The 57,671-nt window shown below is 42.5% G+C and carries 56 protein-coding genes, 2 tRNA genes and 2 pseudogenes (1 of these 60 running past the window's edge); 32 read left to right on the top strand and 28 right to left on the bottom strand.

From position 1 onward, the window contains the following. From ACS72_RS15490 to ACS72_RS15480, 3 genes are all read left to right on the top strand, one after another. Positions 1 to 271 carry the 3' portion of a Dps family protein gene (locus ACS72_RS15490; protein WP_004814100.1) on the top strand. Its footprint begins 203 nt before the window's first position, so the window shows 271 of its 474 coding nt (coding positions 204–474); its start codon lies beyond the left edge, outside the window; the stop codon is at positions 269 to 271. Between the two features lie 313 nt (positions 272 to 584). Next, positions 585 to 1,406, top strand: a complete 822-nt coding sequence (gene dapB / locus ACS72_RS15485) for a 4-hydroxy-tetrahydrodipicolinate reductase (RefSeq protein WP_048882610.1) — start codon at positions 585 to 587, stop codon at positions 1,404 to 1,406. 62 nt (positions 1,407 to 1,468) lie between these two features. Next, positions 1,469 to 2,113 carry a hypothetical protein gene (locus ACS72_RS15480; RefSeq protein ID WP_048882609.1) on the top strand — a complete coding sequence of 215 codons (645 nt, stop codon included), beginning with the start codon at positions 1,469 to 1,471 and terminating at the stop codon, positions 2,111 to 2,113. A 50-nt stretch (positions 2,114 to 2,163) separates the two neighbouring features. Here ACS72_RS15480 and ACS72_RS15475 read toward each other — a convergent pair whose 3' ends face one another. Further along, positions 2,164 to 3,339: an MFS transporter gene (locus ACS72_RS15475; protein WP_048882608.1), complete on the bottom strand. Its 1,176-nt coding sequence runs from the start codon at positions 3,337 to 3,339 to the stop codon at positions 2,164 to 2,166. Between the two features lie 8 nt (positions 3,340 to 3,347). Further along, complete coding sequence (dkgB, locus tag ACS72_RS15470) at positions 3,348 to 4,154, bottom strand: 2,5-didehydrogluconate reductase DkgB (protein ID WP_048882607.1); 807 nt, start codon at positions 4,152 to 4,154, stop codon at positions 3,348 to 3,350. A 112-nt stretch (positions 4,155 to 4,266) separates the two neighbouring features. Between dkgB and ACS72_RS15465 the strand changes: the two genes are divergently transcribed. Continuing rightward, positions 4,267 to 5,157, top strand: coding sequence for a LysR family transcriptional regulator (locus ACS72_RS15465; protein ID WP_048882606.1), 891 nt, complete (start codon positions 4,267 to 4,269; stop codon positions 5,155 to 5,157). Positions 5,158 to 5,228: 71 nt separating this feature from the next. On the opposite strand, the gene ACS72_RS15460 is transcribed toward ACS72_RS15465, so the two are convergent. The 13 genes and pseudogenes from ACS72_RS15460 to ACS72_RS15400 form a co-directional block, all read right to left on the bottom strand. Continuing rightward, positions 5,229 to 6,251: an NAD(P)-dependent alcohol dehydrogenase gene (locus ACS72_RS15460; protein WP_048882605.1), complete on the bottom strand. Its 1,023-nt coding sequence runs from the start codon at positions 6,249 to 6,251 to the stop codon at positions 5,229 to 5,231. 4 nt (positions 6,252 to 6,255) lie between these two features. Beyond that, a complete protein-coding gene (locus ACS72_RS15455; RefSeq protein WP_048882604.1) occupies positions 6,256 to 6,837 on the bottom strand; it encodes a DNA-3-methyladenine glycosylase I in 582 nt (193 codons plus the stop codon). Between the two features lie 16 nt (positions 6,838 to 6,853). Continuing rightward, positions 6,854 to 7,099: a hypothetical protein gene (locus ACS72_RS15450; RefSeq protein WP_048882603.1), complete on the bottom strand. Its 246-nt coding sequence runs from the start codon at positions 7,097 to 7,099 to the stop codon at positions 6,854 to 6,856. 15 nt (positions 7,100 to 7,114) lie between these two features. Further along, a complete protein-coding gene (locus ACS72_RS15445) occupies positions 7,115 to 7,618 on the bottom strand; it encodes a M23 family metallopeptidase (RefSeq protein WP_171249878.1) in 504 nt (167 codons plus the stop codon). A 109-nt stretch (positions 7,619 to 7,727) separates the two neighbouring features. Then, a complete protein-coding gene (gene mutY / locus ACS72_RS15440) occupies positions 7,728 to 8,756 on the bottom strand; it encodes an A/G-specific adenine glycosylase (RefSeq protein ID WP_048882601.1) in 1,029 nt (342 codons plus the stop codon). A 158-nt stretch (positions 8,757 to 8,914) separates the two neighbouring features. Continuing rightward, positions 8,915 to 9,283 (bottom strand): annotated as a pseudogene (locus ACS72_RS15435) (HIT family protein); the annotation flags it as partial. A 71-nt stretch (positions 9,284 to 9,354) separates the two neighbouring features. After that, a complete protein-coding gene (locus tag ACS72_RS15430; protein ID WP_048882599.1) occupies positions 9,355 to 10,089 on the bottom strand; it encodes a dienelactone hydrolase family protein in 735 nt (244 codons plus the stop codon). A gap of 139 nt (positions 10,090 to 10,228) precedes the next feature. Then, entirely contained in the window at positions 10,229 to 10,918 is a 690-nt protein-coding gene (locus ACS72_RS15425) for an FKBP-type peptidyl-prolyl cis-trans isomerase (RefSeq protein WP_048882598.1), read from the bottom strand. A 49-nt stretch (positions 10,919 to 10,967) separates the two neighbouring features. Next, entirely contained in the window at positions 10,968 to 11,672 is a 705-nt protein-coding gene (locus ACS72_RS15420) for an FKBP-type peptidyl-prolyl cis-trans isomerase (RefSeq protein ID WP_005220396.1), read from the bottom strand. 228 nt (positions 11,673 to 11,900) lie between these two features. Further along, complete coding sequence (locus ACS72_RS15415) at positions 11,901 to 13,343, bottom strand: capsule assembly Wzi family protein (RefSeq protein WP_048882597.1); 1,443 nt, start codon at positions 13,341 to 13,343, stop codon at positions 11,901 to 11,903. 146 nt (positions 13,344 to 13,489) lie between these two features. Beyond that, positions 13,490 to 15,673, bottom strand: a complete 2,184-nt coding sequence (locus ACS72_RS15410) for a polysaccharide biosynthesis tyrosine autokinase (RefSeq protein WP_048882596.1) — start codon at positions 15,671 to 15,673, stop codon at positions 13,490 to 13,492. Between the two features lie 21 nt (positions 15,674 to 15,694). Then, on the bottom strand, positions 15,695 to 16,123 hold the full coding sequence (locus ACS72_RS15405; protein WP_048882595.1) for a low molecular weight protein-tyrosine-phosphatase: 429 nt from the start codon (positions 16,121 to 16,123) through the stop codon (positions 15,695 to 15,697). Then, the gene (locus ACS72_RS15400; protein ID WP_155858040.1) at positions 16,123 to 17,226 is read right to left on the bottom strand and encodes a polysaccharide biosynthesis/export family protein; all 1,104 of its coding nucleotides are present in this window, start codon (positions 17,224 to 17,226) and stop codon (positions 16,123 to 16,125) included. Before ACS72_RS15400 ends, ACS72_RS15405 begins: the two co-directional genes overlap by 1 nt. A gap of 296 nt (positions 17,227 to 17,522) precedes the next feature. Here ACS72_RS15400 and tviB point away from each other — a divergent pair, with 296 nt between their 5' ends. The 19 genes from tviB to galE all read left to right on the top strand — a co-directional run bounded on the left by tviB (position 17,523) and on the right by galE (position 38,447). Then, positions 17,523 to 18,800 carry a Vi polysaccharide biosynthesis UDP-N-acetylglucosamine C-6 dehydrogenase TviB gene (tviB, locus tag ACS72_RS15395; RefSeq protein WP_048882593.1) on the top strand — a complete coding sequence of 426 codons (1,278 nt, stop codon included), beginning with the start codon at positions 17,523 to 17,525 and terminating at the stop codon, positions 18,798 to 18,800. 18 nt (positions 18,801 to 18,818) lie between these two features. Further along, positions 18,819 to 19,838, top strand: a complete 1,020-nt coding sequence (locus ACS72_RS15390) for an NAD-dependent epimerase/dehydratase family protein (protein ID WP_048882592.1) — start codon at positions 18,819 to 18,821, stop codon at positions 19,836 to 19,838. Between the two features lie 12 nt (positions 19,839 to 19,850). Then, positions 19,851 to 20,798 carry a Gfo/Idh/MocA family protein gene (locus ACS72_RS15385; RefSeq protein WP_048882633.1) on the top strand — a complete coding sequence of 316 codons (948 nt, stop codon included), beginning with the start codon at positions 19,851 to 19,853 and terminating at the stop codon, positions 20,796 to 20,798. A gap of 15 nt (positions 20,799 to 20,813) precedes the next feature. Then, positions 20,814 to 21,401 (top strand): UDP-2-acetamido-3-amino-2,3-dideoxy-D-glucuronate N-acetyltransferase, encoded by a 588-nt coding sequence (gene wbpD, locus ACS72_RS15380; protein WP_048882591.1) that lies wholly within the window; start codon positions 20,814 to 20,816, stop codon positions 21,399 to 21,401. Then, positions 21,398 to 22,483, top strand: coding sequence for a DegT/DnrJ/EryC1/StrS aminotransferase family protein (locus ACS72_RS15375; RefSeq protein ID WP_048882590.1), 1,086 nt, complete (start codon positions 21,398 to 21,400; stop codon positions 22,481 to 22,483). Before wbpD ends, ACS72_RS15375 begins: the two co-directional genes overlap by 4 nt. A 3-nt stretch (positions 22,484 to 22,486) precedes the next feature. Next, positions 22,487 to 23,779 (top strand): lipopolysaccharide biosynthesis protein, encoded by a 1,293-nt coding sequence (locus tag ACS72_RS15370; protein WP_048882589.1) that lies wholly within the window; start codon positions 22,487 to 22,489, stop codon positions 23,777 to 23,779. Continuing rightward, a complete protein-coding gene (locus ACS72_RS15365) occupies positions 23,776 to 24,330 on the top strand; it encodes a serine O-acetyltransferase (protein WP_053215405.1) in 555 nt (184 codons plus the stop codon). The genes ACS72_RS15370 and ACS72_RS15365 overlap by 4 nt, the downstream gene beginning before the upstream one ends. Beyond that, a complete protein-coding gene (locus tag ACS72_RS15360) occupies positions 24,317 to 25,462 on the top strand; it encodes a glycosyltransferase family 4 protein (RefSeq protein ID WP_048882588.1) in 1,146 nt (381 codons plus the stop codon). The genes ACS72_RS15365 and ACS72_RS15360 overlap by 14 nt, the downstream gene beginning before the upstream one ends. Before the next feature lie 4 nt (positions 25,463 to 25,466). Then, entirely contained in the window at positions 25,467 to 26,558 is a 1,092-nt protein-coding gene (locus ACS72_RS15355; protein WP_048882587.1) for a glycosyltransferase, read from the top strand. Between the two features lie 287 nt (positions 26,559 to 26,845). Then, a complete protein-coding gene (locus ACS72_RS15350; RefSeq protein WP_048882586.1) occupies positions 26,846 to 27,988 on the top strand; it encodes a hypothetical protein in 1,143 nt (380 codons plus the stop codon). After that, positions 27,985 to 29,127 carry a glycosyltransferase family 4 protein gene (locus tag ACS72_RS15345; protein WP_048882585.1) on the top strand — a complete coding sequence of 381 codons (1,143 nt, stop codon included), beginning with the start codon at positions 27,985 to 27,987 and terminating at the stop codon, positions 29,125 to 29,127. Before ACS72_RS15350 ends, ACS72_RS15345 begins: the two co-directional genes overlap by 4 nt. Further along, positions 29,128 to 29,736 (top strand): sugar transferase, encoded by a 609-nt coding sequence (locus ACS72_RS15340; protein ID WP_048882584.1) that lies wholly within the window; start codon positions 29,128 to 29,130, stop codon positions 29,734 to 29,736. Continuing rightward, positions 29,736 to 30,389, top strand: coding sequence for a NeuD/PglB/VioB family sugar acetyltransferase (locus tag ACS72_RS15335; protein ID WP_048882583.1), 654 nt, complete (start codon positions 29,736 to 29,738; stop codon positions 30,387 to 30,389). The genes ACS72_RS15340 and ACS72_RS15335 overlap by 1 nt, the downstream gene beginning before the upstream one ends. Positions 30,390 to 30,420: 31 nt before the next feature. Continuing rightward, positions 30,421 to 31,596, top strand: coding sequence for a DegT/DnrJ/EryC1/StrS aminotransferase family protein (locus ACS72_RS15330; protein WP_048882582.1), 1,176 nt, complete (start codon positions 30,421 to 30,423; stop codon positions 31,594 to 31,596). A 115-nt stretch (positions 31,597 to 31,711) separates the two neighbouring features. Further along, complete coding sequence (locus ACS72_RS15325) at positions 31,712 to 33,586, top strand: nucleoside-diphosphate sugar epimerase/dehydratase (RefSeq protein ID WP_048882581.1); 1,875 nt, start codon at positions 31,712 to 31,714, stop codon at positions 33,584 to 33,586. A gap of 13 nt (positions 33,587 to 33,599) precedes the next feature. Beyond that, on the top strand, positions 33,600 to 34,475 hold the full coding sequence (gene galU, locus ACS72_RS15320) for a UTP--glucose-1-phosphate uridylyltransferase GalU (RefSeq protein ID WP_048882580.1): 876 nt from the start codon (positions 33,600 to 33,602) through the stop codon (positions 34,473 to 34,475). Positions 34,476 to 34,505: 30 nt separating this feature from the next. Further along, entirely contained in the window at positions 34,506 to 35,762 is a 1,257-nt protein-coding gene (locus ACS72_RS15315; protein ID WP_048882579.1) for a nucleotide sugar dehydrogenase, read from the top strand. After that, positions 35,762 to 37,435 carry a glucose-6-phosphate isomerase gene (gene pgi / locus ACS72_RS15310; RefSeq protein WP_048882578.1) on the top strand — a complete coding sequence of 558 codons (1,674 nt, stop codon included), beginning with the start codon at positions 35,762 to 35,764 and terminating at the stop codon, positions 37,433 to 37,435. Before ACS72_RS15315 ends, pgi begins: the two co-directional genes overlap by 1 nt. Then, complete coding sequence (gene galE, locus ACS72_RS15305; RefSeq protein ID WP_048882577.1) at positions 37,428 to 38,447, top strand: UDP-glucose 4-epimerase GalE; 1,020 nt, start codon at positions 37,428 to 37,430, stop codon at positions 38,445 to 38,447. The genes pgi and galE overlap by 8 nt, the downstream gene beginning before the upstream one ends. 58 nt (positions 38,448 to 38,505) lie before the next feature. Here galE and ACS72_RS15300 read toward each other — a convergent pair whose 3' ends face one another. From ACS72_RS15300 to ACS72_RS15245, 12 genes are all read right to left on the bottom strand, one after another. Then, entirely contained in the window at positions 38,506 to 39,879 is a 1,374-nt protein-coding gene (locus ACS72_RS15300; RefSeq protein WP_048882576.1) for a phosphomannomutase/phosphoglucomutase, read from the bottom strand. A 58-nt stretch (positions 39,880 to 39,937) separates the two neighbouring features. Next, positions 39,938 to 41,776, bottom strand: coding sequence for a glutamine--fructose-6-phosphate transaminase (isomerizing) (gene glmS / locus ACS72_RS15295; RefSeq protein WP_048882575.1), 1,839 nt, complete (start codon positions 41,774 to 41,776; stop codon positions 39,938 to 39,940). 11 nt (positions 41,777 to 41,787) lie between these two features. Further along, the gene (gene glmU / locus ACS72_RS15290; protein WP_005220339.1) at positions 41,788 to 43,152 is read right to left on the bottom strand and encodes a bifunctional UDP-N-acetylglucosamine diphosphorylase/glucosamine-1-phosphate N-acetyltransferase GlmU; all 1,365 of its coding nucleotides are present in this window, start codon (positions 43,150 to 43,152) and stop codon (positions 41,788 to 41,790) included. Positions 43,153 to 43,172: 20 nt separating this feature from the next. Continuing rightward, on the bottom strand, positions 43,173 to 43,694 hold the full coding sequence (locus ACS72_RS15285; protein WP_004895825.1) for a phosphatidylglycerophosphatase A: 522 nt from the start codon (positions 43,692 to 43,694) through the stop codon (positions 43,173 to 43,175). Next, positions 43,672 to 44,589, bottom strand: a complete 918-nt coding sequence (thiL, locus tag ACS72_RS15280) for a thiamine-phosphate kinase (protein ID WP_048882574.1) — start codon at positions 44,587 to 44,589, stop codon at positions 43,672 to 43,674. Before thiL ends, ACS72_RS15285 begins: the two co-directional genes overlap by 23 nt. 20 nt (positions 44,590 to 44,609) lie before the next feature. Then, complete coding sequence (nusB, locus tag ACS72_RS15275; RefSeq protein WP_005233270.1) at positions 44,610 to 45,059, bottom strand: transcription antitermination factor NusB; 450 nt, start codon at positions 45,057 to 45,059, stop codon at positions 44,610 to 44,612. 4 nt (positions 45,060 to 45,063) lie between these two features. Continuing rightward, positions 45,064 to 45,534 (bottom strand): 6,7-dimethyl-8-ribityllumazine synthase, encoded by a 471-nt coding sequence (ribE, locus tag ACS72_RS15270; protein ID WP_004895821.1) that lies wholly within the window; start codon positions 45,532 to 45,534, stop codon positions 45,064 to 45,066. Positions 45,535 to 45,553: 19 nt separating this feature from the next. Beyond that, positions 45,554 to 46,669 carry a bifunctional 3,4-dihydroxy-2-butanone-4-phosphate synthase/GTP cyclohydrolase II gene (ribBA, locus tag ACS72_RS15265; RefSeq protein ID WP_004895820.1) on the bottom strand — a complete coding sequence of 372 codons (1,116 nt, stop codon included), beginning with the start codon at positions 46,667 to 46,669 and terminating at the stop codon, positions 45,554 to 45,556. Between the two features lie 358 nt (positions 46,670 to 47,027). Beyond that, positions 47,028 to 48,539 carry an aldehyde dehydrogenase family protein gene (locus ACS72_RS15260; RefSeq protein ID WP_048882573.1) on the bottom strand — a complete coding sequence of 504 codons (1,512 nt, stop codon included), beginning with the start codon at positions 48,537 to 48,539 and terminating at the stop codon, positions 47,028 to 47,030. Between the two features lie 370 nt (positions 48,540 to 48,909). After that, positions 48,910 to 49,875: an alpha/beta hydrolase gene (locus ACS72_RS15255; protein WP_048882572.1), complete on the bottom strand. Its 966-nt coding sequence runs from the start codon at positions 49,873 to 49,875 to the stop codon at positions 48,910 to 48,912. A gap of 520 nt (positions 49,876 to 50,395) precedes the next feature. Beyond that, positions 50,396 to 50,471 (bottom strand) — tRNA-Gly (locus tag ACS72_RS15250). Positions 50,472 to 50,518: 47 nt separating this feature from the next. Further along, a tRNA-Gly gene (locus ACS72_RS15245) sits at positions 50,519 to 50,594 on the bottom strand. Positions 50,595 to 50,833: 239 nt separating this feature from the next. Here ACS72_RS15245 and ACS72_RS15240 point away from each other — a divergent pair. The 5 genes from ACS72_RS15240 (at position 50,834) to ACS72_RS15220 (ending at position 53,647) form a co-directional block, all read left to right on the top strand. After that, positions 50,834 to 51,142 carry a BolA family transcriptional regulator gene (locus tag ACS72_RS15240; RefSeq protein WP_004814186.1) on the top strand — a complete coding sequence of 103 codons (309 nt, stop codon included), beginning with the start codon at positions 50,834 to 50,836 and terminating at the stop codon, positions 51,140 to 51,142. A 9-nt stretch (positions 51,143 to 51,151) separates the two neighbouring features. Next, positions 51,152 to 51,544, top strand: coding sequence for a SirB2 family protein (locus tag ACS72_RS15235; RefSeq protein ID WP_048882571.1), 393 nt, complete (start codon positions 51,152 to 51,154; stop codon positions 51,542 to 51,544). A gap of 63 nt (positions 51,545 to 51,607) precedes the next feature. Then, complete coding sequence (locus ACS72_RS15230; RefSeq protein WP_048882570.1) at positions 51,608 to 52,444, top strand: ParA family protein; 837 nt, start codon at positions 51,608 to 51,610, stop codon at positions 52,442 to 52,444. Between the two features lie 16 nt (positions 52,445 to 52,460). Then, complete coding sequence (locus tag ACS72_RS15225; RefSeq protein ID WP_048882631.1) at positions 52,461 to 52,862, top strand: hypothetical protein; 402 nt, start codon at positions 52,461 to 52,463, stop codon at positions 52,860 to 52,862. 191 nt (positions 52,863 to 53,053) lie between these two features. After that, the gene (locus ACS72_RS15220) at positions 53,054 to 53,647 is read left to right on the top strand and encodes a LysE family translocator (protein ID WP_048882569.1); all 594 of its coding nucleotides are present in this window, start codon (positions 53,054 to 53,056) and stop codon (positions 53,645 to 53,647) included. Between the two features lie 16 nt (positions 53,648 to 53,663). On the opposite strand, the gene ACS72_RS15215 is transcribed toward ACS72_RS15220, so the two are convergent. Further along, entirely contained in the window at positions 53,664 to 54,302 is a 639-nt protein-coding gene (locus tag ACS72_RS15215) for a DedA family protein (RefSeq protein WP_004814195.1), read from the bottom strand. Positions 54,303 to 54,492: 190 nt separating this feature from the next. Here ACS72_RS15215 and ACS72_RS15210 point away from each other — a divergent pair, with 190 nt between their 5' ends. From ACS72_RS15210 to ACS72_RS15195, 4 genes and pseudogenes are all read left to right on the top strand, one after another. Further along, entirely contained in the window at positions 54,493 to 54,912 is a 420-nt protein-coding gene (locus ACS72_RS15210; protein ID WP_048882568.1) for a DoxX family protein, read from the top strand. Positions 54,913 to 55,063: 151 nt separating this feature from the next. Further along, the gene (locus tag ACS72_RS15205; protein WP_048882567.1) at positions 55,064 to 55,429 is read left to right on the top strand and encodes a NirD/YgiW/YdeI family stress tolerance protein; all 366 of its coding nucleotides are present in this window, start codon (positions 55,064 to 55,066) and stop codon (positions 55,427 to 55,429) included. 198 nt (positions 55,430 to 55,627) lie between these two features. Beyond that, a complete protein-coding gene (guaA, locus tag ACS72_RS15200) occupies positions 55,628 to 57,196 on the top strand; it encodes a glutamine-hydrolyzing GMP synthase (protein WP_004895334.1) in 1,569 nt (522 codons plus the stop codon). Positions 57,197 to 57,371: 175 nt separating this feature from the next. Continuing rightward, positions 57,372 to 57,575: pseudogene (locus tag ACS72_RS15195) on the top strand (winged helix-turn-helix domain-containing protein); the annotation flags it as partial. Positions 57,576 to 57,671 lie beyond the last annotated feature (96 nt).

The following is a 57,671-nucleotide window of genomic DNA, read 5'->3' as shown; positions in this document are numbered from 1 at the left end:
AGAACGGATCCGTTCTTTGGGCTTTCCGACACCAGGAACCTATCAGCAGTTTGCAAAGCTGACTTCTATTGAGGAAATTGAAGGTGTTCCTAAAGCGGAGGAAATGATTCGCTTACTGGTCAATGCCCATGAGACGGTTGCCCGTACCGCAAGAAGCATGTTTGACATTGTAGACAAGGCAAATGACCAGCCAACTGCAGATATCCTGACTCAACGTCTGAATGTACACGAGAAAACAGCCTGGATGTTAAGAAGTCTGTTAGAAGAGTAAATCTTTCAGATATTCAAAGCTGAATTTTTAGTTTTCTATTTTCAAGGTATTGCTCTCATACAACTGGCCCATGGTTATCCTATGGGCTTTTTATATTTTTAATCCTGAGCTCGTAGTGTATACAGGAAAAACAGCTTGCCCAATATTCTATAGAAAGCCGACTCTTTAGAATTTAATTAAACATTTCCTGCATATTAAAAACGCTCATGATCTTCTTTAATTCTTTTCATTGATTTTTATGCGATCAATCTTAGTGTTAGGAGCGAGTTTTGCTATAGTAAGAACAATTTCGAATCAATATCAGGACTATGTTATGTCAGCGACACCACGCATTGGAATTTTAGGGGCAGGCGGCCGTATGGGACGCATCCTTATTCAGGCAGTGAAAGAAGCCGGCTATCAATTGGGCGCAGCAGTTGAACGCCCAGAAAGTACCTTAATTGGTACAGATGCAGGTGAAATGGCAGGTATTGGTGCAGTTGACGTAAAAGTTGTTGGTAGCCTTGAAGAAGTGGTGAAAGACTGTGATGTTGTCATAGACTTCACTGCACCTGCAGCCACTGTACATCACCTTAAAGTGTGCCGTGAAAATGGCGTGGCCATCGTGATTGGTACCACGGGTCTCAACGACGAACAAAAAGCTTACCTCGATGAGTCTGCAACTGAAACCCCTGTGGTTTACGCTGCCAACTATTCAGTGGGTGTAAACGTGTCAATTAAACTACTAGAGCTAGCATCTAAAGTATTTGGTGATACCGTTGATATTGAAGTGATTGAAGCGCACCATCGTCATAAAGTGGATGCACCATCAGGTACGGCACTGATGTGGGGTGAGGCAATTGCAGGTGCACTTGGCCGTGATCTGAAAAAAGATGCAGTCTATCACCGTGAAGGCCATACAGGTCCACGTGAGCGCCAAAGTATCGGCTTCCAAACGATTCGTGGTGGTGATATTGTGGGTGAGCATACAGCGATGTTTATTGCCGATGGCGAACGCGTTGAGATTACCCATAAAGCTACTAACCGCATGAACTTCGCTTCAGGTGCAGTACGTGCCGCAGCTTGGGTGGTTGGTCGCGAGGCGCGTAAATATGACATGAAAGATGTACTTGGTTTTAACGATATTCAAGTTTAAATTTTCGTCAAAATCATTTATAAGTATAAGAATAACTAAAACTAAAATAAGACGACAATGGAATGAAAAAAGTCATACTCATGATCTGTGCTGTGGTATTTGCTGCCGCAGCACAGCCTAAATCTGTACCAAATGCCAAACTCAGTATTAATAAAAATAATATCAAGGTCTGGACCTATCAAGACAAGAACAATCCGGTTTTTCTGTATAAAGCTGAAACGACTTATGATGTACCGATAGAACAGGCAGTGCACCTGATTATTGATGTCGATAATGCAGTAAAATGGGTGCCTTATATGGGCAATGTGAAGGTACTCTCCCGGGATGACAAAAAGGGCGATTTCACCTTGTATATGGTACTGGATTTTCCGTTTCCGCTGAAAGACCGGGACTTAGTGGTACAAGGGAAAATGATCCGTGAAGCCAATGGCCAGATCACGATTAAGAACAAAGCCATTCAAAAGGGCTATCCACTGAATCCGGATTATGTACGCTTGACCCATTATGAAGGTGACTGGACTTTTAACCGTTTAGGCGAGAAAAAGGTCAAGGTCTCTACCTATGGTTATGCCAATCCTGAAGGCTCTATCCCGCTGACCTTTGTAAATATGTTTGTACAGCAACAGCCTTATCAGATGTTGCAAAAAATGAAGCTGGAACTGAATAAATCCTCGACAGTTCCGGTATTGCCAGAAGCGCTGCGTTAGTCAGTCATAAAAAAAGCCCGCTTGATGCGGACTTTTTATGGCAAGGGCTTTTAGCTACAGGATGCAACATCTACAGTTTGTGGTGCAGCGATCTTCATTTGCAGTAAAACCAGTAACAATGCAAATGCACTCAGACCAGCGCCAGCAAAGGAAACTGCACTGTAGCTCAAACCAAGATTCAGCACAGCAGCCCCGGCAATCGCACCAACAGCATTGCCCAGATTAAAGGCACCAATATTCACTGAAGAGGCGAGTCCGGGTGCTTCATGTGCGACTGACATGACCCGCATTTGTAGCGGTGGCACGACTGCAAATGCTGCAGCACCCCAAATGATTAAAGCTAGCGCTGCACCAATGGCAGTCGTCGCCAAAATTGGGAACAGTAGCATCATCAGCATCAAGATTAACAGGAAGCCAATCAGGGTTTTGTCCAGTGACAGATCTGCAAACTTGCCACCCAGATGATTCCCAATTGAAAAGCCTACCCCAATCAGGACCAGCATCAGGGTAATCAAGGTCGGTGAAGCTTGAGTAAAACTTTGCAAGCTTGGTGCAATATAGGTGTAGAGCGCAAACATGGCACCGGCACTCATGACGGTCGTCAGCAAGGCAAGGACGACAGGCAATCGGGTCAGGACTTTAAGTTCTCTACGGACATCCGGTTTTTGACTGCTTTGGCCTTCGGGTAGTGCTTTCCAGAGAGAGAACATGGTGAGCAGACCAAGTAGGGAAATTCCACAAAAAGCCATGCGCCAGCCGATATGTTGACCAACCCAGGTCGCCAAGGGCACACCACCGATATTGGCAATGGTCAGCCCCATAAACATCATCGCAACGGCACTGGCCTGTTTATCTTTGGGAACTACACTGGCGGCCACGACTGAGCCTATGCCAAAGAAAGCCCCATGATTTAAGCTGGTAATCAGTCGTGCACCCATCAGCCCGAGATAGTTCGGAGCAAGCATCGCCAGTAAATTGCCAATCGTAAAGATCGCCATAAGCAAGATCAGCGATTTACGTTTGGAATAGCGACTGAGCCATAAGGTCATTAGCGGTGCACCTATCATCACACCGAGCGCATAAGCGCTGATGAGCATACCGGCACGCGGAATCGAGATGTCCAGATCCCGGGCAATTTCCGGTAAAAAGCCCATGGGAGAAAATTCAGTGGTACCAATGGCAAAGGCACCTACAGCCAAAGCCAATAAGGGAAAGTTAATTTTCATTCGTGTGCTTAATCCCAAATTGGTGCTAACTGTTCTGGATCAACTTCACGACCATTACGTTCCACCGTATTGATCAGCGCCATTTCTTCTTGAGTTAGCTGAATATCCTGTGCAGCCAGATTAGCCAGTAGATGTTCACGCTTGGTAGAAGATGGAATCACCGCAAAGCCTTTTTGTAAGGCCCAGGCTAATGCAATTTGTGCAGTTGAAGCCTGATGTTGTGCAGCAATCTTTTGCAGGGCTGGATCATTCAAGACTTTGCCATAAGCCAAGGTCATATAAGACGTTACATCAATATTCTGTGATTGCAAAAAATCGACCAGTTTTTGGTTTTGCAGATAAGGACTCAATTCAATCTGGTTGGTCGCAATATGTTCCAGCCCAATACTGTCAATTGCTTGCTGGGTTAACTCGATATTAAAGTTGGAAATACCGATATGTTCAGTCAGTCCTTGCTGTTTGGCTTCCAGCAGACTTTGCATCAGTTCAGGAATGTGAGTGCCGAGTTTCGGCGCTGGCCAGTGGACTAGGGTTAGGTTGACTGTGTCGGTGTGTAACTTTTGCAAGCTTTCTTTGAGGCTTGGAATCAGTTTGTCTGGCGCGTAGTTATCTGTCGAGATTTTCGTAGTGATAAACAGCTCATTACGGTTGACTTGGCTTTCAGCAATTGCCTGACCAACTTCAGCTTCATTGGCATAGATCTGTGCAGTATCTACAGCACGATAGCCAACTTCTAATGCGGTTTTTACTGAGTCAATCACGGCCTGTCCAGAGAGACGAAAGGTGCCTACACCCATTTGTGGAACAATTTTCATAAATTCAATCTTGCTTATTTTTGATGTGAAGTATTTTGCGATTTTTATTGTTGCTAAAAAATAGTCTAATTTGCAAAATATTATTGACTATAAATCATTAAATGGACTGAAGATGAAATCGACCATTGAGGAGCTACAAGCCTTTGTCACTATCGTAGACAATGGTTCGATTATCAGAGCGGCAGAGCGGTTGGGACAGACAACTTCAGGCATCAGTCGGGCATTGCAGCGTTTGGAAAATAAGTTGAATGTCACTTTATTGGAACGCACGACACGTAAACTGAAATTGACCCAGGAAGGGCAATTATTTCTAGAAAAATCACGCAAGATTCTCAATGATCTGGCAGAAGCTGAAGATGCCTTGCTGAAATCAGATATCGATACTGCAGGCTTAATCCGGGTCGATTCAGCTACACCCTTTGTCCTGCATGTGATTGTGCCACTGATCCAGGAATTTATGCAGCAATATCCTAATATTGAGATTGAGCTGAATAATCATGATCAGGTGATTGATCTTCTAGAGCATAAAACTGATGTGGCCATCCGTTTTGGTGAGTTACAGGATTCCAGCCTGCATGCCCGATTATTATGTCGTAGTCGGCTCTACATTGTGGCGAGTCCTGATTATGTACAACAGAAGGGTGTTCCTCGATCTGTTGAAGACTTGTCTCAACATACTCTATTGGGCTTTAGCCATCCGACCCATCTGAATACCTGGCCGATTCAGCTAAATGATAGACATATTACGGTCGAACCCAAGATCAAGGCGTCTAATGGGGAAACTGTTCGTCAATTGGCTTTACATGGAGTGGGGATCACCTGCCTATCGCGCTTTCTGGTGCAGGAGGATTTGCAGGCAGGACGTTTACAGACACTGTTTGAAGATCAGATTGAATTGCAGTATCAGAATATTCATGCAGTCTATTATCGACAGGAACATTTACCGAAACGGGTGCATTTATTTATCGAGTTTCTAGCCACTAAACTGGCTAAATATCTCTAAAAGTTTATTGATACAATAAAAATCTGCCCGACTATCGCAGAAGGGCAGATGAGTGTATTCAAATCAACAATTTAAAAATTTGCTTTTAACACGATACGGTAACGGGCCTGACCAGAATGCAGACGTTCAATTGCTGCATTGATTTCTGACATTGGAAATAATTCGATTTGTGGCGCAATATTTTTACGCGCAGCAAATTTCAGTAGTTGACGTAAAGCCGCTGGAGAACCTGTCGGTGAACCCGTCACAGACTTGGCACCACCAATTAATGAACCCGCCGAAATCTGCATTGGCTCCAAAGGTAAGCCTAACATATGCACGGTACCATTCGGTGCCAGTGTCGCCAGATAAGCCTGCCAGTCCAAAGTGACATTCACGGTACTCAGCAGTAAATCGAATTTACCACGTAACGTTTTAATCGCGGCAGGATCACGGCTGTTCACCACATGATCCGCGCCCATGGCTTTCAGCTCATCGGTTTTATCCAGATTTGAGGTAAAAGCAGTAATCTCACAGCCCCAGGCTTTGAGCAATTTAATGGCGATATGCCCTAAACCGCCAATGCCAATAACCCCGACATGGTGAATGGCCTGAATCTGATGTTTCAGAATCGGATCAAATACGGTAATACCACCACAGAGCAGGGGACCGGCACTGGTCGGATCCAGATCTTCTGGTAAAGGAATTGCCCATTGCCAGCCAGCCCGGACTTTATCGGCAAAACCGCCGGCATGACCAACAATCGTCGCCACCTGACCCCCAGTACACATGACCTGTTGACCTGAAATACATGGGTCACAATGCTGGCAACTTTCTGCTGTCCAGCCAATGCCGACGCGCTGACCAACCTTTAAACCTTTGGCTTCCGAACCCAGTTGTGTGATTATGCCAATAATTTCATGGCCGGCTACAACAGGATAGACTGAAGATCCCCAGTCATTATTGAGCACTGAAATATCGGAATGGCATAGGCCACAATATTCAACTTTGACTTCGACCTGATGTGGCTGAAGTTCACCTGCATCAAATTGATAAGGCTCTAGTGCTGCACCTGCAGACATTGCGGCATAGGCTTGAATGGTATTATTAGACATGGACTCAGCTCTTATTTGAATGAGAGGATCTTGTTTTAAAGTGACAGTGATTTTCATGGTCATCGACCATGCCCACTGCCTGCATAAAGGCATAACAAATCGTTGGACCAACAAATCTGAAACCGGCTTTTTTCAAGGCTTTGGACATGTGCTGACTTTCAGTGGTTTGTGCCGGAGCCTGACGATAATTTGCCACATCATTATTTAAACGCGGCTGCCGGGCAAAAGACCATAACCATTCGACCACATCATGATCTTGAGATTTCAGCTGTTGCCAGGCTCGGGCATTATCCCGAATTGCGGTCAGTTTACCGATATGCCGGATCAGACTAGCATCTTGCAGTTTTGCTGTGAGTTGCTCATCTGTAAAAGCAGCAATGGTTTCAATAGAATATTGAAAAAAATGTTCACGATAAGCTTCACGCTTTTTTAGGACCGTGATCCAGGCTAATCCTGCCTGCTGTCCTTCTAGACACAGCATTTCAAATAAGCGCGGTTCATCGAGAAGCACCTGACCCCATTCCTGGTCGTGATATTGAATATAAAGAGGATTATCGGAGCACCAGCCACAGCGTTGAATGGTCATGTGATGCTCCTTATTTTTATAGTTTAAAAGTGGTCCATTGATCTTGCTGATTATCCCAGTAAGATAGCTCTGCCTGCTCCAGATCAGTAAACTGGATCCAGGCATCTTTACCGCTTTTATCGGCATAACCGGTACTGATCAGAAGCGCATCTTCGGTGATCTCCATAATCCAGCCCTGATATGTCTGGCCATTGAGCACGATTTTTTGTTGATTGCCTGACTCAGCAAATTCTACCAGACGGTTGATCAACGCTTCTGACATGTACATTTCCTAAAATTAACGTAAATATGGATAGGGATTCACTACACCACGGCCTTTACCTTGCAGATAAAGCCCATAATGCAGATGGGGCGCAGTATGCCGTGCATTGCCACTATTACCAACATAGCCAATGACCTGACCTTTTTTGACATAGTCCCCGACACTCAAACCGCGCTTATGCCCGTCAAGATGCGCATAATAATGCCAGGTTCCACCCGGGCCGAGTATCCAGATCACTTTACCACCCAAATTGTTATTGCGTAAGTCTGCAATCAGGCCCTCCGTCGCACTCAGGACTTTGGTTCCACGTGGAGCCATAATGTCGATACCTTCATGCAGGCGGCCACTGCTGCGGGAAGCTCCCCAGGTATCCTTGAGCTGGCGTGTCTTAATGTTATCTACCGGGATCGGCAGCCGGGAGGGCATTGTTGTATTCCTCAGTTGCTGCACCAGAATCGGATTCATTACTGCAGAACCCGGCTGTTTTGGAGTAGAGCTACACGCTGCCAATAGCAGCATCAAAACAGAAATAATGGCAAAACGAATATTGTGCTGCAAAGCATCCTTCCTTGTGCGCCCGTATCAAGTTCAAAATTATTAAGTTAAAAATCTCGTATTTCTAAATATGTCACAGTTGAGTTGCAGAGATCAATTTTTTCATTGCTGTGGGGATGCCGGCCTGAACTGCCGCGGTTGGCTCCAGCCAGATTCCGTTCAGTTCAATAGCTAAATGCTCTTGCAGATTAGCATCAATAGCAAATACTAGACCTTCCAGCTGCCAGGTAAAATGGGTAAAACTGTGCGAAATTTCGACTTTTTGTATGAACTGTTTTAAGCCTAGACTCTGTTTTAATACATCCAGTTCATGTACTTCTTCAATAATCGGCAAGCACCATAGACCACCCCAAAGTCCAGTATTGGGACGTTGCTGCCACAGCCATTGATCACCACATTGTAAGATCAGTACCTGGGCAGATTTCACCGGTACTGGTTTTTTAGCTTTCTTAAAAGGCAGCTCGTTTTCTAAGCCTTGCTGATGTGCCTGGCAATGCTGTTGCATCGGGCAATACAGACACAGCGGTTTCTTGGGCGTACAAACTGTGGCTCCCAGATCCATAATTGCCTGGGTATAGTCATGATTACGCTCGTGAGGACATAGCTCTTCAGCCAGTTGCCACATGGCACGTTCATGAATGGGCTTAGACAGATCATCTTCAATGGCAAAGAAACGCGACAAAACCCGTTTGACATTGCCATCCATAATCACGCCGTATTTACGTAACCCTAAAGACATCAATGCACCGGCAGTCGAGCGGCCAATACCCGGCAGGGCCATCCATTCTTGCAGGGTGTCAGGAAAATGACCTTGCTTAGCTACAATTCCAGCTGCTTTGTGCAGATTACGTGCCCGGGCATAATAACCGAGTCCAGCCCAGTAGGGGGCAACCTCATCCCAGGTCGCGGTTCCCAAATCCTGAACCGTAGGAAAGCGTGCAATAAAACGGTCAAAGTACTGTAATACCGTTTTGACCTGAGTCTGCTGCAGCATAATTTCAGAGACCCAGACTTTGTAAGGGTCATCTGCCACCTGCCACGGCAAGTCATGCCGGCCATGAACATCAAACCATTCTAAAAGCGCATCTGAAAATACAAACATGAATACTGGACAGGGCAGGGAAACAGAAAGGCATTATAGCGGATTCAGCTAAAGGAATCGGTGAAAAGTGTATCAAGGTAAACAGGCAGATCAGGCAATAAAAAAGTGAATGATCCGAAGTTCATTCACTCTGGTAAAACTTGATCTAAAAGCTGATTTTAGTCTTCAATTCCCCAACGGGCATCCAGTTTCAGCACTTTGCCTTCATAACGTGGAATAAGGTGAATATGCAGGTGTTCAGACTTTGCCTTGAATACCTCACCGTCATTAAAACCTACATGGAAGCCAGCCGGCTGATAACGTAAATTCAATTCATTACGTGCCTGTTCCAGCAAAGACATCAAGCTTTTACGTTCTTTATCGGTAATTTCAAAAAAGGAAGCCACATGACGCAGCGGAACGATCACACTATGCCCTTGGGACAATGAATTCGGTTCAGGCAACACCACACCAAAGTCATTTTTGGCAATGACATCATATTCGTCATAGTTGCAGTATGGACAGTTGTTCTCAGCCATTTCATTCTCCTTATTTCTTCTTGAATAATCATTTTTGCACTAATCCGCTCCCCCTCAGAGTAGAATAGTACAAATATTCTTTATGCCAGGCGACGTGCTAGCAGGGCATACATTGCCTCAAGGCTCTGTTTTTCTGCTTCAGCATTGTAACCAAGGTCTACACCATTGGCTTTGGCCCGTTCATCGGCAAGCGGGTTGCTAAAGCCATGTTTAGCATCTTTGAAGATGATCACGTCGTGTTTCACATTGGCGGCCTGCATTTCCTTACGGAAACTTTCAACATCATCCAGTGAAACCATGCTGTCCTGTTCACCGTGCAGAACGAGAATCTCAGCCTGAACCTGACCTTCTTGAGCAGGTGCTTTGGGTGACAGATTGGCATGGAAAGTTGCCACCGCCTGCAATGGGGCATTAGAACGCGCCAGATCGAGTGCGACTTTACCGCCATAACAGAAACCGATTGCGGCCAGTTTATCTGCATCAATTTCATCTTGTGCAGCGAGGGTATTCAGGGCAGCAGTAGCACGGTTCACAATCGTATCGGGATCTTCAAACGTCTGCATCATCCATCCATAGGCTTGATTCGATGCCGTGGTGACTTTTTTATCGCCATACATATCAATCGCCAGGGCAGCATAGCCGTGTTCAGCCAGTTCACGGGCACGCTGTTCGGTATAGTCATTACGCCCCCACCATTCAGGTGCCACAATCACGCCTGGAACAGGCGTATCGGATTCGGGCGCTGCAAAATAACCGATTAACTGGCTGCCATCCTGCGCCGTATATTGAATCTCACGTGTCTTTATTGCTGCCATGGAAGTTCCTCTATTGTTGTTCAGTATTTGGATGAAAGTATAAACATAGCAAAAGCCAAGCAGATGTCACAGGATTACAGCAGATTAATTTGTTCTTGTTAGTCAAAAAAGGAGATATGCCCGGATATCTCCTTTTTGATTATTTCATGACTTCAATCAGTTCAATATCGAAGATCAGGGTGCTATTCGGTTCAATCACATCACCTGAACCAATTTGCCCATAAGCCAGTTCTGCGGGTATAAAGAAACGGTATTTGGCACCAGGTTTCATCAGTTGCAGACCTTCGGTCCAGCCCATAATCACCTGACTGGTCTTGAATACGACCGGCTGATTACGTGCAATTGAACTGTCAAACACAGTCCCATCAATCAGACGACCTTCATAATGTACTTTGACATTGCTGTTCGCATTTGGCGATTTTCCTTTGCCATCTTGCAGGATCTGGTATTGCAGTCCTGATTTAGTCGTTTTAATCCCTGGTTTTTTAGCATTTTCAGCCAGGAATTCACGGCCAATTTTGGCATTTTCTTCAGCTGTTTTCTTGAGCTCAATTAACTCGCGAGCATCTGCCTGACGCTTGTATTGCATCAGTACCTTGGCCATTTCTTCTTCAGTCAAGCTGGCTTTTTGCCCTGCTGCTGCGGCTTTAAGTCCAGCACTAAATGCATCTAAATTGATGCCTTTTAATGAATCGGCATTATTACGACCCATGAGATAGCCAAAGCTGTAACCTACCTGTTCTGCTTCTGCACTTTTGGTGGTGATATCCTTGGCATATAGGCTACCGGAACATAACAGCAGGGCAGCAAGACTAATTTGTATTTTCATTCTAGTATCTCAAAAACAAGGGAGAGCATATTGCTCTCCCTAAACCGTATTATTTTACTTCGATGAGTTCAACATCAAAAATCAAGGTGCTGTTTGGCGGGATGGTACCTGGTACCCCTTGCTGACCATAACCGAGTTGAGACGGGATATATAAGGTGGCTTTGCCACCTTCTTTCATCAGCTGTAGACCTTCAGTCCAGCCTGGAATGACCTGATTCAGTGGGAATTCGATCGGTTCACCACGTTCTACTGAACTGTCAAATACCGTACCGTCAACCAGCTTGCCAGTATAGTGAACTTTGACCATAGAATCTGCAGCAGGTGATTTTCCTGTACCTTCTTTGGTTACCAGGTATTGCAGGCCTGAAGCGGTGGTCTTGACGCCAGGTTTTTTCCCATTTTCAGTCAGGAAAGAATCACTTGAAGCCTGGGCCTTTTTAGCATCATCAAGCTGCTTTTGCTGCATATCCTTCTGGAACTGCTCATAAGCTGCCTGTAGCTCTTCTTCATTATAGGCTGCCTCATTACGGGCATGGCCATCACGAACACCAGTAATGAAGCTATTGATATCCAGCTCTGGTGGAGTTTGATGTGCGACTTCATAACCGAGAGCATAGCTGATCTTAGAAACTGCAGATGCATCTTTAGATGCCTTAGAAGTTTGATTTACCGGATGTTGAGTTGCATAGTAAACAGGAACGAGCGCAGCACCGCCTAGAAGAACAGCGACAGCAATCGGTAAGGCCTTACTCATGTATTATTCCAATATGATGTTATCGTTAATGTTCGTTCCATCTTAGCAGAAATTTTTAAGAAATCTTGCAGAATGGGTGGTTTTTTAGCAAGCAAACATCGCCGTTTGGTAGAGTTTTATAAAATAAAAAACCAGCTATTGCTGGTTTTTTATTTTAGCTTTTAATCATTGTTCGAGAATGTCTAGCAACAATGATTGTCACAACTAAAAGTATCTTTTGCAAAGAACTTAGTAGGAAAATAAGCCTTTTTCTAAAGGAAATTCAATTCCAATCGATGCACCGCCATCATTACCATATAGGTCTGAATTACTGATCCAGCCATTTAATTTTAGTGGAATATCGGGACGTAGATAATGGGTCCAGCTCACATCAACAGCTTTTAAATTATCTTGCGCTGGAAAAGCTAAATTAGTAGTTCGGGTGGATTCATTCAACTTGGCAAACAGTACTCGTGCATTAACACGATTCAGGCGATCGAAACGAATATCACCACCCACAGAAATCATTTGCCCATCACCACCCATCGCATGCGCTAATGGATAACCATGCTGGTAAAAACCATCGGTATATACACTGTGATTATAAGAAATACCTTGGGCCTTGCCATTGGTGCGGGTGTCTGCCCATTCGGTATATAGCTGAAAAGGCATATTATTATAGCTAGAGGAATAATCGACTCCAGCCAAATACATTTTTTTGGCCGGTAAGCCGCCGGCTTCATCTTCACCAACATATTGTGCATACATTCCCATTGGGACTTGTAGCAATGGTCGTAGATTTAAGCGTGCATCAAAACCCGCAATTTGATTTGATGGATCAAGTTCACCTGTGCCGCCATTGTCTTTATTCCCGACAAAAGCATCCCAAAGTGAGCTCAGGCTTTCAGGTCTTCCTTCTCCCCCCCATTGAATAGCTCGCGAAGCACCCAGCTCCAAATAAGGTAAAGGTTGCGCGGTGACACGTAAACCAATCAACTTAGCATCAGGTACAGCATCGTAGTTATCTAGTTGTCCGGCAAAGGCTTGATATTGCCAAGGTCCGATCCAGGATAGCCATTTATTTGCAAAAGCATGCTGTTCGGCACGCTGCATGGTCACACCATACACAGGACGGCTGGCATCACCCCGAATTAAGCTGCCATCATGGCCAGGTCCCCAGTAGGTCGGGATTTGCCCAGCAATTAGCCATTGATTCCATAGTTTACCTGCGAGGTAAGACCCTTCAACATTCACATCTTGATCATGATCAATCTGGGGATCTTTTTCTGCATTCACGCGAAGTCTAGCATCCCAATTCTGATTACCTGTATTCAACTCTATACCTGCTTGATATTGAGCTTTTTGCTGGTCACCAAAGGCTTGAGGAATATTTTTTTGATCTGTCTCTGCAAACAAGGATGCTTTGAGTAACTGGTTATTGGTATTTAAGTGAGCCATGACAGAATCAATGACTTTTTGTTGATTACTATTGCTAACTTTTGCCTGAGAAAGGGCACGTTGAATTTCATCACCACTCATTGGCCAGGTCGAAGTGCTGATTTGAATCACACCTTGCTGATTTAACCAGTTTAAATCGGTACGCAGGTTTTGCTCATTTAAAACGATGCCTTGCGCAAAGGTTAGTGAGGAGCTTAATGCCAAGCTGGCGAGCAGTGTTTTCGATTTAAACATTCTTGTAAATTCTCAGGAGTTTTAAACTGTAACCACGATAGGTTTTTTAGTTGATTTTTTCAACAATGATCATTTGGGATAAATGTAATAGAGGGTGATTTCACACCCTGCTTAAGGCAGGATGTGAAATAAAAGCTTACAATGAATTAGTCATTGTCTTTATTTGCAGTATATACATAAGCATAATTATAACCATAGCTACTTGCCACCCCTTTTTGTACATCATTCAGAATCACACCATTCACTTTGACTTTCGCCTGCTCAAAACGGTTGATGGTCAATTCAAGCTCTTTCATCTGAGTTTTGGCATGACGTACCACCAGCAGATTCACACCAGCAGACTGTGCAATGATCACACCATCTGTGACTGCCAGGGCAGGCGGCGTATCAATCAGAATATGATCAAACTGAGCAGATAACTCGCTCAAAAGTGCCTGGAACTTTTGTGAACCTAATAACTCTGCAGGATTAGATGGGTTTTTACCCCGTGAAATAAAGTACAGACCCTCATAGCTGTCGGCCTTGATGACTTGCTCCAAAGTATGAGTACCCAGCAGAAGCTCAGACAGTCCTGGGGCTGTATCCTGATTAAAATACTTGTGTAAATAGCCGCGGCGCATATCGCCATCCATCACCAAGACTTTTTTACCGCCCTGCGCCAGAATGGCACCCAGATTTGCTGTAATAAAAGATTTACCCACTTCTGGGGCCGGGCCAGAGATAGCAATAATATTATTTTTGGCTTCCGTCAGCGAAAAATGAATCGTAGTCCGGATACTGCGAATACTTTCCACCGCAATATCCTCGCTATCTTTAACTGCAAGAATAGGAATAGATTTTTTCTTTTTCAGCAGTTTTACACGGCTTTCTTGAACTGCTGAGCGCGGTACGGTGGCATAAACAGGAATATCCAGTTCATTCTCAATCTGTGCTGCATCTTTAATACCACTGCGCATCATATTGCGTAACAGTGCGATTAAGATGCCGAGGAAGCCACCGAGGAAAATTGACAGAATCAGAATCTGCAGTTTTTTTGGTGCAATCGGCTTAAGTGGTTCAACAGCGGTATCAACAATACGCACATTACCGATTTCACCGGCTTTGGCAATTCTTAACTGCTGATAAGAATTAAGCAGCGCTGTATACAGCTGCTGTTTGACTTCGACTTCGCGATATAGCTGTAAGTAACGACGTTGTAAATCTGGTAGCTGTTTTAAGGTTCCATTCAGCTCGGCAATTCTGCTATTGATCGCAGCCAGTTGGGCTTCCATCTGCTGCATGACCGGATGTTCGCTGGTGTACTTCGCTGAAGCCTCAGCAACTGACTGTTCCAGCTGGGCTTTTTGGGTTTCCAGCGCAATACTTTGAGTTAAATACAACTCGGATTCTTTGGTTACATCCACAGTATTAGACTGCTGACGGAACTGGTTAAATTCACGTTCTGCCACATCCAGCTGCTGACGCAGTTCAGGTAGCTGATCTTCCAGAAACTTAAGCGTTTGAGCCGTTTCGGCTGAACGACGTTCCACGTTCTGCTGACTGTATGCTTGCAGAATGGCATTCAGTACCTGGGTAATATGTGCTTTATCTTGGCCTTCATAATTTAAGCCTAAAATCCCGGTCATTTTGCCTTTTTCTGCGACAGAGTAATTTGCAAGTAAACGATTTGCAGCAGCAGGCAGAGACTGTTTACTGATGAGATAACGGTCCTGGAACTGGTCCTGACTAAAAATTGCCACTTTCCAGGTCCCATTCGCATGAGTCGCCTGATTATTGCGGTTTAACAGGCCAGAAAAAACCACTTGGCCTGTTCTTGGATCGGTCAGACTAAACTGTTGTTCTTTAAATTGTAGTTCTAAAGTCTTGTCATAATAGGCCTGTGGAATATCAAACTGGCGGATATCAAACGCTTGATCACCATCTCTGAATAAAACGGATTGAGGCGAATATTCAGTTCGGTAATCATGCGGATTCAGCAGGCGGTCAAACAGGGAGTTTTCTGTTCCTGCTACCTGTAGGTCCAGATTCAAACGATCAATTACGTCACCCAAGACCAGACGTGATTTCAGAATTTCAATTTCTGCTTGGGCCGGTTGCTTCTGTTCGATCATGTTCGACATATCGCCAAGCAAAGCAGCAGATGCTCCTTTGCTTTCTTCGACCTGAACCAGCGCATCCACACGATAGGTATCTGGTGTAACACGTAAATATAGTAAAGCCGCCACAATACTTAAAATGACGCAAAGGGCAATGAGTTTCCATTGAGCAATCAAGGAGAAAAAGAGTTCTTTTAAGTCAATGGTATCTTCAGCGTTGGTGGTTTGGCTCATAGTTTATTGTCATTCAATTATTTAAAGATGGGATATCCAGTCATTTACACACTGTTGAATCTGCTCAAAGGTGTGGTCAAAAAAGAGTTGATCCTGCTGATAGGGGTCAGCAATATTTTTTGATTGCCAGTGCCCCAGGCGAAAAGTTTTTCCTTTGGCAAAAGGCCAGTGCTGCTCTAAATGCTGTTGCTGATTCTTACTCATGACCAGCACCAGATCGGCCTGTTTAATCATGTCCCCAGTCAGTTTTTTGGCACGGTGAGCCTGCATGTCCAGTCCGATACTTTGCATACAGCGCTGGGCTTTCTCATCTGCCGGATAGCCGATCATGGCTGCAATACCGGCCGAATGGATCTGCCGTTCAGGTAGAGCCTGCTTGAGTAAATATTCAGCCATGGGACTGCGGCAGATATTGCCGACACAGACCACCAGAATATGCTTAAACTGCATTATTGCCCCAGCCGATCCAGATTATATAAGGCATTCGAGAAAGGAATCACCTGATTTACAACACGTTGCCAGCGTGCCAGACCTGAAGCATCGACATAGACAATATCATTACTGCGCATTTTAAACTGATTGGCCAGGCCAAAGTCGGCAATACTGGTGAGGTCCATCTGGTAAACTTCAGTATGGACAGCATTTGCCTGACTGCGCACAATATAAATCTTGCTGCGACTGGCAGAGAGTGGATTTAGCCCCAAACTTTCACCTAATACATCACTTAAACTCATGCCTTGGTCCCGTAATGGCAAGGACTGATTTTTGCCGGATTCACCCATGACATAAATTTTTTGATTTTCGCGATTGTTCACATATAAAGTGTCATTGGGCTGGATCAATAAATTATGCAGAGAAAGTCCAGCTTTTTCTAATTCTACGGTATTTAGCTGGTATGTACGTCCCTGACGGACCAAAGTCATAGAAGTATTGTCCCCCTGTTGTGCATTAACACCACCCGCCATACCCAAAGCGGTATATACACTCACAGGTTGATCACTTAAATAAAACTGTCCGCCTTTCATGACATTGCCCTGAACCGAATAGCGCTGGCCCTGATAGGACAAAACCCGGACAATGACATCCGGGGTTTTTAAATAGCGTGACAATTGGCTGCGCAATTCACGGTTGACCTGAGTCAGAGATTTACCTGAAGCCTTGTAACGGCCAATCATCGGGAACTGGATATAGCCTTGCTGGTCAATCTGGTAACCGTTTGCCTGAGCAGACTGGTCACTGCTAATGCTACTGCTCGGTGGAGTAATTTCCGGGTAAGCCCATAAATAGATGGACAGGATATCACCCGGACTCAGACTGTAGCTACGATGCGGGATGCTAAACAAATGGGCATAATCTTGTTGAATGTTTTGTACAGCAGGCTGAACAGCCAGTATAGAGTCCTGGGTGAGCCTAATCATGTTGACTGAAGTACCAAGTTCGGTTTGATAAACACCTTCTGCTGGTAGATCATAGGTTTGCAGACCAGAGGTAACGGCGCAACCGGTCAAAGTCAGACCGCAAGTCAGTAAAAAAGCCAGTTGAATTTGTCGCACATGAAATCCCGTTTTTAATATTTAATTCGTTAAATCTGCGATATTCTACCTGAGAACTTTGATTTTATTATAACAAAATGTATCTGATTTTAACTGAACCGTGCATAAGATCAAAAGGCTTAATTTAGTTTCATGATGTTTTTCAAGGAAAGTTTTTCAAAATGTAATAAATAACATGTTGACTCATTTTTTTACTTTCTGGTGTTAAATCATAACAGAATTTTCATGTTTTTCTGCTAGTATGCCTGCCGAAAGATTTAATCTTCATAATTAAAGTACATAAATAAGGCGTTGAAATGCTATCTATTGCAGATTTAAAAATTGCGGTGATTGGTTTGGGCTATGTGGGCTTACCACTTGCAGTTGAATTTGGGAAAAAAGTACCTGTAGTCGGTTTTGATATCTACCAAAAACGAATTGATGAACTTAAAAATGGCCAAGACCATACCCTTGAAGTTTCCCCAGAAGAACTGAAGCAGGCAAATCAGCTCAGTTATTCAGCAAATTTAGAAGATTTAAAAAGCTGTAATTTTTTTATTGTGACTGTGCCTACCCCTATTGATGAATTTAAGCAGCCAGATTTAACTCCGCTTGTTAAGGCTTCGACCAGCATTGGCCAGGTACTAAAAAAAGGCGATGTGGTGGTTTATGAGTCCACCGTATATCCGGGTGCAACTGAAGAAACCTGTATTCCGGTTCTGGAACAAGTATCAGGCCTGAAGTTCAATCAGGACTTCTTTGCCGGTTATAGTCCGGAGCGAATTAACCCGGGCGATAAATTGCACCGAGTGACCAATATTCTGAAAATTACCTCAGGTTCTACCCCTGAAGTCGCTGAATTTGTTGATCAGGTGTATAACTTGGTGATTGAGGCAGGTACACATAAAGCAACTAGCATTAAAGTGGCTGAAGCGGCAAAAGTAATTGAAAATACTCAGCGTGATGTCAACATTGCCCTGATTAATGAACTCGCCGTGATCTTTAATAAAATGGGAATTGATACCGAAGCAGTATTGCAGGCGGCTGGGACTAAATGGAATTTCCTGCCATTCCGTCCAGGTCTGGTCGGAGGGCACTGTATTGGTGTCGATCCGTACTATTTGACTCATAAAGCACAGTCTATCGGTTATCATCCTGAAATTATTCTGGCAGGTCGTCGTCTGAATGATGGTATGGGGGCTTATGTAGTGACCCAGCTGGTCAAAGCCATGATCAAGAAAAAAATCCAGGTTGAAGGCGCCAAGGTTTTAGTATTAGGACTTAGCTTTAAAGAAAACTGTCCAGATATTCGTAATACCAAGATTATTGATATCGTGCACGAGTTACAGGAATACCATATTCAGGCGGATGTATATGATCCTTGGGTCGATGCTGCTGAAGCAGAGCATGAATATGCAGTTACTCCTGTCAAGAATTTAGTCCAAGGTCAATATGATGCAGTGATTCTGGCAGTAGCACATGATCAGTTTAAAGTCATGGGTGCCGCAGAGATTCGTGCTTTAGGCAAGCCAGAGCATATTTTATATGACCTGAAATATGTACTGGATCAGTCTGAATCTGACCTTCGTCTGTAATCTACAGGGACCATAAACATGAGCCAATATCAAGCTGTATGCGAGCAATTACTACAAGCCCCAAAAACTTGGTTAATTACCGGTGTAGCAGGCTTTATTGGCTCAAATTTACTGGAAGCCTTGTTAAAGCTGAACCAAAATGTGGTGGGTCTGGACAATTTTGCTACAGGTCATCAGCATAATCTGGATGAAGTGCAAAGTCTCGTGACACCTGAACAGTGGGCAAAATTCAAGTTTTATGAAGGTGATATTCGTAATTTTGCAGACTGCCAGAAAGTATGTGCGGGTGTTGACTATGCCTTGCATCAAGCTGCTTTAGGCTCTGTACCACGTTCGATTGCTGACCCGATTACGACTAATGCAGCCAATATTACTGGCTTTTTAAATATGCTGACCGCTGCACGTGATGCAGAGGTAAAAAGCTTTACCTATGCCGCAAGCAGTTCAACTTATGGTGATCATCCGGCACTGCCTAAAGTCGAAGAAAATATCGGTAAGCCAATTTCGCCTTATGCTGTCACCAAATATGTAAATGAGCTGTATGCTGAAGTCTTTGCCCGAACCTATGGCTTTAAAACGATTGGTTTGCGTTATTTCAACGTCTTCGGCAAGCGTCAGGACCCGAATGGGGCCTATGCTGCAGTCATTCCAAAATGGACAGCAGCCATGATTGTCGGTGATGATGTCTTTATTAATGGTGATGGTGAAACCAGTCGTGATTTCTGTTTTATTGAAAATACAGTGCAAGCCAATATTCTAGCTGCAACTACGCAAAATGATGAAGCTAAAAATCAGGTCTATAATGTAGCAGTTGGAGATCGCACCACGCTAAATGATTTGTTTAATGCCATTAAAGCTGCATTACATGAAAATGGTGTGACTTATACTAAAGAGCCTGTGTATCGTGATTTTCGGGCAGGGGATGTTCGACATTCACAAGCAAGTATTCAAAAAATTAACCGTTTATTGAGTTATCAGGCAAATTATTCTATCAAAGATGGAATTGACGTAGCGATGACTTGGTATGTAAACAATTAAGAGATGATGAAAATGAAAAAATTTGCACTTATTGGCGCTGCAGGTTATATCGCACCACGTCACATGCAAGCTATTAAAGCAACTGGTAATGATCTAGTTGCAGCATATGACCCAAATGATTCAGTTGGTATTATTGATAGTCATTTTCCTACAGCTCATTTTTTTACCGAGTTTGAGAGGTTTGATCGACATGTAGATAAGTTGCATCGTCAATCGGCTGCCAATCGTATTGAATATGTGTCTATTTGTTCACCTAATTATTTGCATGATTCTCATATGCGTTTTGCTTTACGTAGTGGTGCAGATGCAATTTGTGAAAAGCCATTGGTTCTAAATCCTTGGAACATTGATGGGCTATTAGATATAGAAAAAGATACAGGTCGTAAAGTAAATACAATTTTACAGCTACGGGTTCACCCTGCAATTATTGCTTTGAAGGAAAAAGTTAAATCAGAAGCTAAAGATAAAAAATATGAGGTTGATTTAACATATATTACTTCACGTGGTAAATGGTATTTACAATCCTGGAAGGGTGACATCAAAAAATCTGGTGGTATTGCAACAAATATTGGTGTGCATTTTTTTGATATGTTGCATTTTGTATTTGGTGAATTACAAAATAATATTGTACATCATGTATCTGATACAAAAGCTGCTGGATATTTAGAATATGCAAATGCACGAGTGCGCTGGTTTTTATCTGTAGATATCGAGGATGTACCAGCAGATATTCAAGCAAAAGGGCAAAGAACTTTTCGTTCCATTACTGTAGATGGCGAAGAAATAGAGTTTTCAGGCGGATTTACAGATTTGCATAACCGTAGTTATGAAGAAATTTTAGCTGGTCGAGGCTTTGGGTTAGAAGAAAATCGTACCGCGATATCTACGGTTTCTTTTATTCGTGATGCTGCTCCAATTGGTTTAACAGGTGACTTCCATCCATTTTTAAACAATAAATAATAAGGATAATTGCTCATGAGTTATTTCAAGCATGAAAGTGCAATTGTCGATGAGGGTGCTCAAATTGGTGAGAGCTCTCGTGTCTGGCATTTTGTCCATGTGTGTGGGGGGGCCAGAATTGGTCAGGGTGTATCTTTAGGTCAAAATGTTTTTGTCGGTAATAAAGTCATTATTGGGGATTATTGTAAGGTACAAAATAATGTTTCAGTCTATGACAATGTCACTTTGGAAGAAGGTGTATTTTGTGGGCCAAGCATGGTCTTTACCAATGTCTATAATCCACGCTCTTTAATCGAGCGCAAAGATGAATACCGGAATACCTTAGTGAAAAAAGGTGCAACTTTAGGTGCTAACTGCACCATTGTGTGTGGTGTAATCATTGGAGAATACTCTTTTGTTGGCGCGGGTGCAGTTGTCAATAAAGATGTACCTGCTTATGCACTGATGGTGGGGGTTCCTGCAAAACAAATTGGCTGGATGAGTGAGTTTGGTGAGCAGTTGGATTTGCCTCTGGAAGGGGAAGCACAAGTCGCGTGTGAACACACGGGTGCAATTTATCGTTTAAACGGTAAGGTTGTAACGAAAGAGCAGGTTGGAGTATGATTGAATTTATTGACTTAAAAGCACAGCAGTTACGTATCAAGGCTGAAATTGACGCGGGTATTCAGCGGGTATTGGCGCATGGTCAGTATATTTTAGGGCCGGAAGTTGCTGAACTCGAAGAAAAACTGGCAGCTTATGTAGGTGCAAAATGCTGTATTACCTGTGCCAATGGTACGGATGCCTTGCAAATTGCCCAAATGGCATTTGGTATTGGACCTGGTGATGAGGTAATTACCCCTGGTTTTACTTATATTGCAACGGCTGAAACAGTTGCTGTATTGGGTGCAACGCCAGTATATGTAGATGTAAACCCCAAAACATATAATCTGGATATAGAAAAACTCGAAACTGCTATTACACCACGCACTAAAGCAATTATTCCTGTCAGTTTATATGGTCAATGTGCTGACTTTGATGCCATTAATACTATTGCAGCTAAATATAACCTTCCTGTGATTGAAGATGCAGCCCAAAGTTTTGGTGCTACTTATAAAGGGCGCAAAAGTTGTAATTTAAGTACAGTGGCTTGTACCAGCTTTTTCCCAAGTAAGCCTTTAGGTTGCTATGGGGATGGCGGTGCTATTTTTACCAATGATGAAGAACTGGCAAAAGTAATTCGTCAAATTGCACGTCATGGGCAGGATCGTCGCTATCACCATATTCGTGTCGGAGTGAATAGTCGATTAGATACCATACAAGCTGCGATTCTTTTACCAAAACTAGCAATTTTGGATGATGAAATGCAAGCACGGCAGCATGTAGCGGATACTTATACAAAGTTATTTAATGAAGCGGGTGTTTTAACGACACCATTTGTTGAACAGCATAATAGTAGTGCGTGGGCACAATATACCATTCAGGTAGAAAATCGTGATCAGGTACAGGCAAAGCTTAAAGCTGAGGGTATCCCTACTGCTGTACATTATCCAATTCCGCTCAATAAGCAACCTGCTGTAGCAGACCCCAATGCAGCTTTACCTGTCGGTGATGCTGTGGCTGAGCGTGTGATGAGTTTGCCGATGCATCCTTATTTGACTTTGAATTCTAAAGAAAAAGTTGTTGCAGCATTTTTGAGTAAGTAAGTTTTGAAAAATGTTCTTGATAAAATTAATACAAAGTTAAATGCTCAGGAGGGTTTTTTAAAAGCTGTTTCTGTATTAGCAGGGGGGACAGCTTTTGCGCAAGTTTTAGGAATATTAACTTTACCTATATTAACTAGATTATATACCCCACAAGAGTTTTCAGTTTTTGCTATATATACTGCTCTATTGGGTACACTAGTTGTTATAAGTTGTCTTCGTTTTGAAATTGCTATTCCAATTCCAAAGAATGATAAGACTGCAATAAATTTATTAATATTATGCTTGTTAAGTAATATTTTCTTAACTGCACTTTTAATATTTTGTATAATTTTATTTAAAGAAACTATCGATAATATAATAAATAATAAAGATTTTATTAAATTTATTTGGTTGGTTCCAGTTGGTTTCTTTTTAGCAGGATTATATAATACTTTTCAATTTTGGTATACACGTAAGAAGAAATTTAAGGATATAGCAAAGACAAGAGTATTCCAGTCAATTAGTAGCTCTGCTGTACAAGTCTTAATGGGTATACTAGGAGGTGGAGTTTTAGGATTAATAATTGGTCAAATTGTTAATTATAGTTCTGGATTGTTAAAATTGATTAAGGGTTTTAATAAAGAAAAAAATATAACTGTTAATAATATTAGTTTAAAAGATATTAAATTAGACTTTGAGAAATATGATAAATTTCCTAAATATTCTACATTGGAAGCATTGGCACATAGTTCAAGTATGCAGCTTCCTTTAGTTATTATAGGAATTTTCTTCCTCGGACCTGAAACTGGTTACATTTTTCTAGCAATGAAGGTTATGACTATACCTATGAGCCTAATAGGAAATGCTATAGCACAAGTTTATTTGGCTAATGCTCCAGAACATTATAATAATAAAAAATTATTTGAATATAGTATTAAAATCGTAAAAAAAATATTAAAAATTAGTTGGTTGCCAGTATTTTTAATGGGCGTAGGATCATATTATCTTTTCGCAATTATTTTTGGTAAACAGTGGGCTGCAGCAGGTGAAATAGCAATTTTCTTAGTACCGTGGATATTAATGCAGCTATTATCTTCGCCAATAGCAATGGCATTACATGTTATAGGAAAACAAAAAATAGCAATGTTATTACATTTTTTTGGTTTTGTTATTAGAGTGTTAGGCTTGATTACAATAGGATTTACTATATCCAATTATATGATTGAGTATTTTTTATTATCTGGGTTTGTTTTTTATTTAATATATCTAGTTTTTATATTGAGCGTAGTTTATAGAGATGAGCGAGAGTTAATATGAATAAATTAGTTAGCTTTAATGATTTAAAATTTTTTATTAGGGAAGATTTAAGTCAAAGAAAACTAAAATTTAAATGGATTCTATTGATAAATCCATTGATTAGGTTTCATATTGCTTTAAGATTTTATGAGTTTTTGATTAATAGAGATTCTATTTGGCGTCACTTATTTAAAATATATTATTATCGATTATCTTTGAAGTTGGGGTTTTCAATACCTCCTAATGTTTTTAATTATGGATTATGTATAGTTCATTATGGAGATATTATAGTAAATCCTAATAGTAAAATTGGAAAAAATTGCCGTATTCATGTTGGTGTAAATATAGGAGGAAAGGCTGGATTTTATTCAGAGGCAGAAGCTAAAAATTTATGTCCAGTAATTGGTGACAATTGTTATATTGGCCCTGGAGCTAAAATTTTCGGATCAGTGAAGATTGCTAATGGATGTTCAATTGGTGCGAATGCAGTAGTCAATAAAAGCTGCAGTATAGAAGATTCAGTTTTAGTTGGAATACCAGCAAAGAGATTAGAGAAAAATGAAGAAAATTGATTTAGTAATGTTGTCCAAACTAGGAGTAAGTGATGGAGGAAGAGAAACGTGGTTAAATAACTTTTTGAACTATATTAATAAAAGTGATGTAAATGTTAAATTCAACCTAATAACTCTTGAAACAAGTTCAAATAATATATTAGAGAATGAAAATAGTCATTTAGTCAATAAACACTATAAGTACAATCATACTTTAAAAAAAATACCTATTTCTTTAGGCTTTATATTTTTTTGCTTATATAATTTTCTTTTTAAGAAAAAGGAATCTAACGATGTGTTGGCTGTTGGTGGTTTAAATGAAGCTATAGCTACATTATTTTCTTATTCTTTAAGAGGTGTAAGTGGTAATAAAATTTTATGGTTAAGAACAATTTACACTAAAGAAAAAGGGTATAGATTAAATAGTTTTACTCAAAACTTAATATTAAAAATAGAAATATTTTTAATAAAAAATTTCTTTGATATTATTATTGCAAATGGGGATGATACTGCTAATTTTTATAGGGATTTAGGTGTTGAGTGTGCAGTTATTAAAAACTCTATAAATTTAAAAAAATGGAATAATCAAGTAAACTATAATAATAGTGAAATACTTAAGGTGGCATTTATAGGCAGATTATCTGAAGTGAAAGGTATTCAAAGTTTTTTAGATGTAATTGACCTTATTGAGCAGAATAAAAATATAAATAATATAGATTTTCATATTATTGGAGAAGGCCCTTATTTGAGTAAACTAGGGAAATATAGGGATAAACCGCTGGTTCACTTATATGGTGCTATTCCTAATAATGAATTGCCAACGCTTCTGCAGCAAATGGATGTGTGTGTAGCTTTAACTTATTTAACGAATTTTCTTGGAGGGGGAGGTGTATCTAATGCTTTAGTAGAGCAAATGGCCGCAGGGAAGATAATTATATGTTGGGATAATGATATATTCAGACAAGTTTTAGACGATGAAAGTGCTTACTTTATAAAGCAAGGCGATTCATTGGCTTTAGCTGAATGTTTGATTGAAATAAAAAATAACAGAGAATTAGCGAACAAAAAAGCAAAAAGAGCTGAAATTTTGAGTCAACAGTATTCAATAGAAAATCATGTTAAGAGTTTTTTTGAATTAGTAGGATTAAAGTAGTTTTATGAAAATTTTATATGTAATTACAGGCTTGGGCGTGGGAGGGGCTGAAAAGGTCGTCACTACGATTGCAGATAAAATGATAAGTTATGGACATTCAGTAAAAATTGTTTATTTAACTGGTAGTCCAGAAACACTTCCATCTTCGCCAGAAATAGAAATTATAAAATTAAATCTTAATTCAATATTTAATTTACTATTATGTATTAAGTCTTTGAGATCCTTAATTAATAATTACAATCCTGATATTGTACATTCACATATGTTTCACTCCAATATTCTCTGTAGAATAACCCGATATATAACACCAATTAATAAACTTATATGTACTGTACATAACTCAAATGAAGGTAATAAACTAAGAATGATTGCATATAAATTAACAAACTCTAAAGCTGATATAAATACGAATGTGAGTCGTGAAGCTACGGCCAGTTTGATAAGCAAAGGAGCTTTTAAGGAGTGTGAAATTCAAACTATATATAATGGAATTGATACTCAATATTTTAAATTTAATGATGTGGATAGAGAAAGATTAAGAAATAGTTTTGGAATTGGAAAAAACTCAAAAGTACTTATTGCTGTAGGTAGTTTATCTACACAAAAAGATTATCCTAATTTATTTAACGCATTAAGCAATTTGGATAATGAAATCGATTATAAAATTTTTATCGTAGGTGATGGGATATTGAAATCCCATTTAGAAAGTATTGTTTCTGAAAAAAAATTACAAAATAATATTGTTTTCTTAGGTATCCGTAAGGATATACCTGCTTTACTTTCCATGTCAGATATTTTTGTTCTTCCCTCTGCATGGGAGGGTTTTGGCCTAGTAGTAGCTGAAGCTATGGCTTGTGAAAGAATTGTAGTAGCTACGGATTGTGGGGGCGTTAGTGAAGTTCTGGGAGATGCAGGAATTCTTGTACCAAATAAAAATTCAATCAGATTGGCTGAGGGCTTGAAAAAAGCTTTAATGTTAAATGATGAAAGTTGTTTCAGTATGGGAAAGAGGGCTAGAAAAAGAGTATTAAATCATTACTCTTTAGATATATCATCTTCTACATGGTTAGATCTTTATAAAAAATTAATTTATTGAGTACTTTAAAAGATCACTAATTTTATTATTAACTTTAAAGAAAATTATACTTTTTGGATGGATTAGTTATAAGTATTTTATCTTTTTTTTAACTGATAAAAAGTGAGTAACTTTCTAACTATCAATTAGATATTTTTCATAAATTAGAAAATTATTTTCTATTATTTTTTTTAAATAGTATGTAACGTTACTTTTTCCTTAGGGATCAGGAGCGAGCAGGCTTCACAAGAGAATGAAAGATTACAGATTTTTTATAAATGAACTGTATTGTATCTGGGTAAATAATTATGTTTGAGTTTGATTTCTATCAATATATGTTAACTTTATCAATTTTAATGTTTAGTTATATTATTATTTTGGTAATAGGTTATGTTGAGAGATCGAATATTATTATGGTTAGTTTAATATTTTTTTGGCATACTTTATTTTCATTTACTTATTACTTTTTTACAATAAATAATCCTGCTGATGCTAAAGGATATTATTTGAGATCAGAGTTGGTTGAAAGCTTTAATTTTAAATTTGGAACTGAGTTTGTTACTTATTTAACCTCTTTTTTATCTCAGGATTTAAGTGCTAATTACTTAAATTCCACTCTAGTTTTTAATTTAATAGGCACATTAGGTTTATTACTTTTATACTTTTGTTTAGAGAAATATTTATTTGGTTTAAGTAAATTCTGGAATCTAATTATTTTTTTACCTTCCTTGAGTTTTTGGAGTGCGGGATTAGGCAAGGATGCGATTTCATTTTTTTCAGTTTGTTTATTTTTATACTCAATTGCTAAAATGAAAAAGTTAATATTCTTGATACCTATAGCTTTTATTTGTATGTTAGTAGTAAGACCGCATATCGCTTTTATGCTATTAGTTTCTTTCGTAATTTATTTTATTTTTAAATCTAAAGTACCTGTATTAATTAAGTTTTTAACTTTCCCTCTTATATTATCTATTATGATTTTATCATCAAGTTTTATTCAGCGGTATGTGGGATTAGATGATGCATCTATTAGTAGTATTGGTGGTTATGTAGATGAACGTCAAAATACCAATCAAGGGGGTGGCTCCTCTATAGATTTGCAAGCTATGAGTTATCCAATGCAAATTTTTACCTACGTATTTAGACCTTTACCTTTCGATGCTCATAGTCCTTTGGCTTTGTTAACCAGTATAGAAAATGTAATACTATTATTTTTATTTATATATATATTATTTAAAAATAAATTTAGGTTAAATGCATTTATTGAAGGAAAAAATACATGGTTACTAATATATGCCTTTTTGACCTGTAGTATGTTAGCAGTTACAACAGCAAACCTAGGTATCGCAACTCGCCAAAAGTGGATGTTTATGCCTATTTTGCTTTATTTATTGGTTTATGCTTTCTATCGCTATAAACAATCTCGGCATATGATTAGTACTAAAAAATGAAATTCTTAATGATATCCAGTTTTTTACCTTCAGTCTTAAACTTTCGTGGAAAGTTACTCGAAGCGATCCATCAGCAAGGCTATGAGATCCATATTATTACACCTGATCTAGTTTCTTTTCCTGCCGAGCATGAAAAACTCTTAGATTTAGGTTATTGCGTACATGAAATTCCCATGCAGCGTACAGGTACCAACCCGCTAGCAGACTTAAAAACCTTAGGGAGCATGTACACGCTTATAAAAAAAATCAAACCTGATTATGTCCTATCTTATACGATCAAACCGGTGATCTATGGAACACTCGCCGCGTGGCTCGCAAAAGCACCGAATCGGTATGCCTTAATTACCGGTTTAGGCTATGCATTTCAAAATGTAGAAACTGAGACTAAGCGTAGTGTTTTCCAGAAACTGGTTCATGGTTTATACCAGCAGGCATTGTCGCGTAGTCATAAGGCATTTTTCCAAAATCCGGATGACTTAAAACTTTTTCAGGATTTAAAGCTTTTAACCGTTCAAACGCCCACAGTAGTAGTGAATGGTTCCGGGGTTAATGTTGCCGACTTCAATGTCTTGCCTTTGACTCTAACTGCTGATCAAAAAATTAAAATATCCTTCTTGTTGATTGCACGTTTACTGGTAGATAAAGGTGTCCGTGAATATGCCGAAGCAGCAAAAATTATCAAACATAAATATCCGCATGTAGAATTTAATCTGGTGGGCTGGATTGATGAAAATCCTTCGGCCATTCGCCAGCAAGAATTGGATCAATGGATAGCCGGTAATACATTAAACTACTGGGGGAAACTATCCGATGTTCGTCCTGCAATTGCAGAAAGCTCGGTGTATGTGTTGCCGTCGTATCGTGAAGGCACACCCCGTACAGTTCTAGAAGCCATGGCAATGGGCCGGGCAATTATAACCGCGGATGCACCAGGTTGTCGTGAAACTGTTACCGATGGCGATAACGGCTTTCTGGTTGAAGTAAAATCCGTAGAAAGTTTAGTAAAAGCAATGGAGAAACTCATTCTTCAGCCAGAGCTGATCGCTAAAATGGGAAGTCGCTCCCGAGAAATCGCACTTCATAAATACGATGTACATCAGGTAAACACACATATGATGCAAGAAATGGGTTTGATCTAAATGCTAAAACGCCTTCTCGATATTATCATCGCCTCCATAGCCCTGATCCTGCTTTCACCACTTTATGCATTTGTTGCTTACAAAGTAAAAAAGAATTTAGGCTCGCCTGTGTTATTTCGTCAGGTGCGTCCCGGTTTACATGGCAAGCCCTTTGAAATGATCAAATTCCGCACCATGAAAGATGCTGTGGACGAGCAGGGTAATCCATTGCCGGACAGTGAGCGTTTAACGCCTTTTGGTCAAATGCTGCGCTCCACCAGTCTGGATGAAATGCCGGAACTGTGGAATGTGATTAAAGGCGATATGAGTATTGTCGGCCCACGCCCCCTGCTGATGGAATACTTGCCGCTTTACAGCCCTGAACAGGCCAAACGCCATGATGTACGGCCGGGCATGACGGGTCACGCGCAGGTCAATGGCCGCAATGCCATTGGCTGGGAAGAAAAATTCAAGCTGGATACCTGGTACGTCGAAAATCAGTCCATCTGGCTTGACTTCAAAATCATGTTTAAAACGGTACATAAAGTTTTAGCAAAAGATGATATTAGTGCCGAGGGTGAAGCGACCATGACACGCTTTACTGGTTCACAACACAAGGATGAAACATAATGGCAACTTTATATATTGGTGTTTATGGTGCAAGTGGTTTTGGTAAAGAAGTTATGCCATTGGTTCGCCAAAAGTTTCCAACTTTAGCTAAAGATAACTTTGTTTTTATTGATGATGGTCAAGCTGGCAATATTTTAAATGACTATGCCATTTTAAGTTATCAGGATTTCGTCGCCCAACCAAATACACATAAGGCTGTAACCATTGCTATCGCGAATAGTCAAGTTCGTGAAAAACTGGTTCAGCGTTTAAATGAAGATCAGATTCAGCATTTAGATGTTCATGCAGGCAATACAGTTATTCTAGATGAGGTGCATATTGGTGAAGGGAGCTTACTTTGTCCTTTCACTTGTCTGACATCTAATATCAAAATTGGAAAATTCTTTCATGCCAATATTTATAGCTATGTCGCTCATGACTGCATCATTGGCGATTACGTCACCTTTGCTCCCGGGGTGAAATGTAATGGCAATATCCATATCGAAGATCATGCCTATATTGGTACAGGTGCGGTGATCAAACAGGGTACACCCGACAAACCTTTGGTCATTGGCAAGGGTGCGGTAGTGGGTATGGGTGCTGTAGTCACCAAAAGCGTTCCACCGGGTGTAACGGTTATTGGCAATCCGGCACGAATTCTAGAGAAAAAATAAGTTTTTAAATTTTAAAAATTCAGGAAACATCATGCTAAATACTGCATTTGAACCATGGCCAAGTTTTACCCAGGAAGAAGCGGATGCGGTTTCCCGGGTTTTGTTGTCGAATAAAGTCAATTACTGGACCGGACAGGAATGCCGTGAATTTGAAAAAGAATTTGCCCGGTTTGCAGAAACCAAATATGCAGTGGCTTTAGCCAATGGAACGGTCGCGCTGGATGTCGCACTCAAGGCATTAGGCATTGGCGCAGAGGATGATGTGATTGTCACTTCTCGTACTTTTTTAGCTTCTGCCAGCTCCATTGTAACGGCTGGCGCAAATCCGGTGTTTGCCGATGTTGAACTGGATTCACAGAATATTTCTGCTCAAACTATTGAAGCAGTACTGACACCAAATACCAAGGCCATTATCTGTGTGCATCTGGCGGGCTGGATGTGCGACATGGATGCGATCATGCAGCTGGCTGCCGATAAAGGCCTGTATGTGATTGAAGACTGTGCACAGGCGCATGGCGCGAAATACAAAGGTAAATCTGCCGGTTCAATCGGTCATGTTGCGGCCTGGTCCTTCTGTCAGGACAAGATTATGACGACAGGCGGTGAAGGCGGTATGGTCACCACCAATGACGAAACCCTGTGGAAAAAAATGTGGTCCTATAAAGACCATGGTAAGAACTTTGACAGCATCTATAACAAGCAGCATCCACCGGGTTTCCGCTGGCTGCATGACTCCTTTGGCACCAACTGGCGCATGATGGAAATGCAGGCTGTGATCGGCCGTATCCAGCTGAAAAAAATGCCGGAATGGACCACAAAACGCCTAGCCCATATGAAAAAAATTTATGCGGCATTTGCAGACAGTCCGTATTTTAGCGTTCATCGTCCATCCGATGATTATGTGCATGCTGCCTATAAATGTTATGTGCAGGTCAATATCGAGGCTTTGCCTGAAGGCTGGTCACGTGACCGGATCATGCAGGAAATCAGTGCACAGAATGTGCCTTGTTTCAGTGGCTCCTGTTCAGAAGTTTATCTCGAGCATGCGTTTGATGGCACGCCATGGCGTCCAGCACAGCGTTTAAAAAATGCGCAGCAATTGGGTGAAACCAGTCTGATGTTTTTAGTTCATCCGACTTTAAGTGATGAAAGTATTAACAAAACTGTGACGGCAATTCAACAGGTCATTAATAGAATAGTTGTTTAAACTTTTGCAAGATAAGTGCACCGAATTCGGTGCATTTCTCTATGAGATATCACTTTAAATTACCAATAAAATCGTGATGCATTAAAAATTTATTAGAATTGAGACAAGGTACCCAGTGAAATCGATCATTACGCCTTTCGTAGAATCACCACGAGCTGCCAAACTTGCATTTTTAATTATTCTGGATTTCTGTGCTTTTCCAGTCTTGATCTGGCTATGTTATGCTATTCGCCTTTTTGATTTAGGCGCAGAGGTCGTGCCTAATCTGGCTTTTGGTGCAATTTGGGTGAGTGTGATTGCAGTTGCATCGCTTTTTGTCTGTGGGGTCTACCGCTTCATTGTCCGTACGTATAATGAAGTGTTTATGATCAAAATGGGACTGGCGACTGCCTTGACTGTCGCTGGCCTGTATGCGCTGGCTTATTTTACTCCAGCCTTTATTCCGACCTCTATTCCGCTGATGTTTGGCTTTATGATGTTTGCCTGGATCTGGTTTAGCCGTGGCATCATCCGCTTTATTATCCGTTCTTATTTGCAGGCCGATGTACAGAAAAAACGCATTGCGATTTATGGCGCGGGTCATGCAGGCCAACAGGTTGCTGCTGCACTTTATCGTTCTAATGCGCATTTACCCGTCATGTTTATTGATGACAAACGCTCATTGACTGGACAGCAGCTGGGTCGACTCAAAGTCTATGACGCCCAGACCGCCCTCAAGCTCATGCGTAAGCAAAAAATTGATGAAATCCTGATTGCCTTGCCCTCGGTCGGGCGGGTCCGCAAAAGTGAAATCATTAAATTTTTGGAACCGGCACATTTAAAAATTACCGAAATTCCGGGGTTGACTAAACTGGTCGATGGTGAAATCCGTATTTCTGATATTCAGGAAGTCGATATTATTGACTTGCTGGGGCGGGATCCGGTGCCCCCAGTGCCGGAGCTTCTGGCCAGAAATATTCAAGATAAAGTGGTGATGGTCACCGGTGCAGGCGGCTCGATTGGTTCGGAGCTGTGCCGGCAGATTGTGAAAAACCAGCCGGTAAAAATCGTTATTTTTGAATTAACCGAGTTTGCCCTGTATAACATTGATAAAGAACTACGTTTAATGTCTCAGTGTGAGATTATTCCGATTCTGGGCTCGGTGCTGGATCAGCAAAAACTGGAACGTGTGATTGAGCAGTATGCAGTACAAACCGTCTATCATGCGGCAGCGTATAAGCATGTACCGCTGGTCGAGTGTAATCCGCTAGCGGGCCTGAAAAACAATGCAGTAGGAACGGCCTTCAGCGTGAATGCTGCGGTGAAAAAAGGTGTAGAAACCTTTGTGCTGATCTCAACCGATAAAGCGGTACGTCCGACCAATGTCATGGGTGCGACCAAGCGTATGGCAGAACTTTACTGTCAGGCGATGGCAGAGGCGCAACAGCAGACCCAGATCAGTATCGTCCGTTTCGGCAATGTGCTCGGTTCTTCGGGATCGGTGGTACCGCTGTTTAAACAGCAGATTCTTAAGGGTGGGCCGATTACCGTGACTCATCCAGATGTGACCCGCTACTTTATGACCATTCCGGAGGCTTCACAGCTGGTCATTCAGGCCGGTGCCTTGGGCGTGGGCGGCGATGTATTCCTGCTAGATATGGGGGAGCCGGTGCGTATTCAGGATCTGGCCCGTCAAATGATTGCTTTGAGTGGGTTGAAAGTTCGTGATGAGCAGCATCCGGAGGGGGATATTGCAATTCAATATGCCGGTTTGCGTCCAGGTGAAAAGCTGTATGAAGAATTGCTGATTGATCAGGAAAATACTGAGCTTACATCACACAGTCGTATTCTAAGATCATTTGAAAAACACGTTCCGTTACAGGAAATTACACAAGTGTTTGATAAAATGCAGGAACTTTCTGCCATGCAGGCAGATATTGACTGGGCCTTGTCACAGCTTGAATATTATGTTGATGGCTATCAACGTGGTAAAGAAATTAAAGTTAATTAAGTGAAGTTTATTTATGATTAAGAAAGCCATTTTGCCAGTCGCAGGTTTGGGTACCCGGTTTCTCCCAGCCAGCAAATCTATTCCTAAAGAAATGGTAACGGTGGTGGACCGTCCAGCGATTGAATATGTGGTGAAAGAAGCGGTCGCTGCGGGGATTGAACAGATTATTCTGGTCACCCATAGCTCTAAGGCCTCGATTGAAAACTATTTTGACCGTAGTTTTGAGCTGGAAACCACCTTGGAGCAAAAAAAGAAATTTGATCTGCTTAAGGAAATCACTGAAATTCTGCCGCCACATGTCAGCGTGATCAGCGTACGTCAACCACAACCCCTTGGTTTAGGTCATGCCGTGCTCTGTGCCAAAGCAGTAGTGGGTCAAGAAGACTTTGCTGTGCTACTTCCAGATGTATTGGTCAAAGACTCAGGCACAGAAAATGATTTAAGCCTGATGATTCAACGCTTTAATGAATCACAAGCTTCGCAGATTATGGTCGAAGCCGTACCGGATCATCTGGTGGATCAGTATGGCATTGTGGATGTCGCAGAATCACCTGCTGAAGGACAAAGCATCGTGATGCAAGGTATTGTAGAAAAGCCGGCGGTGGGAACGGCGCCTTCAAATTTATCGGTAGTGGGTCGTTATATCCTGCCGGCAAAAATCATGCAGTTACTGGAACAGACCCCACGTGGTGCAGGCAATGAAATCCAGCTGACCGATGCGATTGCCATGTTACAGCAGACTGATACGGTAGAGGCCTATCGCATGAAAGGCCAGACCTTTGACTGTGGCAGTAAACTGGGTTATCTCAAAGCTGTATTGCACTATGGTGTGGATCATCCGGTACTGGGTGAGTCCTTTAAAGCCCTGATTCAAGAACTGACGCTCTAAATACAGACTTTAACAATAACAAGGATCCTTATGAACATTGCAGTATTTGGTCAGACCCTATATGCCGGTGTCATGGCAGCCTTACTGGCAGAATGTGGTCATCAGGTCTACTGGTGTGATTTGCTGAAAAAACCGTCTTCCGAGCAAGTTTATGCACAGGATGAAGCCGTACAGCAGTTACTGAACAAGCAGCATGCCAAGGGCTTTTTACAATACTGCAAGTTCGAGGCGATTCCTTTAGATATTGATGTCTATCTGTTTAGCTTAAGTCCGACTGAAGAAATTCAAGGCCTAGAAATCCTGCGTGAGCTCAAGCAGCGCCCGATTATCCATCCAAAACTGATGATCAATGCTTCTACCTTGGGGCTACACGGTACCGAAAAATTCCAGCAAATTCTTTCAGAAGATTACTGGATCTATTTGCCAGATGTGATTCAGGAAGGTAATGCCTTACGCAGCCTGACCGAAGCCAGCCAGCTTATTGTCGGCTATAGCAATGAAACGGCAAAAACACTTTTGAAGGAACTGCTCAGGCCGTTATTCCCGCGTGAACAGCAATACCTGTTTATGCCGGTTCTGGATGCCGAATTTACCAAACTGAGTGTGTCCGGCATGCTGGCCACGCGCATCAGCTATATCAATGATCTGGCTCTGGTGGCTGAAAAACTTGGTATTGATATTGAGCATGTACGCCAGGGGCTGGCAGCGGATAGCCGGATTGGTTCATCTTATCTGTATCCGGGGGCCGGGTTCGGTGGCGAAAACTTCTCGCATGATATTCAGATCCTGGCCAGTACTGTGTCAGGTACCGGCGCGAAAAGCCAGCTAATGGCCCAGGTCTGGGAAATTAATGAGCAGCAAAAAGAACTGCTATTTCGCAAGCTTTGGAATTATTACCATGGTGATCTGGCCGGGAAAACTGTAGCGATCTGGGGAGCATCCTTTAAGGAAAATACCTCGCGTATCCAGCAATCCCCGATTCATGCCATGTTGACCGCACTCTGGGCTCAAGGGGTGACCGTCAAGCTGCATGATCCTCAAGCCCTGGCGGAAATTGAAAAAGTCTACGGACAACGCGATGATCTGGTGTATTGCACAGATCAGTACGAGGCCGTAAATGGAGCACATGCCCTATGCGTGCTCACAGCCTGGAAACAATACTGGAGTCCCAATTACCGCAGCCTGTTGAATCAAATGCAGCATCCATTGATCCTGGATGGACGGAATATTTATAATCCGGATTATATGAAAGCACAAGGCTTTGCCTATAAGGGAGTAGGACGTTAATGAGTGTAATTCAGCAACCTTATCCCCTCGAAGAGAAAGAGACTGTTTTAAGCCGATTAAATACTTTAAAACAGCAGTTTGAAAACAAGCATCTTCAAGAGCTGTTTCAGCAAGATCCTCAGCGTTTTCAGCACTTCTCGGTGAATCTGGAGCCGGTAACCTTTGATTTTAGCAAGCACCGCATTGATCAGGAGGTGCTACAGGCTTTGGTGCAACTGGCACAGGTACAAGATCTGAAACAGTGGATCAAACGGCTGTTTTCCCAAGAACAGGTTAACTACACCGAGCAGCGTGCTGCAATGCATTGGGCCTTACGTTTGCCTGAGCAGAATGAACAGCATCCTGAACTGGCTGCCGAGGTGCATACCCAGTTACAGCGCATGTTCACCTTGGTAGAAAAAATCCATGCTGGACAGTACCGCGGTGCTACCGGTGAAGTGATTCAGGATGTAGTCAATATCGGGGTAGGCGGTTCGGATTTGGGACCGCTGATGGTCAGTCAAGCCCTGTCTGACTTTAAACAGCCGACTCAGCGTCCCCTCAATGTACATTTCGTATCGACCATGGATGGCAGCCAGCTGTCTGATCTGCTGCATAAGCTGCGACCTGAAACAACACTGTTTATTATCTCCTCCAAATCTTTCGGTACCATTGACACCCTCTCTAATGCACAAACGGTACGCCTGTGGCTGGAAAAAACCCTAGGACAAGACCTGCGCACGATCCAGCATCATTTTATTGGGGTTTCGACCAAGCCGGAGAAAATGACAGCTTGGGGAATTGCACCGGAAAATCAGTTCCTGCTTTGGGACTGGGTTGGTGGCCGTTATTCGCTCTGGTCCTGTATTGGCTTGCCTATTGCATTGACGATTGGGGTACAGGGTTTTCAGCACTTTTTAGCGGGTGCCCATGCGGTAGATGAGCATTTCCAGACTGCACCATTTGAACAGAATATTCCGGTGTTGATGGGACTGTTAGGGGTCTGGAACAACAACTTCCTGGATATACAAACCCATGCAGTATTGCCTTATGATGGCCGGTTAAAATATTTTGCTTCTTATTTGCAACAGCTGGAAATGGAATCCAATGGTAAATCCATTCAGCGTAATAGCGAGAAAGTAGAATGGGATACCTGCCCGATTATCTGGGGAGAAGTCGGACCGAATGCCCAACATGCTTTCTATCAGTTATTGCATCAGGGCACCCAATTGGTCAGCAGTGATTTTATTGCGCCGGTTCAGCGCTATAATGCGAACCAGTTTACCTATGCCGACAATGCCGATGCGCTGATTGAACAGCATCATTTGGCTCTATCCAACTGTCTGGCACAGTCGCGGCTACTGGCCTTTGGTAATCAGGCGCTTGATGCCAGTGAACTGGCCGACCTACCGACCTATAAGCAGTATGCAGGGAACCAGCCGAGTTCAACTATTTTAATGCAAGAGCTCAATCCTTATAGTCTGGGGATGCTGATCGCCATGTATGAACATAAGGTGTTTGTGCAGTCAGTGCTGTGGAATATCAATCCTTTTGACCAGTGGGGCGTCGAAAAAGGCAAGGAAATTGCCAACCAGCTCTTGCCGATTTTAAATGGTGAACAGGCGGATGTATCCGCGCTGGATGCCTCGACACAAGGTTTAATTGCAATATTAATGGGGAGACAACGTGGCTAAAGTACTGGTAACCGGTGGTGCCGGCTATATCGGCTCACATACCTGTCTGGAATTATTAAATGCCGGACATGAAGTCGTGGTATTAGATAATCTTTCTAATAGTTCTAAAGAATCTCTGAATCGTGTGCAGGCTTTGGCTTCGAAATCTTTGGATTTTATTCAGGGTGATATTCTAGATCAAAATATTTTGAATCAGATTTTTAGTACCTATCAAATTGATGCTGTGATCCATTTTGCTGGTCTAAAAGCCGTAGGAGAAAGCCAGCAAATTCCGCTGACGTATTTTGAAAATAATATTTCAGGTTCCATCAGCCTGGTACAGGCCATGCAGCGCGCTGGTGTATTCCGTCTAGTCTTCAGTTCCTCGGCTACAGTCTATGATGAAGCCAATATCTCGCCTTTAAATGAAGATATGCCGACCGGTATGCCGAGCAATAACTATGGTTATACCAAGCTGATTGTAGAGCAGCTATTACAAAAGCTATCGGCATCCGATGATCGCTGGTCAATTGCCTTGTTGCGTTATTTTAATCCGGTTGGTGCGCATAAAAGTGGGCAGATTGGTGAAGACCCGCAAGGGATTCCCAATAACCTGATGCCGTATGTGACTCAGGTGGCTGTAGGCCGTCGTGAAAAACTGTCTATTTTTGGTGATGATTACGATACGGTAGATGGGACAGGCGTACGGGATTATATTCATGTGGTGGATCTGGCCAATGCGCATTTATGTGCATTGACTAACCGTTTGCGAGCACAAGGTTGCCGTGCCTGGAACATTGGTACGGGACAAGGCTGTTCAGTCTTGCAAATCAAAAATACCTTTGAGCAGGTCAACGAGGTGCAGATTCCATTTGAAATCGCTCTGCGTCGTGAAGGTGATGTGGCAACGTCTTTTGCTGATAATACCCGTGCAGTAAAAGAGCTGGGCTGGCAACCGCAATATGGTCTGGAAGATATGCTGGCAGATAGCTGGAACTGGCAAAAGCAGAATCCACAAGGCTATCGCGATTAATTTTTTCAGATAAGTATCAAGCATAAAAAAAGAGCCATCTGGCTCTTTTTTTCTGACTTCAGCTGCCTTGAATCAGCTGGGTCAGCTCATCCACATAGTCTTGCATTGGTCGTGGATTCTGGTCACGACGGCTTTCAATATTTAGACGTAATAAAGGTTCGGTATTAGATGCGCGCACATTAAAACGCCAGCTACCAAAATTCAGGCTGACGCCATCAGTCTGATCAATTTCAGGTTTCTGATCGGCATAATGATCGAAAAGTTTTTGAATGGTTGCCTGGGTATCGGCCACTTTAAAGTTGATCTCACCACTACACGGGAACTTGGCAATCATCTCCTCAACCAGCGAAGATAAAGATTGCTGTGTTTCAGACAGTACTGCAATCGCCAGTAACCATGGAATCATGCCGCTGTCACAGTAGGCAAAGTCACGGAAATAGTGATGGGCACTCATTTCTCCACCATAAGCCGCATTATGTTCACGCATCACATCTTTAATAAAGGCATGGCCTGACTTGGACTGCACCGTGATCCCTTGGTATTGTTCCACGATATCCAGCGTATTCCAGACTAGACGCGGGTCATGCACAATTTTTTCACCAGATTGTTTCAGCAGGAAAGCCTGTGCCAGCAGACCAACAATATAATAGCCTTCAATAAACTGGCCTTTTTCATCGAACAGGAAGCAGCGGTCAAAGTCACCATCCCAGGCAATCCCCATATCCGCACCATGCTGAATGACCGCCTCACGGGTGCTATTACGGTTTTCAACCAGAATTGGATTAGGGATACCATTTGGGAAGTTACCATCCGCTTCATGGTGAATCTTGATAAATTCAACTGGAATGTTTACAGCTTTAAATTTGTCTTCAATTGCATCAATCACATGACCTGCAGCACCATTACCGGCATTCACCACCAGTTTTAACGGGCGAACTTTTGCAGGGTCGATATATGTCATTAGATGATCGACAAATTCAGGCAGGATATTATATTTTTTGGTTGTGCCTTTTTCTGCAACCTCATTAAAAGTACCTGTTTCAGCCAGCGCTTGAATTTCTTTTAAACCTGTATCGGCACTGATCGGGCGGGCATTTTCACGCACCAGTTTCATGCCATTATAATCCATCGGGTTATGACTGGCAGTGACTTCAATACCACCTTGCACATCTAAATGGAAGGCACCAAAATAAACTTCTTCAGTCCCAGTCATACCTAAATCTAGAACATTAACGCCCGCATCATTTAAACCGCGGATAGTGGCCTGTTTTAAATCTTCACTGCTAAGGCGAACATCACAACCGACCACAACGGTTTTGGGCTGGTAAATTTGTCCATAGGCGCGACCAATTTTATAAGCAATCTCTTCATTGAGTTCGCTGCCCAATCTGCCGCGAATGTCATAGGCTTTAAAGCACGTCAGTTTTGTCATTTATAGGCTCTCTATTCAGAAGAAAAAGGCCAGTTCCCCAGCCTTGATTCAATTCTAATTATTCTACAGTGACCGATTTTGCCAAGTTACGTGGCTGATCTACATCCGTACCACGTAGCACTGCCACATGATAAGAGAGTAACTGCACCGGGATACTATACACAATCGGGGCCAGTACTGCATTGACTGCAGGAATATGGACCACATGTTGACGGTCTTTGGCTTTAATACCACTGTTTTCATCAGCAAAGACGAACAGCTCACCACCACGTGCCTGCACTTCTTCCATATTGGATTTGAGTTTATCCAGCATGTCATCCTGTGGCGCCAGAATCACCACGGGCATGTCGTTGTCGACCAAGGCCAATGGACCATGCTTCAGTTCACCTGCCGCATAACCTTCAGCATGAATATAGGAAATTTCCTTCAGCTTCAAGGCACCTTCTAGCGCAATCGGGAAATGTGTACCGCGGCCTAGGAACAGACAGTGCTGCTTTTCTACAAACAGTTCAGAAAGGCGTAAAATTTCATTATCATGATGCAAGGTATCTAAAATTACCTTTGGCATATGCCATAAGTCGGTGCTAATGGCTGCCACCTGTTCTGCTGAAATTGTGTTTTTGACTGTACCCAGTTTTAGTACCAACAGCATCAGTGCAGCTAGCTGTGTGGTAAAGGCTTTAGTCGATGCAACACCAATCTCAGGGCCTGCCAAAGTCAGCAGACTGTGATTGGTTTCACGTACCATCGAGGAGGTTGCTACGTTGCAAATCGTCATGGTGGTGATATCCAGTCCTTTGGCAGCCGCACGTTTTTGTGTATCACGTAAGGCAGCCAAAGTGTCGGCAGTTTCACCGGACTGGGAGATACATACATACAGCGTGTGATTCACAATCACCGGCGTACGATAACGGAATTCGCTGGCAATCTCGATCTGGCAAGGCAGATCGATCAGCTGTTCAAACCAGTATTTGGCGATCATGCCAGCATGATAGCTGGTACCGCAGGCAATAATCTGGATTTGCTGAATCTTGGCAAAATCCTCAACGGCATTTGCCAGGAAATCTTCGCGCAGATCATTACCATTTAAGGCTTGGGAAATCGTCTGTTTGATCGCTTCAGGCTGCTCATAAATTTCTTTGAGCATGTAATGCTTGTATTCACCTTTAGAAGCATTGCTGACCGCAGCATCCAGTTCTTTGACTGGGCGATTCACCAGTTGACCGTCGACAAAGACTTCAATGGTGGTGCGGGTCATACGGGCAATATCACCTTCTTCCAGGTAGATAAAACGGTTGGTAATCGGCAACAGAGCCAGTTGATCAGAACTGATAAAGTTTTCACCAATGCCGACACCAATCACCAGTGGAGAGCCTTCACGTACGGTAATCAGTTCATCAGGGTGGTCAGTATGTACGATACCCAGTGCATAAGCACCTTTTAGTTGCGGAACCACTTGGCGTACAGCTTCTAACAGGCTCGGGGTGGATTTCAGCGCATCATTGATCAGATGGGCAACGACTTCAGTATCGGTCTGTGAGGTAAACACATAGCCCAAAGCTTCAAGATCATCTTTAAGCTCTTGATAGTTTTCGATAATTCCGTTATGCACCACTGCAACATTTTCAGAAATATGCGGATGGGCATTTTCTTCAGTCGGTTTGCCATGGGTCGCCCAGCGTGTATGTGCAATACCGAGGGAACCACTAATCTGTGATTCATTCACCGCCTGTTCAAGGTTGGAAACTTTCCCGACACGGCGTTCACGCAGGACCTGATGATTGTTGATCAGGGCTAAACCTGCTGAATCATAGCCACGGTATTCTAGGCGTTTTAAGCCTTCAATCAAAATATTGGTAATGCTGCGTTCTGCAATGCCACCGACGATACCACACATATTTGTTCCCCTTATTTCTTGATTTTTTGCGGACGTGGATAGTTTTCTTTGGCAAATTGCTTAGAGCGCTCTACTGCCAAACTGTTGTCTTCCACATCACGGGTAATCGTCGAGCCTGCACCGACTGTAGCACCGTTACCAATTCTCACAGGTGCCACCAATGAACTGTTCGAGCCAATAAAGGCTTGATCACCAATAATTGTTTTAAATTTGTTGGCACCATCATAATTACAGGTAATGGTCCCTGCACCGATGTTTGAGCCTGCACCAACTTCAGCATCACCCAGGTAGGTAAAGTGGTTGGCTTTAGAGCCTAGACCAATCGTGGTATTTTTCACTTCAACAAAGTTACCAATGTGAACTTCATTGGCAAGTTTTGCCCCTGGACGTAAACGTGCAAATGGGCCAATTTGGGTGTCTTCACCGACGATGGCACTGTCGAAAATACTATATGGCTGAACCTTGGTGCCCGCTGCGATTTTAGTATTCTTGATAATACAGCCGGCGCCAATTTCAACATTGTTACCTAACTCGCAATCACCTTCGATAATCACATTGATATCAATGCGGACATCCTGACCGACGGTTAAATTGCCACGCAAGTCAAAACGGCTTGGATCAATCAGATGTACGCCTTGCTGCATGAGCTGTTTGGCCTGAAATGCCTGGAACTGACGCTCTAAAGCAGCCAGCTGCACCCGGTCATTTACCCCTTCAACTTCAAAAGCCTGCTCAGGTTCTACAGATGCAACTTGCATACCATCTGCCAAAGCCATCGCCACAATATCAGTCAGGTAATATTCACCTTGCGCATTGTCATTGCTTAAACGTGGTAGCCATTGATGCAACTTGGCATTGCTGACGGCATAAATACCGGTATTGATTTCCTTGATTTGACGTTGTTCTTCAGAAGCATCCTTGTGCTCAACAATGGCCTGGATCTGACCTTGTTCACGTACGATACGGCCATAACCATTGGCATCCGGCAGGGTAAGCGTCACCAGACCAATACCGGTTTCTGCAGTAGCATCGAGTAATTTTTGCAAGGTTACAGGATTAATGCACGGCACATCGCCGGAAAGAATCAGCGAAACGCCGTCTTGTGGCAGGACAGGCAAGGTCATTTGCACTGCATGGCCGGTACCCAGCTGTTCAGCCTGTTCTACCCATTTAATCTCTTGCTCTGCAAAAGCAGCCTGAACCCGGTCACCACCGTGACCATAAATCGTAATAATATTATCTGCGTTTAATTTTTTTGCCGTTTCAATGACATGACCCAGTAAAGGACGTCCTGCAAGGGGTTGTAATACTTTCGGTAAGCTGGAACGCATACGGGTTCCTTTACCTGCAGCAAGAATAATCACAGTCGTTGACATGTTCTAATCCTAAATATGGCTTATGCCACAGTGAAGTAAAAATAAAGCAAAATACAAAGGGCCGCCCACAGGCCAGCAATAATGTCATCCAGCATGATGCCGAAACCGCCGTCAATTTGACGGTCAATGACACGAATCGGCCAGGGCTTCCAGACATCGAATAAACGGAACAGAGCAAAACCGACCAATGCCCACATCCAGCTCATTTCATTCAGATAGAGCAAAGGCAAAAAGGTAATGGATTGACCTGCAAATTCATCCCAGACAATGCGACCATCATCATGTACACCCATGACTTTAGCCGTATGCCCGCAAATATAGATGCCAATGAGCGACATCAGAATGATGGCTAGTATGGTGCTCGATAGGTCAATTGCAAGCCATAGCGGAATAAACAATAAGGCAAAAGCTGAACCAAACGTACCCGGCGCTTTCGGTAATAGGCCAGAACCAAAACCAACACCACAGAACACAATAAAACGGTCGGTCCATGACATGGCTTTAAAATTGATTGAAGGTTTATGCAAAATGTTGATACCCATTAAATTGAAGCAAATGATCTACGCCATCTTTTTCAAAAGTTAAGCCGCGCTGTTGGTGAATTGTGCCGATTATACTAATCGAATCATCAAGTTGTTTTTGCAATAATTTTTCATAATTTTGCGGGCTTATTGTAAAACATAATTCATAATCGTCGCCACCCGCCAATGCATACTGCCATTTTTGTTCATCATTTAAGGCGTGCAGGGCAGTACTTAGTGGTAAGTTTTCAAGTTGCAGCTTTGCGCCGACATCCGAGGCTTTTAAAATATGTCCCAAGTCTTGTGCCAAACCATCCGAAACATCAATCATGCTATTGGCCAGGCCTTTAAGCGCAGCACCTAAAGCACAACGTGGCGTTGGATAATCCAGACGTTTTTGTAGATCATGACCTAAATGCTTTAAGCCAAATGCCGCATCGCCAACCGTACCTGAAACACAAATCAGATCACCGATTTGGGCACCTGAACGTGGTACAGCAAGGCCTGTATCGACCCAGCCCAGTGCTGTGACAGATAGAGTCAGATGTGGACTTTGCGTGGTATCACCACCAATTAAACGCACGCCAAATTGATCGCAGCAGTCGTATAGCCCTTGGCTAAAGCCTTTGAGCCAAGCATGATCAATTTGGGGTAAGCTCAATGCCAATAAAATACTATGCGGTGTGGCGCCCATCGCGGCAATGTCAGATAAATTGACGGCAACGGATTTCCAGCCAATGGCATGTGGGTTCGTATCTAAAGGAAAATGTCGACCCGCAACTAAGGTGTCGGCACAAATCACCAATTGCTGGTGGGGTGGGGGAGTGAGCAAGGCTGAGTCGTCACCGACCCCTAAATCGACAGAATCTTGATTCTTACGATTGAAATAGGTGTCGATAATCGAAAACTCAGCCATACAACAAATCTACTTAAAACTTAGTTTGCTTGTTGTTTTTCTGCTGCACGTAAAGTTGTCGCTAAACGATCTAATACACCGTTGATGTATTTGTGGCTGTCTGCACCGCCAAAATGTTTAGCTAACTCAATTGCTTCGTCTAAAACGACACGATATGGAATCTCAAGATGTTCCTTGAGCTCATACGCACCTAAACGAAGTGTTGCGAGTTCTACACCGTCAAGTGCAGAAAGTTCGCGATCCAGCACAGGGATAAGCAAAGCATCCAATGCTTCATGATTGGCAACCACTTGAGTCAACAATTCATGATAATAGCTCAGATCCACTTTGTGCATGGCATTGTCCACACGTGTACGTGCTTCAATCTCATGCACAGGGTTGTGGCTCATTTGCCATTCATAAATTCCTTGTACAGCAAAACGACGTGCTTTACGTTTTGCAGCATAAGTTGCTTGAAGTGTTTGCGACATAGCCTTAAATAGCCTTTAACAAGTTAACCATTTCAATCGCAGTCAAGGCAGCTTCACTACCTTTATTGCCTGCTTTTGTTCCAGAGCGTTCAATCGCTTGTTCAATACTATCCGTAGTGAGTACGCCATTAATGACAGGAAGACCAGCGTCCAGACCAACTACGCCTAAACCTTTGGCACATTCACCTGCCACGAAATCGAAGTGCGGTGTGCTACCACGAATCACAGCGCCCAAGGCAATGATGGCATCGAAATTACCAGTCGCTGCTAATTTTTTTGCAACGATTGGAAGTTCCCAGGCACCAGGTGCATGAACGACCGTGATATTATCCTCTGATACACCATGGCGTTTCAATGTATCAACGGCACCTTCTAACAGATGTTCAACAACAAAGCTATTAAAACGACCAACTAAAATCGCATAACGGTCTTCGTTCGCGAGATGTAACATACCTTCAATACGGCGAACAGCCATAATAACCTCGATTCTTATCTTAAGATGTGTGTTGTGCAGTGATGTATTCCACCACTTCTAAATTAAAACCTGACAATGCATTAAAGCGTAATGGTGAACTCAGCAGCTTCATTTTTTCTACGCCTAGATCACGCAAAATTTGTGCACCGACACCAATCGTTTGATACTGCTGCGACAGTGCAGCATTGGATTTCACATTTTTGGGTGCTTTTAAAGTATCGAGCGCAGGACCTAGATCTTGTAAATGACGTTGACCGATCCAGACCAGGACACCACGATCACTACTTGCAATTTCTTTAAGTGCCTTGTCTAAATTCCAGGCCGGTTCGCCGTCCTGTTTATTCAGTTTTAATAGGTCCCGTGTCGGGTTAAAGCCGTGGACACGTACAGTCGTTACGCCTTCTTTCGGCTCGCCTTTGACTAGTGCCACATGAATATCCGGGTTACCTAACTCACGGTAACGATACAGATCAAAGGTACCGTATTCGGTATCAATTGTTTGCTGATCTAAACGTTCAACCGTCTGCTCATTGGTCATGCGATAATGAATCAGGTCAGCAATCGTACCAATTTTCAAGCCATGCTTTTCGGCAAAGACTTCAAGGTCTGGACGACGTGCCATGGTGCCATCTTCATTGATGATTTCACAAATGACCGATGCTGGTTCTAAACCTGCAAGACGCGATAAGTCACAGCCTGCTTCGGTATGACCTGCACGGTGCAGGACACCACCTGGCTGTGCCATCAATGGGAAGATATGACCAGGCTGTACGATGTCCGTAGGTTTAGCATGAGCCGCCACAGCGGTTTGAATGGTATGCGCACGCTCTGCAGGTGAAATACCGGTAGAAATACCTTCAGCTGCTTCAATCGATAACGTGAAGTTGGTCCCGTGTTGAGCACCATTAGCATCTACCATCAATGGAAGATTCAACTGTTGGCAACGTTCTTTACTTAAAGTCAGACACACTAAACCACGAGCATGAGTGATCATAAAGTTGATGTCTTCAGGACGCACGTGCGTGGCAGCAATGACTAAATCGCCTTCATTTTCACGATCTTCATCATCCATCAAGATGACCATTTTTCCTGCACGGATATCTGCTACAAGCTCTTCAACTGTATTGAGCGGCATCAACCTTCACCTTCTTTTTTGATCTTGTTCAGACCGAATCATGACATTATTGGTTGCATAGTCTAACGCTTTTTGAGCAATTTTGCCTATGCTTATTGATTTCCCTAAACTGAACATTGTTATACACAGTCTTTTTCGGCAAAGAAAGCCGACTTTATATGGAAGTTTTTAATTTTTGTATTTTTTTTATCCAATTGAAAATATTAAAAAAATCAATACTTATCATAGAGGGATATATACTTGTTTTGGATAGCTTTATGATTTTATTGGGATAGAGGGACGGTTATTTTTTTGTTTAAGATAAAATTACCAAGTCAATAAAAAAGCGAACTGAAGTTCGCTTTTGCTTAGACAGGAATTAGAAGAAACCTGCGGGTTTGGTCGAGTAGCTGACAAGCAAGTTTTTGGTTTGTTGATAATGATCGAGCATCATTTTGTGGTTCTCGCGTCCAATCCCTGATTTTTTATAACCACCAAATGCCGCATGGGCAGGGTAAATGTGATAACAGTTGGTCCAGACGCGACCTGCCTGAATCGCACGGCCGGCACGATAAGAGGTATGGGCTGAACGCGACCAGACACCAGCACCTAAGCCATAAATGGTGTCATTGGCAATTTTAATGGCATCATCAAAGTCTTTAAAGGTGGTGACCGCAAGCACCGGTCCAAAAATTTCTTCCTGAAAGGTTTTCATGTCATTGGTGCCTTTAAAAATGGTCGGTTCAATATAGAAGCCTTGACCTACTTCATGGCGTGCTTCACCACCTGTTAAGACCTGAGCACCTTCTTCACGGCCTGTGGCGATACAACCCAAGATCTTATCTTGCTGTTCTTGCGATGCCTGTGCGCCAATCATGGTGTCGGTATCCAGTGGATGACCGGTCTTAATGCGCTTGACACGCTCAACTGCACGTTCCAGGAATTTGTCGGCAATACTTTCCTGTACCAGTGCACGTGAAGGGCAGGTACAGATTTCTCCTTGGTTGAGGGCAAACATGGTAAAACCTTCCAGGGCTTTATCTAGGTATTCATCCTCTTGATCCATCACATCTGCAAAGAACAGATTCGGTGATTTACCACCGAGTTCCAGCGTTACCGGAATAATATTCTCGGTCGCATACTGCATGATCATTTGGCCGACTGCGGTTGAACCGGTAAAAGCAATTTTTGCGATACGAGGGTTGGTCGCCAGTGGGCGACCGACTTCGACCCCATAGCCATTAACAATATTCAGTACACCGGGTGGTAAAAGATCCTGAATCAGTTCAACCAGCACTAAAATACTGACAGGGGTTTGTTCTGCTGGTTTCAGCACAATACAGTTCCCTGCAGCTAAAGCCGGAGCCAGTTTCCATGCGGCCATGAGAATTGGGAAATTCCACGGAATGATTTGACCGACAACGCCGAGGGGTTCATGGAAATGATAGGCGATGGTGTCTTCGTCAATTTCTGAAATGCCGCCTTCTTGCGCGCGAATACAACCAGCAAAATAACGGAAGTGGTCGATACATAACGGAATATCTGCATTCAGGGTTTCACGAATCGGTTTACCGTTGTCCCAGGTCTCTGCCACCGCAAGCAATTCCAGATTTTCCTCTAGACGATCGGCAATCTTGAGCAGGATATTTGAACGTGTGGTCGGTGATGAGCTATTCCACTGTGCTTTGGCAGCATGGGCGGCATCGAGTGCGAGTTCAATATCTTCAATACTGGAGCGTGGTGCTCTGGTAAAAACTTTGCCATCGACTGGGGAAATATTATCAAAGTATTCACCTTTGACAGGCGGCACCCATTTACCGCCAATAAAATTTTCATATTGTGCTTTAAATTGAATTTTTGAACCGTCAGTATTTGGATCTGCATAGCGCATATTTTTGTCCTTTCATTGATTGTTATAGCTGTGAGAGAAATAAAGCTGAGAGACGAAGACTCATCTTGGAATGAAGAGTTATAGCTAATATAAAGAGCAAATCTGACGCTATGTCGAGGGTTTACAAGCGTGCTACAAAAGGTAACAAAGAGGGGGTAAGGAGATTTCCTTATTTTTAATAAAAATCAAATTATTAACCTATAAATATTAAATTTTTAAAATGTTAAAACATGATGTTTCGCACATATAAGCTTGCTAAAAAATAACAATTAGTACCTGCTTGATGAAAAATCTTTGAGCAAATTTTGGGGGAAGGTCATTTATCATTTTCCTTCCCGCTATCTTGCAAATAATAAGGGTTATGAACTGTTCAAAGTCCTTTGGTCTGTAACCATTCAAACAGCTGTTGATAGACCTGTTCCCGTACCGCTTTTTCTGACAGGACCAGGTCATGCAAGCCATTATGAATTTCGCACAAGGTGACATCGCCCGATATTTTTCTGGCATGCTGAATCATATCCTGCACTTCCAGAATCACATCGCTGCTTTGTGCATGACGATTAAATTTTCGTGGATAAGTCGTCTGATGCGAATGCATGATCAGGACAGGAATGCTTAACTGAAGACCTTGATGCAGTTCTTTTTGCGCCTCATGAATGGCATGTACAAAGCTCAAACGCACCATGGGATAACGGACTTTTTTCCATTCGAGGTTAAAGTTCCATTCACCATGATGGCTGGCGTGCAAACTCGGGACATACCACTTATTAAGACGACTTGGGAACAGCAAGTTTGGAAAACGTTTGCCCATTGCTGCCATTCGAGGAATGGCAAATTTCTTTTCCAGACGGCTCATATTGAAGTCATAAAAGGGACTGTTTGCCCAGAGCGCTTTAATCAGGGGGTGATCAGGATGATGTGCTGCATACAAGGTTGTGGTTAAGCCCCCCGTTGAATGTCCGCAAAGCAGCACGGCGTCATGACTTTCCTGACCGATAATATCCAGTGCCTGAGTAATTTCTGCATCATATTCTGACAGGCTATGAACGTTATAGTACTTCTGATGCGGCAAATAGGAGCGGCCATATTTACGTAGGTCCAGCGCATAAAAGTCAAAACCCTGCTCATTGAAACGCTCTGCCATTTCAGTCTGGAAAAAATAGTCGATAAAACCGTGGATATATAGCACCGCCTTTTTAGTCGTTTCAGCTGCTTTCTTGCGAACGAGGGTCGCCACCACCTGACCTTCATAATCATTCGGAAGATCTAAGGTGGCCTGTTCATAGCCAGCCCCTAAAATATCGGGTTGATAATTTACCTCTATCTTTGTTGTCATTATTTTCTCTTAACTTCTTGTTCGGATTTTATATTTAGATATTTCTACACTAGCGTCAAATAAAAAAACAGTATTTTCTAATGAGGAACTGATCACCTGAAATTAAAGATAAACAGCTCATCGGGATAGAATAAATAGGAGGCAAAGCTTCTCTGTACTGAAAAAGATATCTATAAGTTCCTTGTTTGTTATTTTGCTGGTAAATATAAGGCTAGAAAATACAGAAAAAGACTATGATCCAATCAATAGAATGCGCTTGTGCTCGGACCACATTGGAGTGTAGAAAGGCGCCATGTATGATACGCACCTCGCTAATGCATGTAATTTTGTATAACGAAGCTAAAATTATGGATGTAGATTGAAGAAAGCAATTTTTATTTTTTAAATCAATAAATCAATTGAAGTAGGGGATTGTGGAAATACCCAGAGAAATAGATATTCAACCAGGCATCTAACTTTAATCTGGCCAAAAGCTGAAAATAAAAAAAGCCCTAATCTTTCGACTAGGGCCTTTTAAATTTGGAGCGGGAAACGAGACTCGAACTCGCGACCCCAACCTTGGCAAGGTTGTGCTCTACCAACTGAGCTATTCCCGCAGGGTCGAATAATTTTTTACTATTAAAAAACTAAACAAAAAAGAATATGGAGCGGGAAACGAGACTCGAACTCGCGACCCCAACCTTGGCAAGGTTGTGCTCTACCAACTGAGCTATTCCCGCATGCCGTGTATAATACAGCATGCAAAAACAGGGTCAATAACTTTATGAAAAATCTTGCACCGTTTGCATAAAATAAAATCAATTCAGCCAATTCAGCGCTATAAATCGACAAAATTTATGCAAAATTTTGTTAAAACAGGGCCTTGGCAACCTTTAACTCTCCTTGAGCACAGTAAAACTCATGACAGAACAGGGTATACTGAATAGAATTTGGATCATTTGTAATTGCGGAGAAGGCCATGAGTATTGAACAAGTCTTAAGAGAGCGTCTGGCTACCCTGTCTCCATCTCATCTTGAGGTGGTAAATGAGTCTTCTGGTCACGGTGGCTATTACCCGGGTAAGGAATCACACTTTAAAGCGGTAATTGTGAGTGAAGCTTTTGCAGGCCTGCGTCAGGTACAGCGTCATCAGAAAGTCTATGCCGCAGTAGGCGATTTACTGAGCCCGGAAAAAATCCATGCATTAGCAATCCATGCTTTTGTTCCAGAAGAGTGGAGCGGTCAGGATACGACCAGTCCTGAATGTGCACATGCCCCAAAAAACTAAGAGGAACATATGGAAACCCAATTATTAGTCAAAATTATCCATATGTCAGCGGCCAGTCTGGCAATTATCGCGATTCTGGCACGTGCATTTACCTTGTTTGTTGGTACACAGGGCAATTTACCTAATCCGGTTGCACGCAAGCTATTTGTTGCCTTGCAGCATCTGGCACTTGCCGTAATTGCTTTGACGGGCGTCATTTCGCTAGTGATAAAAAACTTTGAAGTACAACCCTGGTTCTATGCCAAGGTCATTTTATTTCTGGTACTGGTTTCATCTTTGATGAAAGCCTATAAAAAAGATGACTCTGTCCTGATGGTTCAACGTCGTGCTGGCCTGGTTATTGCAATTATTTCATTAGCTGCAATTATGGCACTTGTGATTATCAAGCCAACTTTTGGCTAGAAAATAACATCATTTTGTTTGGCTAAATTTTAAATAGATTGATAAAAATAATAGGGGGTTTTAATGCGTACACGTGTGGTGTTTAACCAAAAAGGTGGCGTGGGGAAGTCGAGTATTGCTGTAAATCTGGCAGCAATCAGTGCACATCAGGGGCACAAAACCCTGCTCATTGACCTCGATCCACAGGCCAATTCCAGCCAGTATCTGCTTGGTGATGATGCGACCTATTCGGGAGACAAGCCTGCATTAGAACCCAATATTGAAAACTATTTTGATGAAGTGCTGGGCAGCCAGCAGAACAAGGGTTTGATTGGCAATGCCATCGGCTCAATTCTGAAAACCCGCACTAAAGGCCTGGAAAGCTATGTGCACCAGTCACCGTTTAAACATCTGGATGTGATTCCAGCCAGCCCAAGTCTCGGCACACTGGCACATGCACTGGAATCCAAACATAAGATCTATAAACTACGTGATGCCTTAAAACAGTTAACGGGTCAGTATGAGCGGGTGTTTATTGATACGCCGCCGGCTTTTAATTTCTTTACCTTATCAGCTTTAATTGCGGCAGATCGGGTGCTGATTCCCTTTGACTGTGATGTATTTTCCAAACGTGCTCTGCATACCCTGATTGAAAATGTCATCGAAACCCAGGACGACCATAATGACCGTCTTGAAATTGAAGGAATTGTGGTCAATCAGTTTCAGGCTCAGGCCAAACTGCCACGTGAGGTAGTGCAACAGCTGAAAGATGAGGGCTTGCCGGTATTGAAAAATATGTTGCCGCCATCGGTGATCATGAAAGAATCTCATCAGAAAAATCAGCCCTTAATTCATCTGGCTACTGATCATAAATTGACTCAGGCCTATCAATCGTTGTTCAATGAGATTGAGCAAAAATAAGATTGATGATTCCAGCATGAAACTCATGAAATTCAGTCTTGGCGTAATGGGCCTGGCTTTGTTAAGTGCCTGTGCTACGACCGTCAAGCCGACCTATGTGTCGCCAACCCAATACCAGTCCTATGACTGCGGTCAGCTGCAAGGCGAATATAACCGTATCCAGCAGTATATCGACAATGGTGTACAAGCGCCGAAACGAACGGGTGTTGGCGTAGGCGTAGGCGTCGGTGTGGGTGGCGGCTGGGGTAGCCATAGTGGTTGGGGTATTGGGCCGAGTATTTCAGTGAATATGGGTCAGTCCTCTAATACCAAGAAGACCGAACTGGCACGTGTTTTAGGTGAGCAGGAAGCGATTGTTCAGGCAGCGCGCTATAAGAGCTGCCCACTGATCATTCGCCAGGCTGCACCAAAAATATAATGATGAAGATAAAAAATAAAAATGCTGACTGAGGTCGGCATTTTTTTAGCATCGCAGTCCGGAAAGGGGCGTTATTTTGCATATAAAACTAGCTGGAATGACTGCTCGGAACAAATTTATGAGAATTTTCATCTTGTTATATATTGAGCAGATTCGTTAATGTTGCGCCATTCTTTGCGGTAAGTTTGCGTATGATCGAAAACTGGCTATTTATTCTGGCTGTGATTACAGTATTGATGATTCCGGGCCCAGGCAATGCACTGGTTGCCAGTGCGGCACATCAACATGGTCAGGCCAGAACCAGTTTATATATACCTGCTATTCTGCTGGGTTACTTCTATGCCATTAATGTCTGGGCCTTGCTGATACATCTTGCTGTCCCGATCTGGCCGAATTTCCAGGGCATGCTGCATATACTGAGCACAATTACTGTAGGCTGGATGACCTTCCGGTTGTTTAAAGCCAGGCAGCTAGAGCAGCATAATCATAAGCACCCGATGATCCGGCCTTGGCAGATGTTTACTGCGACTTTAAAAAATCCTAAAGCGGCTTTGTTTGCTTCCGGTATTTTTCCCATGGCGACCTGGGAAAATCCAACTAATTTCGTACTGGTCTTCGCGATATTTAGTCTGGTGACATTACCGGTGTTTGTCTTCTGGATGGCGTTCGGTCAGGCAATTCTGGCAAGGGAGTCGGAGAAAATAAAAACCGACCTCATGTATAAAGGGTCGGTCCTGTTTTTGCTGCTTTGCCTGATTCCGCTGATCATCAGTTTGTTTAACTGAATTCAGCGATCAGGATTTAAGCCATTTTGTTCTTTTTCAGCTTCTGTTGAACAAAACCGAAGATGCCTGGCAATACACTAATAATAATGATGCCGAAGATCAGATAGGTAAAGTTATCTTTAACGATTGGCATATTTCCAAACAGATAACCCAAAATCACAAAAGAGCTGATCCACAAAAAACCACCAATCACGTTATAGCTCAGGAAATATTTATAATTCATGCTGCCAGCACCGGCCACAAAAGGAGCAAAGGTACGGGCGAAAGGCACGAAACGGGCAAAGATAATCGTCTTGCCACCATGTCTGGCAAAAAATTGCTGGGTTGCTAGTAGGTGTTTTTTATTGATAAAGCGCGATTCAACTTCAAACACACGCGGCCCAATGAACTTGCCAATATGATAGTTCAGTGTATCGCCCAGTACTGCCGCCACAAATAGGAGCGGAATCAGTACCCACGGATCCATGGCCCCAGTAGATGCTGCAAGTGCCCCTGCAGCAAACAGCAAGCTGTCACCCGGCAGGAAAGGCATGACTACCAGTCCCGTTTCTACAAAGATAATCAGGAAAAGAATGGCATAAATCCACACCCCATAATTAGTGATGAATTCAAGCAGATGGTCATCTACATGTAGGATAAAATCAAGCAGTTCCATGGCGCCAGTACAAGCAAAAGTGTGCCCAAATCCTAACAGTGATTAGGCTTAAAGTCAGCATCAAAAGTGGTCTATTTCCAGCCTCATCATTCTAAAAATAAAACGATGAATCTTATTTTGGTTATTAATAATTAAAAATGAAACTTATAAGATGTGCTCATGTTTTAGCAATTATCTTCGAGTTTTTATCATGTTGAATCCAAATCGTATTATCGCCAATCTTGTTGCTCATCCTGTACTTGAATCCGTAACATTCGTGTCTGCACGTGCCTTAATGGCTTATATTTTTATTGTGGCAGGTTGGGGCAAAATTGCTGGTTATGAAGCAACGGTTGGTTATATGCAAGCTATGGGTGTTCCTGCTGAATTATTACCTGTGACGATTTTGCTGGAATTGGGTGGTGGTTTAGCGATTTTATTTGGCTTGCAGACCCGTGTAGTGGCAGCACTCTTGGCTGGCTTTAGCTTAGTGACTGCATTTTTATTTCATGGTACGCCTGAGGATGCAGTGAACTTTATGAAAAACTTTGCGATGGCAGGTGGCTTATTGCTATTGGTATTACAGGGTGCAGGTCGCTTCAGTTTTGATCATCTGATTGAGCACCAATAACAAAGCAACGCTCCAATCGAGCGGTCTAAGACCGCTTTTTTTGTGGATACATAACATTAAACTAGCTTTACCGAATTAAGCTTCGTTCAGTGCATTCACTCTGCTTAGATAGAATCAGGAATTTAGACCTGTTGTTTAAGGAGTATATTGAATGCAAAAGCAAATTTTAGCTGTATTAATGACGGGACTCGTTGTTAGTGGCGGTGCATGGGCAAAGTCAGATCAGGCCCTCCTTGCTGAAGCTCAAAAAAATAAAGTCAGCATTGCTCAAGCACAAAAAATGCCGGATGAAACTGGTGTAACCTTAACAGGTAAAATTGTGCGTCAAGTTGCACCGCAGAGTGATGATTTTGAACTTCGAGACAGTAGTGGCACGATTATTATTGATGTTGATGATGACCTGTGGAAACCGTTGAAGTTAAAAGCGGGCGATAACGTTCGTGTGCTTGGCGAGGTAGATACTCATCGTGAGAAACCTACCGATATTGATGTGATTAGTATCGAAAAAGTGAAATAACCATATTTAAAGTTCTGCTTCAATCTCATGCAATCTTGAATCAAGGATTGAAGCAGATCTGATAAAAAATTCAGTCTGATCAAGATGCAGTGCTAAATATGTATATATTTCAAGCGCCTTGAAACAGTGTGCGTAATGCAGCGAAAAATGATAGAATACGGCGCTTATCTTTCGTTTGCCTTTCTATAGTTGTTTGTCATGACTACCAATACTCAAATCACTGAAGATCGTATCCTGATTTTGGATTTCGGTTCTCAATATAGCCAATTGATTGCACGTCGCGTACGTGAGTCTGGCGTATATTCTGAAATGTTTGCCTATGACATGTCTGAAGAAGACATTCGTGCATTTAATCCAAACGGTATCATCTTGTCAGGTGGTCCTGAGAGCGTTCACGAAGAAGGCAGCCCGCGTGCGCCAGAAGTTGTGTTCAACTTGGGCATTCCTGTATTGGGTATTTGCTACGGTCTGCAAACCATGTCTGCACAACTTGGCGGTAAGGTTGAGCCAGGTACAGTACATGAATTTGGCTATGCTGAAGTAGACATTCAAATCCGTGATGGTCTTATTGGCGATCTTGAAGATTCAGCAGACAAATTAAAAGTCTGGATGAGCCACGGTGACAAAGTGACTCAAATTCCAGAAGGCTTCCAGATTACTGCCAGCACACCAAGCTGTCCGGTCGCAATGGTGTCTGATGAAAAACGCCGTTTCTATGGTATTCAGTTCCACCCGGAAGTCACTCATACTGCCAAAGGTAAAGAGTTACTGTCTAACTTCGTTCACAATATCTGTGGTTGCCGTAGCCTGTGGAACTCTGAAAACATTATCGACCTTCGTGTTGAACAGCTTCGTGAACAGATTGGTGATCAAAAAGTACTGCTCGGTCTTTCAGGCGGTGTAGATTCATCAGTTGTTGCGGCACTTTTACACCGTGCAATTGGCGATCAATTGACATGTGTATTCGTGGACAATGGTTTACTTCGTCTGAATGAAGGCGACCAGGTTATGGACATGTTTGCGAAAAACATGGGTATCCGTGTCATTCGTGCTGATGCTGAAGAGCGTTTCTTGACTGCACTTGCGGGTGAAGTTGATCCAGAGAAAAAACGTAAAATCATCGGCCGTGAGTTCATTGAAGTATTTGCTGAAGAAGCACGTAAGCTTGATGGTGTAAACTTCCTGGCTCAAGGTACGATTTACCCTGACGTGATCGAATCTGCTGCAAGCAAACAAGGCAAAGCACATGTGATTAAATCACACCACAACGTGGGTGGTTTACCAGAAGATCTAGCATTTGAACTGGTTGAACCAATTCGTGACCTGTTTAAAGATGAAGTACGTAAATTGGGTACCACTTTAGGTCTTCCATTTGAAATGCTTTATCGTCACCCATTCCCGGGTCCGGGTCTAGGTGTTCGTATTTTGGGTGAAGTGAAAAAAGAATATGCTGACATTCTCCGTTTAGCAGATGACATTTTCATGCAAGAACTTCGTGCTAGCGGTTGGTATGACAAAACTGCGCAAGCATTCGCAGTATTCCAACCTGTTAAATCTGTTGGTGTTGTAGGTGATGGTCGTCGTTATGCATGGGTCATTGCACTTCGTGCAGTTGAAACTGTTGACTTCATGACAGCTCGTTTTGCTCACCTTCCATACGAGCTGGTAGATAAAATCTCGACTCGTATCATGAATGAAATTGCTGAAGTTTCTCGTGTGGTTTATGACGTATCGTCTAAACCACCTGCGACGATTGAATGGGAGTAATTTAGGGGTTTCAAGAAGCGAAGCTTCTTGCCTAAATTACGCTAAGAGCTGTGCTCGCGGCAGTGAGGAATTTTTAAAAGAGATGCCTGATATCTCAAAATAAAAAAAGAGCGCTTAGGCGCTCTTTTTTTATTTATACTGCATGAAAATTAGACTTTAAAAAAGAGTTTATTGAATGTCATTGCCTACTTATGATCAATTGATGCTTCCTTTAATGAAGTTATTGTTTGAGTTAAATGAGCCTATAAAAATTTCAGATGCGGCAAATATATTAGCTGAACGCTCAAAGCTCTCAAAAGACATACTCAATCAAACACTTCCAAGTGGAAAGAATATTTTTAAAGATAGAGTTTCTTGGGCAAAGACGTGGCGAATTCAAACATGAGGTGCGACAGTTTCAAAAGCCATATGATAATCAACAAGCTGAGCAAATTTCTCTAATGGTGTAAGCCAATCTAACGCCTTTCTAGGACGA

Origin of the sequence: Acinetobacter sp. VT 511, assembly GCF_001077515.1 — a bacterium.
GTDB classification, from domain to species: Bacteria; Pseudomonadota; Gammaproteobacteria; order Pseudomonadales; family Moraxellaceae; genus Acinetobacter; species Acinetobacter schindleri.
The sequence above is the reverse complement of the archived record's forward strand: the minus strand, read 5'-3'. Positions and strand labels throughout refer to the sequence as shown.

Excerpts from the sequence above, each read along its gene's own strand:
- ribE (WP_004895821.1), bottom strand. The coding sequence starts at position 45,534 with ATGGCTGTTCGCCGTATTGAAGGTATGTTACATCTCGCGAACGAAGAC.
- guaA (WP_004895334.1), top strand. The coding sequence starts at position 55,628 with ATGACTACCAATACTCAAATCACTGAAGATCGTATCCTGATTTTGGAT.
- ACS72_RS15445 (WP_171249878.1), bottom strand. The coding sequence starts at position 7,618 with ATGCTGCTATTGGCAGCGTGTAGCTCTACTCCAAAACAGCCGGGTTCT.
- ACS72_RS15330 (WP_048882582.1), top strand. The coding sequence starts at position 30,421 with ATGCTAAATACTGCATTTGAACCATGGCCAAGTTTTACCCAGGAAGAA.
- tviB (WP_048882593.1), top strand. The coding sequence starts at position 17,523 with ATGCTATCTATTGCAGATTTAAAAATTGCGGTGATTGGTTTGGGCTAT.
- ACS72_RS15405 (WP_048882595.1), bottom strand. The coding sequence starts at position 16,123 with ATGCAGTTTAAGCATATTCTGGTGGTCTGTGTCGGCAATATCTGCCGC.
- glmU (WP_005220339.1), bottom strand. The coding sequence starts at position 43,152 with ATGTCAACGACTGTGATTATTCTTGCTGCAGGTAAAGGAACCCGTATG.
- pgi (WP_048882578.1), top strand. The coding sequence starts at position 35,762 with ATGAGTGTAATTCAGCAACCTTATCCCCTCGAAGAGAAAGAGACTGTT.
- ACS72_RS15315 (WP_048882579.1), top strand. The coding sequence starts at position 34,506 with ATGAACATTGCAGTATTTGGTCAGACCCTATATGCCGGTGTCATGGCA.
- ACS72_RS15255 (WP_048882572.1), bottom strand. The coding sequence starts at position 49,875 with ATGACAACAAAGATAGAGGTAAATTATCAACCCGATATTTTAGGGGCT.
- ACS72_RS15480 (WP_048882609.1), top strand. The coding sequence starts at position 1,469 with ATGAAAAAAGTCATACTCATGATCTGTGCTGTGGTATTTGCTGCCGCA.
- dapB (WP_048882610.1), top strand. The coding sequence starts at position 585 with ATGTCAGCGACACCACGCATTGGAATTTTAGGGGCAGGCGGCCGTATG.
- ACS72_RS15230 (WP_048882570.1), top strand. The coding sequence starts at position 51,608 with ATGCGTACACGTGTGGTGTTTAACCAAAAAGGTGGCGTGGGGAAGTCG.
- nusB (WP_005233270.1), bottom strand. The coding sequence starts at position 45,059 with ATGTCGCAAACACTTCAAGCAACTTATGCTGCAAAACGTAAAGCACGT.
- ACS72_RS15220 (WP_048882569.1), top strand. The coding sequence starts at position 53,054 with ATGATCGAAAACTGGCTATTTATTCTGGCTGTGATTACAGTATTGATG.
- ACS72_RS15450 (WP_048882603.1), bottom strand. The coding sequence starts at position 7,099 with ATGTCAGAAGCGTTGATCAACCGTCTGGTAGAATTTGCTGAGTCAGGC.
- ACS72_RS15415 (WP_048882597.1), bottom strand. The coding sequence starts at position 13,343 with ATGTTTAAATCGAAAACACTGCTCGCCAGCTTGGCATTAAGCTCCTCA.
- ACS72_RS15390 (WP_048882592.1), top strand. The coding sequence starts at position 18,819 with ATGAGCCAATATCAAGCTGTATGCGAGCAATTACTACAAGCCCCAAAA.
- ACS72_RS15385 (WP_048882633.1), top strand. The coding sequence starts at position 19,851 with ATGAAAAAATTTGCACTTATTGGCGCTGCAGGTTATATCGCACCACGT.
- ACS72_RS15345 (WP_048882585.1), top strand. The coding sequence starts at position 27,985 with ATGAAATTCTTAATGATATCCAGTTTTTTACCTTCAGTCTTAAACTTT.
- ACS72_RS15300 (WP_048882576.1), bottom strand. The coding sequence starts at position 39,879 with ATGACAAAACTGACGTGCTTTAAAGCCTATGACATTCGCGGCAGATTG.
- dkgB (WP_048882607.1), bottom strand. The coding sequence starts at position 4,154 with ATGAAAATTGTTCCACAAATGGGTGTAGGCACCTTTCGTCTCTCTGGA.
- ACS72_RS15285 (WP_004895825.1), bottom strand. The coding sequence starts at position 43,694 with ATGGGTATCAACATTTTGCATAAACCTTCAATCAATTTTAAAGCCATG.
- wbpD (WP_048882591.1), top strand. The coding sequence starts at position 20,814 with ATGAGTTATTTCAAGCATGAAAGTGCAATTGTCGATGAGGGTGCTCAA.
- ACS72_RS15420 (WP_005220396.1), bottom strand. The coding sequence starts at position 11,672 with ATGAGTAAGGCCTTACCGATTGCTGTCGCTGTTCTTCTAGGCGGTGCT.
- ACS72_RS15425 (WP_048882598.1), bottom strand. The coding sequence starts at position 10,918 with ATGAAAATACAAATTAGTCTTGCTGCCCTGCTGTTATGTTCCGGTAGC.
- ribBA (WP_004895820.1), bottom strand. The coding sequence starts at position 46,669 with ATGCCGCTCAATACAGTTGAAGAGCTTGTAGCAGATATCCGTGCAGGA.
- ACS72_RS15225 (WP_048882631.1), top strand. The coding sequence starts at position 52,461 with ATGAAACTCATGAAATTCAGTCTTGGCGTAATGGGCCTGGCTTTGTTA.
- ACS72_RS15475 (WP_048882608.1), bottom strand. The coding sequence starts at position 3,339 with ATGAAAATTAACTTTCCCTTATTGGCTTTGGCTGTAGGTGCCTTTGCC.
- ACS72_RS15210 (WP_048882568.1), top strand. The coding sequence starts at position 54,493 with ATGTTGAATCCAAATCGTATTATCGCCAATCTTGTTGCTCATCCTGTA.
- ACS72_RS15375 (WP_048882590.1), top strand. The coding sequence starts at position 21,398 with ATGATTGAATTTATTGACTTAAAAGCACAGCAGTTACGTATCAAGGCT.
- glmS (WP_048882575.1), bottom strand. The coding sequence starts at position 41,776 with ATGTGTGGTATCGTCGGTGGCATTGCAGAACGCAGCATTACCAATATT.
- ACS72_RS15455 (WP_048882604.1), bottom strand. The coding sequence starts at position 6,837 with ATGACCATTCAACGCTGTGGCTGGTGCTCCGATAATCCTCTTTATATT.
- ACS72_RS15365 (WP_053215405.1), top strand. The coding sequence starts at position 23,776 with ATGAATAAATTAGTTAGCTTTAATGATTTAAAATTTTTTATTAGGGAA.
- ACS72_RS15240 (WP_004814186.1), top strand. The coding sequence starts at position 50,834 with ATGAGTATTGAACAAGTCTTAAGAGAGCGTCTGGCTACCCTGTCTCCA.
- ACS72_RS15350 (WP_048882586.1), top strand. The coding sequence starts at position 26,846 with ATGTTTGAGTTTGATTTCTATCAATATATGTTAACTTTATCAATTTTA.
- ACS72_RS15355 (WP_048882587.1), top strand. The coding sequence starts at position 25,467 with ATGAAAATTTTATATGTAATTACAGGCTTGGGCGTGGGAGGGGCTGAA.
- ACS72_RS15465 (WP_048882606.1), top strand. The coding sequence starts at position 4,267 with ATGAAATCGACCATTGAGGAGCTACAAGCCTTTGTCACTATCGTAGAC.
- ACS72_RS15235 (WP_048882571.1), top strand. The coding sequence starts at position 51,152 with ATGGAAACCCAATTATTAGTCAAAATTATCCATATGTCAGCGGCCAGT.
- ACS72_RS15215 (WP_004814195.1), bottom strand. The coding sequence starts at position 54,302 with ATGGAACTGCTTGATTTTATCCTACATGTAGATGACCATCTGCTTGAA.
- ACS72_RS15260 (WP_048882573.1), bottom strand. The coding sequence starts at position 48,539 with ATGCGCTATGCAGATCCAAATACTGACGGTTCAAAAATTCAATTTAAA.
- ACS72_RS15410 (WP_048882596.1), bottom strand. The coding sequence starts at position 15,673 with ATGAGCCAAACCACCAACGCTGAAGATACCATTGACTTAAAAGAACTC.
- ACS72_RS15430 (WP_048882599.1), bottom strand. The coding sequence starts at position 10,089 with ATGGCAGCAATAAAGACACGTGAGATTCAATATACGGCGCAGGATGGC.
- ACS72_RS15460 (WP_048882605.1), bottom strand. The coding sequence starts at position 6,251 with ATGTCTAATAATACCATTCAAGCCTATGCCGCAATGTCTGCAGGTGCA.
- ACS72_RS15335 (WP_048882583.1), top strand. The coding sequence starts at position 29,736 with ATGGCAACTTTATATATTGGTGTTTATGGTGCAAGTGGTTTTGGTAAA.
- galU (WP_048882580.1), top strand. The coding sequence starts at position 33,600 with ATGATTAAGAAAGCCATTTTGCCAGTCGCAGGTTTGGGTACCCGGTTT.
- ACS72_RS15205 (WP_048882567.1), top strand. The coding sequence starts at position 55,064 with ATGCAAAAGCAAATTTTAGCTGTATTAATGACGGGACTCGTTGTTAGT.
- ACS72_RS15360 (WP_048882588.1), top strand. The coding sequence starts at position 24,317 with ATGAAGAAAATTGATTTAGTAATGTTGTCCAAACTAGGAGTAAGTGAT.
- ACS72_RS15340 (WP_048882584.1), top strand. The coding sequence starts at position 29,128 with ATGCTAAAACGCCTTCTCGATATTATCATCGCCTCCATAGCCCTGATC.
- mutY (WP_048882601.1), bottom strand. The coding sequence starts at position 8,756 with ATGTTTGTATTTTCAGATGCGCTTTTAGAATGGTTTGATGTTCATGGC.
- thiL (WP_048882574.1), bottom strand. The coding sequence starts at position 44,589 with ATGGCTGAGTTTTCGATTATCGACACCTATTTCAATCGTAAGAATCAA.